Origin of the sequence: Xanthomonas sp. JAI131, assembly GCF_013410075.1 — a bacterium.
Classification (GTDB): Bacteria; Pseudomonadota; Gammaproteobacteria; order Xanthomonadales; family Xanthomonadaceae; genus Xanthomonas_A; species Xanthomonas_A bonasiae.
The window spans coordinates 974,659-1,031,939 of record NZ_JACCCN010000002.1; the positions used below are offsets into that span (position 1 = coordinate 974,659).

Annotated in this window: 47 protein-coding genes (2 of these 47 only partly in view); 22 read left to right on the top strand and 25 right to left on the bottom strand. The window is 70.3% G+C overall.

The genetic code is table 11. The features are described from left to right. The 8 genes from HDC36_RS10850 to HDC36_RS10885 all read right to left on the bottom strand — a co-directional run. Positions 1-214 carry the 5' end (the start) of a ligand-binding sensor domain-containing diguanylate cyclase gene (locus tag HDC36_RS10850; protein ID WP_179567088.1) on the bottom strand. 2,804 nt of this gene lie to the left of the window's left edge, so the window shows 214 of its 3,018 coding nt (coding positions 1-214); the start codon lies at positions 212-214; the stop codon falls past the left edge of the window. A gap of 132 nt (positions 215-346) precedes the next feature. Next, a complete protein-coding gene (locus HDC36_RS10855) occupies positions 347-1,720 on the bottom strand; it encodes an ATP-binding protein (RefSeq protein ID WP_179568017.1) in 1,374 nt (457 codons plus the stop codon). Between the two features lie 17 nt (positions 1,721-1,737). Further along, positions 1,738-2,415: a response regulator transcription factor gene (locus HDC36_RS10860; RefSeq protein WP_179567090.1), complete on the bottom strand. Its 678-nt coding sequence runs from the start codon at positions 2,413-2,415 to the stop codon at positions 1,738-1,740. 22 nt (positions 2,416-2,437) lie between these two features. After that, complete coding sequence (locus HDC36_RS10865; RefSeq protein ID WP_179567092.1) at positions 2,438-3,088, bottom strand: hypothetical protein; 651 nt, start codon at positions 3,086-3,088, stop codon at positions 2,438-2,440. Next, entirely contained in the window at positions 3,085-3,903 is an 819-nt protein-coding gene (locus HDC36_RS10870; protein WP_179567094.1) for an SDR family oxidoreductase, read from the bottom strand. Before HDC36_RS10870 ends, HDC36_RS10865 begins: the two co-directional genes overlap by 4 nt. Then, positions 3,903-4,580 (bottom strand): iron-containing redox enzyme family protein, encoded by a 678-nt coding sequence (locus tag HDC36_RS10875; protein WP_179567096.1) that lies wholly within the window; start codon positions 4,578-4,580, stop codon positions 3,903-3,905. Before HDC36_RS10875 ends, HDC36_RS10870 begins: the two co-directional genes overlap by 1 nt. Further along, positions 4,577-6,073, bottom strand: coding sequence for an AMP-binding protein (locus HDC36_RS10880; RefSeq protein WP_179567098.1), 1,497 nt, complete (start codon positions 6,071-6,073; stop codon positions 4,577-4,579). The genes HDC36_RS10875 and HDC36_RS10880 overlap by 4 nt, the downstream gene beginning before the upstream one ends. Further along, a complete protein-coding gene (locus HDC36_RS10885; RefSeq protein WP_179567100.1) occupies positions 6,070-6,741 on the bottom strand; it encodes a thermostable hemolysin in 672 nt (223 codons plus the stop codon). The genes HDC36_RS10880 and HDC36_RS10885 overlap by 4 nt, the downstream gene beginning before the upstream one ends. 220 nt (positions 6,742-6,961) lie before the next feature. Here HDC36_RS10885 and HDC36_RS10890 point away from each other — a divergent pair, with 220 nt between their 5' ends. From HDC36_RS10890 to HDC36_RS10900, 3 genes are all read left to right on the top strand, one after another. After that, the gene (locus tag HDC36_RS10890; RefSeq protein ID WP_179567102.1) at positions 6,962-7,621 is read left to right on the top strand and encodes a TetR/AcrR family transcriptional regulator; all 660 of its coding nucleotides are present in this window, start codon (positions 6,962-6,964) and stop codon (positions 7,619-7,621) included. 129 nt (positions 7,622-7,750) lie between these two features. Further along, positions 7,751-8,410 (top strand): protein-L-isoaspartate O-methyltransferase, encoded by a 660-nt coding sequence (locus HDC36_RS10895; RefSeq protein ID WP_179567104.1) that lies wholly within the window; start codon positions 7,751-7,753, stop codon positions 8,408-8,410. Between the two features lie 18 nt (positions 8,411-8,428). Then, positions 8,429-9,793, top strand: coding sequence for a TolC family outer membrane protein (locus HDC36_RS10900; RefSeq protein ID WP_179567106.1), 1,365 nt, complete (start codon positions 8,429-8,431; stop codon positions 9,791-9,793). Between the two features lie 215 nt (positions 9,794-10,008). Here HDC36_RS10900 and waaA read toward each other — a convergent pair whose 3' ends face one another. Next, positions 10,009-11,328, bottom strand: coding sequence for a lipid IV(A) 3-deoxy-D-manno-octulosonic acid transferase (gene waaA, locus HDC36_RS10905; RefSeq protein WP_179567108.1), 1,320 nt, complete (start codon positions 11,326-11,328; stop codon positions 10,009-10,011). 120 nt (positions 11,329-11,448) lie between these two features. Here waaA and HDC36_RS10910 point away from each other — a divergent pair, with 120 nt between their 5' ends. Next, positions 11,449-12,393 (top strand): LpxL/LpxP family Kdo(2)-lipid IV(A) lauroyl/palmitoleoyl acyltransferase, encoded by a 945-nt coding sequence (locus HDC36_RS10910; protein WP_179567110.1) that lies wholly within the window; start codon positions 11,449-11,451, stop codon positions 12,391-12,393. 400 nt (positions 12,394-12,793) lie between these two features. Here the strand turns inward: HDC36_RS10910 and HDC36_RS10915 are convergent, their stop codons facing one another. From HDC36_RS10915 to HDC36_RS10925, 3 genes are read right to left on the bottom strand one after another with little or no spacing between them, the layout of a single operon-like run. Then, a complete protein-coding gene (locus HDC36_RS10915; protein WP_179567112.1) occupies positions 12,794-14,140 on the bottom strand; it encodes an O-antigen ligase in 1,347 nt (448 codons plus the stop codon). Further along, positions 14,121-15,233: a glycosyltransferase gene (locus HDC36_RS10920; protein ID WP_179567114.1), complete on the bottom strand. Its 1,113-nt coding sequence runs from the start codon at positions 15,231-15,233 to the stop codon at positions 14,121-14,123. The genes HDC36_RS10915 and HDC36_RS10920 overlap by 20 nt, the downstream gene beginning before the upstream one ends. Before the next feature lie 11 nt (positions 15,234-15,244). Next, the gene (locus HDC36_RS10925; RefSeq protein ID WP_179567116.1) at positions 15,245-15,442 is read right to left on the bottom strand and encodes a zinc-finger domain-containing protein; all 198 of its coding nucleotides are present in this window, start codon (positions 15,440-15,442) and stop codon (positions 15,245-15,247) included. A 194-nt stretch (positions 15,443-15,636) separates the two neighbouring features. Here HDC36_RS10925 and HDC36_RS10930 point away from each other — a divergent pair, with 194 nt between their 5' ends. After that, positions 15,637-15,885, top strand: coding sequence for a helix-turn-helix transcriptional regulator (locus HDC36_RS10930; RefSeq protein ID WP_318241173.1), 249 nt, complete (start codon positions 15,637-15,639; stop codon positions 15,883-15,885). A gap of 453 nt (positions 15,886-16,338) precedes the next feature. Here the strand turns inward: HDC36_RS10930 and HDC36_RS10935 are convergent, their stop codons facing one another. Continuing rightward, entirely contained in the window at positions 16,339-18,633 is a 2,295-nt protein-coding gene (locus HDC36_RS10935) for an NADP-dependent malic enzyme (protein WP_179567118.1), read from the bottom strand. Positions 18,634-18,780: 147 nt separating this feature from the next. Beyond that, a complete protein-coding gene (locus tag HDC36_RS10940) occupies positions 18,781-20,118 on the bottom strand; it encodes a dicarboxylate/amino acid:cation symporter (RefSeq protein ID WP_179567120.1) in 1,338 nt (445 codons plus the stop codon). A gap of 477 nt (positions 20,119-20,595) precedes the next feature. Here HDC36_RS10940 and HDC36_RS10945 point away from each other — a divergent pair, with 477 nt between their 5' ends. Together HDC36_RS10945 and HDC36_RS10950 are read left to right on the top strand one after the other, a co-directional pair. Further along, entirely contained in the window at positions 20,596-21,768 is a 1,173-nt protein-coding gene (locus HDC36_RS10945) for a porin (protein ID WP_179567122.1), read from the top strand. A 241-nt stretch (positions 21,769-22,009) separates the two neighbouring features. Continuing rightward, the gene (locus HDC36_RS10950) at positions 22,010-24,658 is read left to right on the top strand and encodes a PAS-domain containing protein (protein WP_179567131.1); all 2,649 of its coding nucleotides are present in this window, start codon (positions 22,010-22,012) and stop codon (positions 24,656-24,658) included. Positions 24,659-25,002: 344 nt separating this feature from the next. On the opposite strand, the gene HDC36_RS10955 is transcribed toward HDC36_RS10950, so the two are convergent. Then, positions 25,003-25,344, bottom strand: a complete 342-nt coding sequence (locus HDC36_RS10955; RefSeq protein ID WP_179567133.1) for a DUF5713 family protein — start codon at positions 25,342-25,344, stop codon at positions 25,003-25,005. A gap of 117 nt (positions 25,345-25,461) precedes the next feature. After that, positions 25,462-26,100 (bottom strand): response regulator transcription factor, encoded by a 639-nt coding sequence (locus HDC36_RS10960; RefSeq protein ID WP_179567135.1) that lies wholly within the window; start codon positions 26,098-26,100, stop codon positions 25,462-25,464. A 111-nt stretch (positions 26,101-26,211) separates the two neighbouring features. On the opposite strand from HDC36_RS10960, the gene HDC36_RS10965 reads away from it, so the two are divergent. Continuing rightward, positions 26,212-29,373, top strand: coding sequence for a diguanylate cyclase (locus tag HDC36_RS10965; RefSeq protein WP_343204335.1), 3,162 nt, complete (start codon positions 26,212-26,214; stop codon positions 29,371-29,373). Positions 29,374-29,397: 24 nt separating this feature from the next. Here HDC36_RS10965 and HDC36_RS10970 read toward each other — a convergent pair whose 3' ends face one another. Genes HDC36_RS10970 through HDC36_RS10980 form a run of 3 tightly spaced genes read right to left on the bottom strand, consistent with a single transcriptional unit; the run spans position 29,398 to position 32,562 of the window. After that, a complete protein-coding gene (locus HDC36_RS10970; RefSeq protein WP_179567137.1) occupies positions 29,398-30,471 on the bottom strand; it encodes an ABC transporter substrate-binding protein in 1,074 nt (357 codons plus the stop codon). After that, positions 30,468-31,856, bottom strand: coding sequence for a sensor histidine kinase (locus HDC36_RS10975; RefSeq protein WP_179567139.1), 1,389 nt, complete (start codon positions 31,854-31,856; stop codon positions 30,468-30,470). Before HDC36_RS10975 ends, HDC36_RS10970 begins: the two co-directional genes overlap by 4 nt. Continuing rightward, positions 31,849-32,562 (bottom strand): response regulator transcription factor, encoded by a 714-nt coding sequence (locus HDC36_RS10980; protein WP_179567141.1) that lies wholly within the window; start codon positions 32,560-32,562, stop codon positions 31,849-31,851. The genes HDC36_RS10975 and HDC36_RS10980 overlap by 8 nt, the downstream gene beginning before the upstream one ends. Positions 32,563-32,790: 228 nt before the next feature. Between HDC36_RS10980 and HDC36_RS10985 the strand changes: the two genes are divergently transcribed. From HDC36_RS10985 to HDC36_RS11000, 4 genes are all read left to right on the top strand, one after another. Next, entirely contained in the window at positions 32,791-33,990 is a 1,200-nt protein-coding gene (locus tag HDC36_RS10985; RefSeq protein WP_179567143.1) for a porin, read from the top strand. A gap of 126 nt (positions 33,991-34,116) precedes the next feature. Then, complete coding sequence (locus HDC36_RS10990) at positions 34,117-35,442, top strand: CitMHS family transporter (protein WP_179567145.1); 1,326 nt, start codon at positions 34,117-34,119, stop codon at positions 35,440-35,442. A gap of 113 nt (positions 35,443-35,555) precedes the next feature. Next, on the top strand, positions 35,556-36,296 hold the full coding sequence (phbB, locus tag HDC36_RS10995; RefSeq protein WP_179567147.1) for an acetoacetyl-CoA reductase: 741 nt from the start codon (positions 35,556-35,558) through the stop codon (positions 36,294-36,296). 87 nt (positions 36,297-36,383) lie between these two features. Beyond that, positions 36,384-37,415 carry a LacI family DNA-binding transcriptional regulator gene (locus HDC36_RS11000; protein ID WP_179567149.1) on the top strand — a complete coding sequence of 344 codons (1,032 nt, stop codon included), beginning with the start codon at positions 36,384-36,386 and terminating at the stop codon, positions 37,413-37,415. 123 nt (positions 37,416-37,538) lie between these two features. Here HDC36_RS11000 and HDC36_RS11005 read toward each other — a convergent pair whose 3' ends face one another. Beyond that, entirely contained in the window at positions 37,539-38,867 is a 1,329-nt protein-coding gene (locus HDC36_RS11005) for an MFS transporter (protein WP_179567151.1), read from the bottom strand. 301 nt (positions 38,868-39,168) lie between these two features. Between HDC36_RS11005 and HDC36_RS11010 the strand changes: the two genes are divergently transcribed. Then, a complete protein-coding gene (locus HDC36_RS11010; protein ID WP_179568030.1) occupies positions 39,169-41,616 on the top strand; it encodes a TonB-dependent receptor in 2,448 nt (815 codons plus the stop codon). Positions 41,617-41,659: 43 nt separating this feature from the next. Next, positions 41,660-43,561, top strand: coding sequence for an alpha-amylase family glycosyl hydrolase (locus tag HDC36_RS11015; RefSeq protein ID WP_179567153.1), 1,902 nt, complete (start codon positions 41,660-41,662; stop codon positions 43,559-43,561). Positions 43,562-44,017: 456 nt separating this feature from the next. Here the strand turns inward: HDC36_RS11015 and HDC36_RS11020 are convergent, their stop codons facing one another. From HDC36_RS11020 to rsgA, 3 genes are all read right to left on the bottom strand, one after another. After that, the gene (locus tag HDC36_RS11020) at positions 44,018-44,698 is read right to left on the bottom strand and encodes a type 1 glutamine amidotransferase domain-containing protein (RefSeq protein WP_179567155.1); all 681 of its coding nucleotides are present in this window, start codon (positions 44,696-44,698) and stop codon (positions 44,018-44,020) included. Positions 44,699-44,801: 103 nt separating this feature from the next. Next, the gene (locus HDC36_RS11025; RefSeq protein WP_179567157.1) at positions 44,802-46,055 is read right to left on the bottom strand and encodes a flavohemoglobin expression-modulating QEGLA motif protein; all 1,254 of its coding nucleotides are present in this window, start codon (positions 46,053-46,055) and stop codon (positions 44,802-44,804) included. Positions 46,056-46,083: 28 nt separating this feature from the next. Continuing rightward, positions 46,084-47,199, bottom strand: coding sequence for a ribosome small subunit-dependent GTPase A (rsgA, locus tag HDC36_RS11030; protein ID WP_179567166.1), 1,116 nt, complete (start codon positions 47,197-47,199; stop codon positions 46,084-46,086). A 90-nt stretch (positions 47,200-47,289) separates the two neighbouring features. On the opposite strand from rsgA, the gene HDC36_RS11035 reads away from it, so the two are divergent. The 4 genes from HDC36_RS11035 (at position 47,290) to HDC36_RS23475 (ending at position 50,792) form a co-directional block, all read left to right on the top strand. After that, the gene (locus HDC36_RS11035) at positions 47,290-48,570 is read left to right on the top strand and encodes a pyridoxal phosphate-dependent aminotransferase (RefSeq protein ID WP_179567168.1); all 1,281 of its coding nucleotides are present in this window, start codon (positions 47,290-47,292) and stop codon (positions 48,568-48,570) included. Positions 48,571-48,646: 76 nt separating this feature from the next. Continuing rightward, on the top strand, positions 48,647-49,288 hold the full coding sequence (locus HDC36_RS11040) for an SGNH/GDSL hydrolase family protein (RefSeq protein ID WP_179567170.1): 642 nt from the start codon (positions 48,647-48,649) through the stop codon (positions 49,286-49,288). A 60-nt stretch (positions 49,289-49,348) separates the two neighbouring features. Next, positions 49,349-50,020 carry a methyltransferase domain-containing protein gene (locus HDC36_RS11045; protein ID WP_179567172.1) on the top strand — a complete coding sequence of 224 codons (672 nt, stop codon included), beginning with the start codon at positions 49,349-49,351 and terminating at the stop codon, positions 50,018-50,020. A gap of 112 nt (positions 50,021-50,132) precedes the next feature. Further along, positions 50,133-50,792 (top strand): hypothetical protein, encoded by a 660-nt coding sequence (locus tag HDC36_RS23475; protein ID WP_255432682.1) that lies wholly within the window; start codon positions 50,133-50,135, stop codon positions 50,790-50,792. Positions 50,793-50,889: 97 nt separating this feature from the next. Here the strand turns inward: HDC36_RS23475 and HDC36_RS11055 are convergent, their stop codons facing one another. After that, entirely contained in the window at positions 50,890-51,681 is a 792-nt protein-coding gene (locus HDC36_RS11055) for a polysaccharide deacetylase family protein (RefSeq protein WP_179567174.1), read from the bottom strand. A 45-nt stretch (positions 51,682-51,726) separates the two neighbouring features. Between HDC36_RS11055 and grxD the strand changes: the two genes are divergently transcribed. Both grxD and HDC36_RS11065 read left to right on the top strand, forming a co-directional pair. Beyond that, entirely contained in the window at positions 51,727-52,653 is a 927-nt protein-coding gene (gene grxD, locus HDC36_RS11060; RefSeq protein ID WP_179567176.1) for a Grx4 family monothiol glutaredoxin, read from the top strand. Between the two features lie 101 nt (positions 52,654-52,754). Then, positions 52,755-53,645, top strand: a complete 891-nt coding sequence (locus HDC36_RS11065; RefSeq protein ID WP_179567178.1) for a hypothetical protein — start codon at positions 52,755-52,757, stop codon at positions 53,643-53,645. A gap of 126 nt (positions 53,646-53,771) precedes the next feature. On the opposite strand, the gene HDC36_RS11070 is transcribed toward HDC36_RS11065, so the two are convergent. Further along, complete coding sequence (locus HDC36_RS11070) at positions 53,772-54,317, bottom strand: DUF924 family protein (RefSeq protein ID WP_179567180.1); 546 nt, start codon at positions 54,315-54,317, stop codon at positions 53,772-53,774. A 429-nt stretch (positions 54,318-54,746) separates the two neighbouring features. Between HDC36_RS11070 and HDC36_RS11075 the strand changes: the two genes are divergently transcribed. Both HDC36_RS11075 and HDC36_RS11080 read left to right on the top strand, forming a co-directional pair. Next, positions 54,747-56,147 (top strand): amidohydrolase, encoded by a 1,401-nt coding sequence (locus HDC36_RS11075; protein WP_179567182.1) that lies wholly within the window; start codon positions 54,747-54,749, stop codon positions 56,145-56,147. After that, positions 56,144-57,281 carry the 5' portion of an amidohydrolase family protein gene (locus HDC36_RS11080; protein WP_179567189.1) on the top strand. The gene runs 155 nt beyond the window's last position, so the window shows 1,138 of its 1,293 coding nt (coding positions 1-1,138); the start codon lies at positions 56,144-56,146; its stop codon lies beyond the right edge, outside the window. The genes HDC36_RS11075 and HDC36_RS11080 overlap by 4 nt, the downstream gene beginning before the upstream one ends.

Sequence of the window (57,281 nt, forward strand, 5' to 3'; positions counted from 1 at the left end):
TGTGCGGCAGGCCTTCGTCCATCGTCCAGCGCACCACCGTCGGCCGGTCGGTGATGCTGCCCGCGGTCACCGGCCGCGTTGCCTGGGCCACGGCGGCACCTGCCGCGCAGCAGGCGCACAGCAGCATCAGGAACAAACCGATGCGCCCGCGCAGGCGTCGGCGCAGCGCAGGTGCGCTGCCGATGGTAGTGTGACGCCGGTCCCCCTGCTCCATTGCTTCCCGAATCATGCCCTCGGCAGCACGCGGTTTCCAAACCGCACGAGAAGCCAATTTATCACTACATGTTCGCCGCCGATGTCAGGACGTTCCTCACATTGCCGAACGGCAGCCGTCCCGCCACACCACTCAGCGCAACGGCAGGCGCACGCTGACCCGCAGCCCGCCCAGGGTCGGCGAGGTATCGAGCGCGATGTCGCCGCCGTGCGCGTTCACCACCTCGCGCGCGATCGCCAGGCCCAGTCCGCTGCCCTCCACGCCGCTGCCGAGTTCGCGGTGGAAGCGCTCGAACACGCGCTCGCGCGCCGCCTCGGCGACACCGGGGCCGGAATCCTCGACCGTGAACCAGGCGCAGGCATGGTCGCCACGCAGGGCGACTTCCACCTGCCCGCCCGGCGGTGCGTAGCGCAGCGCGTTGTCGATCAGATTGCGCACCAGCGCGGACAGGCCCGCCTCGTTGCCGAGCAGCATGACCGGGTCGTTGCACAGCATCCGCAGCCGCTGCTGGCGCCGCGCCGCCAGCGGCTGCGCATCGTCCACCTGCAGCGCGACCAGGCCGTCCAGCGCCAGCCGCCCCTGCGTGGGCTCGGCGGCGCCCGGTTCGACCCGGCTGAGCGTCAGCAACTGCGCGACCAGCCGCTCCACCCGGCGCACGCTGGCGTCCAGGTGCCGCTGCGATTCGTCGCGTTCGGCGGCGTCGCGGGCCTGGCCCAGATTGTCGGCGTGCACCTTCAGCGCGGCGATCGGGGTACGCAGTTCGTGCGCGGCATCGGCGATGAAGCGGCGCTCGCGCGCCAGCGCGGCCTCCAGGCGCCGCATCAGGTCGTTGACCGCCACCACCAGCCCATGGATCTCGCGCGGCACGCCATGCAGCGGCAACGGTTCCAGCCGCTGCGGGTCGCGCTCGCCGATCGCCTGCGAGACCCGGCTCAAGGCGCGGCTGGCCCAGTTCACCACCGCCCACACCAGCAGCGCCAGCACCGGCAGCGCCAACAGCAGCGGCAAGGCCGTGCCCAATGCGATGTCTTCGGCCAGTTCGCGGCGGATGTCGGCCTGCTCGCCGGTCTGGAACCAGCGCCCGCCCGCCGAGTGCAGGCTGAAGGTGCGCCAGCGGCGGCCATCCAGGGTCACATCGGCGTAGCCGGCGACCAGCGGGGCCAACTGCCGGGTCGGGCCGCTGTCCGAGCGCAGCAGCAGGTGGCCGCGGTCGTCGCGGACCTGGAACGCCAGCTTGCTTTCGTAGGCATGGCCGGTGCGGAACGCCAGCGCCTCGCCCACGCCCTGCGCCTGCCCGTGCCAGCCGCGGATCACGATCGGCTCGCCGGCCGGGCCGAGCCGGGTCAGCTCGCCCAGCGGTTCGTCGACCAGGCTCATCAGCACCCGCGAGGACTGCACCAACTTGGCATCGAACATCTCGCCCGCCTCCTGCAGGCCGGCGCGGTAGCTGAGCAATGCGGCCACCGCGAACACCAGGGTCACCACCCCGAGCAGACCGCTCAGCAGCATCCGCCGCATCGAACTCATGGCGCCGCCACCGCGGCCTGTTCGTCCAGCGCATAGCCGACCCCGCGCACGGTGCGGATCAACGCCGGGTCGAGCTTGCGCCGCAGCTGGTGCACGTGCACATCGACCGCATTGCTGGCCACATCCTCGTCCCAGCCGTACAGGCGCTGCTGGATCGCCTCGCGCGCGATGGCGCGGCCGTGGCGTTCGGCCAGCAGCCACAGCAGCGCGAACTCGCGCCGGGTCAGGTCCAGCGCGCGGCCGCGCCAGCGCACCGCCAGCCGCTCCGGATCCAGGTACAGCGCACCGATCTCCAATTGCGGCGTGGAGCGCCCGGCACTGCGCCGCAGCAGCGCGCGGGTGCGCGCCAGCAGTTCGGTGGTGTCGAACGGCTTGCCGAGGTAGTCGTCGGCGCCCAGGTCCAGGCCCAGCGCGCGGTCGGCCGGGCGCTCGCGCGCGCTCAGCACCAGGATCGGCACGTCGGCGCCGGCCTGGCGCGATTGCCGGATCACCTCCAGCCCGTCCATGCGCGGCAAGCCCAGGTCCAGCAGCACCAGGTCGATACCGCCGTCGCCGATCGCGATCAGCGCCGCCGCGCCGTCCTGCACCCAGTCCACCGAATAGGCGGCGCGGCGCAACGCGGTGCGGATGCCTTCGCCCAGCGACAGATCGTCCTCGACCAGCAAGATGCGCATGTGGGTCAGTGTGGGCGGCCGCTCAATGGCTGGCAAGGTGCGGCTCGAGCTCCTGCAGGGCCGCCTGGATCTGCTGGCGGCGGCCACGGTCGGCCAGTTCGCGGCCCGGCCGCGGCGGCGCCGCCAACGCCTTCTTCAGCGCCGCCGCGGCGCCATTCCAGTCCTTCTGGTCGCGCAGGAAGTCGCCGTAGAAGTAGTTCGCGTCGATCCCGTCGGGGTCGTAGTGCAGGCCCTGCAGCAACAGCGTGCGCGCCTTGGCGTCGTCGCCGAAACCGACCGGCCAGCCCGGTACCTGGTAGTACAGCGCGCCCAGGCTGGTGCAGGCCGAGCCGTTCAACGCGGCCGGATCGAGCTTCAGCGCCTGCTCGAAATCGGCGCGGGCGCGCTTGACCAGGCTCAGCGCGCCGAGGCCGCCGCGCTCGCCGGCTTCGCTCGACAACACGATGCCTTCCCAGATCAGCGCGGCCGGATCCTGCGGCGCGGCCTGCCTGGCCGCCGCCGCATGCGTGGCCAACGCCGCATAGGCCTGCACGCGCTGCGGCTTGGGCGTCTGGTAGGCGACCTGCGCCCATTGCTCGCGCACCGCGGCGACCGCGGGCGACAGCGGCGTGGCCGCCGCGGCCAGCGGCAGCAGCGACAGGAGCAAGAGCAGGCAACGGCGGCAAGTCTTCATCGGAGGTCTCCAAGATCGGAAGGAACCCGGGCGGCATGGCGCCGCACCACGGGCAGTTGCGCTTTCAGACTGCGATCGACCAGACCGGGCAAGGCGCCGTTGAGGCGTGCGAAGAGTTTTTCCGGCCAACCGATCTGCAGCCGCCTGTCGCCGCGCTCGATCGCCTCGCGCAAGGCGCGCGCCACCCGCTCGGGCGTGTCGGCGCCGACCTTCAGTTCCTGGTTCAGCGCATCGACCTGGGCCGTGTTGAACGCGGTGCGGGTGGCGCGCGGCGCCAGGTACTGGAAGCGCACGTGGCTGTCGGCGTATTCGCGGGCCAGCGCCTCGAACAAGCCGCGCAGACCGAACTTGCTGGCGCTGTAACCGGCGAAGCCCGGAAATCCCAGACTGCCGAAGGTCGAACCGACCGCGACCACGGCCGCCTGCGGCTGCGCCTGCAGCAACGGCAGCAGCGCGCGCACCAGCAGCATCGGCGCCAGCAGATTGGTTTCGAGCATGCGCCGCAGTTCCTGCTCGGACTGTTCGGCGAACAGACCGAAGCCGCTCTGCGCATGCGCGATCAGCAGCAGCGACGGCGGCGCCTGCAGCGCGCGCGCCGCCGCCAGCAATTGCGCGCGGCCGCTGTCGTTGCACAGGTCCGCCGGCAACGCCAGCACCTGGCCCTGCGGATGGCGGCTGGCCACCTGCGCCAGCCGCAGCGGGTCGCGCCCCACCGCCAGCACCCGGGTGCCGGCGGCGACCAGTTCGTCGCACAACGCCGCGCCGATGCCGCCGCTGGCACCGGTCAACACCACGCTCCGGCCGCGCAGGTCCATCACGCCGCCTCCGCCATGCGCGGCGCCGGCAGCGCGCGCAGGCTGCGGAAGATGTCGCCGTACAGGCCGTAAAAGCGCTTGGCCGCGTGCAGTACCGCGCGCTGGTCGTCGGGGTCGTCGAGCCGGTCCATCAACCCGACGAAGAAACCCACATGCTCGATGTCCAGGTCGCCGTGCGAACGCAGGTAGCTGAAGGCATTGCGCGGCAGGCCCAGCGTGGTCTCGATGCTCTCGGCCGCGCGCGTGGCCAGCGCCACGCTGGTGCCTTCCAGCACCATCACCATGCCGAAGAAACCGACCGGGTTGCCGCGGGCGATGGTGTCGTAGGCGTAGGCCACCATCAGCTCGGTCGCGGCGGCCGGTTCGGAGGCCGCGGCGGCGGCGCGGTCGGCGCCGCACGCGGCCAGGTCGTCGAGGATCCATTCCTGGTGACCCAGTTCCTCTTCGATGTAGTCGGCGACGGCGGTGCGCAGCCACTCCAGCCGCGCCGGCAGGCGCGCGCCGCAGGCCATCAGCAGCGGCACCGTGTGGCGTACGTGGTGGTAGGCCTGGCCGAGGAAGGCCAGGTAGTCCTCACGCGCGATCTGCCCGGCCAGCGCCGACTGGATGATCGGGATCGAGATCATGGCGGCGCGTTCGGCCTGGGTCTCGGCAAGCAAGCGCTCATGGAAGGTCATCGGGAAGCTCCGTGGGAGGAAAGGGGTTCGAGTTCGGCGTAGCGCTGCGCGATGGCATCGGCATGGCGCTGCAGGATCGCGTCGCGGCGCGGGCGGCCGTTGCCGGTGAGCAGGCCGTCGGCGGCGGTAAATGGCGCGCTGGCGCGGACGAAGCCGGACACGCGCGCGTAGTCCGGCAGGCCGGCGTTGACCTCGGCCAGCGCGCGCGCGATCGCCGCATCGTCCAGCGCGGGGTTGCGCGGCCACAGCACCGCCAGGTTGTGTGTGCGCGCTTCGCCGCAGACCACCGCCTGGGCAATGTGCGGGTGCTGCAACAGTTCGCTTTCCACCCATTCCGGCGACACGTTGCGGCCGTAGGCGGTGATGAACACATGCTTGCGGCGGCCGGTGACGTGGACGAAACCTTCGTTGTCGACATGGCCCAGGTCGCCGGTGGCGATGGCGCCGGCAGGCGGCCCCTCCGCGCCGAGGTAGCCCAGGCAGTGCACGCCGTCGACCCACAGTTCGCCGTCGATCGCGCTGACCCGCGCATGCGGCAGCGCGCGGCCGACGCTGCCGGCGCGCTGCGCCTCGGGCCGGTTCAGCGCCACCACCGAGGCGCACTCGGTCAGTCCGTAGCCTTCGAACACCGGCAACCGCAGCGCCGCGGCGCGACGCAGCAGACCCGGACCAACCCGGCCGCCGCCGACCGCCAGGTAGCGCAGCGAGGCCGGCAGCGCCACGCCCTGTTCGGCCGCCATCACCAGCGCCAGCAGCAGCTGCGGCACCAGGATCACGCTGTGCGGCTGGTAGCGATGCAGGCAGGCGATCAAGGTCGGAATGTCGAGTCCGGCCGCGCCGCTGTAGCCGATCTCGGCCAGCGACGGCACTGCGATCTGCGCGCCGGACAACAGCGTGGCGTAGACCCCGGCCACGTTCTCCAGCAACGTGGACAGCGGCATCAGGCACAGGTGGCGGCGCGGCGCCAGCGCCGAGGCCGCATCGGCCAGGGACGCGGCCACCTGCAGCAGCGCGCCCGCCTCCAGGCATACTCCTTTGGGCTGGCCGGTGGTGCCGGAGGTATAGGTGATGCAGCCGGTGCCGGCAGGCAGCGCCACCGGCATCGGCGCCAGGCGCCAGCACGCCAGGCCCGGGGCCGACAGTGGCAGATGCAGCGGCACGCCCTGCGCCGGTGCGGGCATGCCCGCACCGGCGACCAGGCACTGCGCACCGCTGCTGTGCAGCGCATAGCGCGCCTGCGCCTCGCTGAAGAACGTCGGCAGCGGCACGTGCACGCCGCCACGCAGGCGGATCGCCAGGTCCAGCGCCAGCCAGTCGCTGCCATTGTCCAGGCGGCTGGCGACGCAGTGCAGATCGTGCCGTTGCAACGCGTCGGCCAGCGCACGGATCCGGTCGGCCAGTTCGCCCTCGCGGATCGCGCCGTGGCCGGTGAGCAGACGCTCCTGGTCGCCGCGCAACTGGCCGAGCACCTCGGCGAAACCCGGCGCGCTCACGGCGCACCCGCCAGGCAGGGCTGGAACGGGCCAGCGTGGAACAGGGACATCGCGTCCGCGCGCGGCGTGGCGGCGCGCTGCAGGAACGCATGCCCGGCGGCGATGTCGCCGAACGTCAGCCGCGGCTGCGCGGCGTAATAGTCGCCCCAGTCGCTGGGATCCCCGCGCAGGCGCTCGCCGCGCGCCTCGCCCAGGTCCACCGTCGCCAGATGCAGCCGGTCGAAGGTATTGCGCAACTGCCGGGTGGCCACGAACAGGACCCAGCGCAGCCCGGCCGCGTGCAGGGTGCCGGTCAGCGCCTGGATCATCGCGCGCGCATCGCCGGCCTGCTCGGCGGCGAAGTTGCCCACCTCCACCAGCTCGCTGCGCGCCACCCGCCGCGGCATCCGCTCGGCGATGGCCAGTTCGGCCGGTCGCTCGAGATAGTGCTCGACGAACAGCTCGCCTTCGCTGGCGCAGCGCAGCCCCAGTGCGGCCCGCAACCCGCCGTCGGCGTCGTAGTAGGCCAGCAGATGCGGCAGGAAGCCGCGCAGCACCGCGCCGTAGCGCTGGCGGTAGACGCGGGCGATGAACGCTTCCACGGCATCGCGCTCGGGATGCCCCAGACCGATCAGCACGGCACTGGCGAAGCGGGAATGGGATGCGGGGGAGTCGGGGACGATGGCCATGGCGGCATCGTCGGCGGCGCCGATTAGCCGACCATGAGCCGAACGTTAGGCGAATGTAAGGCGCGCATAAGCAAATCATTGCGCAGGCGCCAAACCCTGAACCAAGCCTGCCGCACGCTGAACCGCTCGATCGGAGTGCCGGCGAGCGAAGCTGACATACTAAATAGTATACTTAACGGTATAGTATAAATATCGAACCGACTGGTCTAGTATTGCCGCCATGGTCAGCAAACCCGTTCCCTCCCCCAAAGCCTCTTCCCGCGCCGCCGGACCGGGCCGTCCGAAGGACATGGGCAAGCGTGCGGCGATCCTGGAAGCGGCCAAGCACATGTTCACCGAGCTGGGCTTCGGCGGGGTCAGCATGGACGGTATCGCCGCCCGCGCCGGGGTGTCCAAGCTCACCGTCTACAGCCATTACGGCGACAAGGAGACCCTGTTCGCCGAGGCGGTGCGCGCGCAGTGCCAGGCGCTGCTGCCCGACGACCTGTTCGGGCATGCGCTGAAAGGCCCGCTGCGCGCCCAGTTGGTGGAGATCGGCCTGGCCTTCTTCGCCATGATCAGCAGCGAGGCGGCCATGGCCACGCACCGCATGATGCTGGCCCCGGGCACCGGCGACGAGCACGTGCGCGAGATGTTCTGGAATGCCGGTCCCAAACGTACCCAGCAGGACCTGGCGCAGCTGCTGCAGGCGCACGTGGCGGCCGGCGAACTGGAGATCGCCGACCTGGGCCTGGCCGCCTCCCAGTTCTTCTGCCTGATCAAGGGCGAACTGCACTCGCTGATGATGTGCGGCCTGTGCCGCGATCCCAGCCAGGTGCGGATCCAGGCCCATGTCGAGGCCAGCGTGGATTTCTTCCTGCGCGCCTATGCGGCGCGCTGAGCCCGCGCCGGCCGGGCGGCCCGATGACTTCCGGCACTGCGCGCGGCGGCACCGCTGCGGCGATGCTGCAGCATACGCACGGCCTCCGCGCCGGCTAAAATGCGCGACCCACCGCGTTGGATGCCCCAGATGACGATCGACTACTCCCAAGCCCGCGAAACGATGGTTGAACAGCAGGTGCGTCCCTGGGACGTGCTCGACCTGCGCGTGCTCGACGTGCTGGCGCGGCTGCCGCGCGAGACCTTCGTGCCGGAAAGCCACCGCGCGGTGGCCTATGCCGATCTGGAAATCCCGCTGGGGCACGGCCAGTACATGATGAAGCCGGTGATCGAAGGCCGCATGCTACAGGCGCTGGACCTGCAGCCGGGCGAGGACGTGCTGGAGATCGGCACCGGCAGCGGCTTCATCAGCGCCTGCCTGGGCGAGCTCGGCCGCGAGGTGGTGAGCCTGGAGATCGAGCCGGCCCTGGCCGCCGCCGCGCGCGCCAACCTGGATGCCGCCGGGCTCGGCAGCAACGTGCGCATCGAGACCGCCGACGCGTTCGGCTGGCACAGCGAGCGCCGCTTCGACGTAGTCTGCATCACCGCTGCGGTCACCGAGATCCCGGCGCAGTTCCTGGCCTGGCTGCGGCCCGGCGGCCGCCTGTTCGCGGTCCGCGGCCGCGCCCCGGCCATGGACGCGGTGCTGGTCCACGCCGACGCCGGCGCGCCGCGCGTGGAATCGCTGTTCGAAACCGACCTGGCGTACTACCTGCGTGGCGCCGCGCCAGTCCCCCAGTTCACATTCTGATCCATCAAGGAAGCCGCAATGATCCGCCGATCCCTCGTTCTGGCGCTGGCCGCCGCACTGTTTCCGCTGGCCGCCAACGCCACGGACCTGCTGCAAGTCTACGAAATGGCCCGCAATAGCGACCCGCAGCTGGCCAGCGCGGAATCGAACCGGCTGTACGAAAAGGAAGGCGCGGTGCAGGCGCGCGCGGCGCTGCTGCCGCAGATCAACGGCTCCGCCTCGCTGCAGCGCAGCCACAGCGAGATCGAGCGCGCCAGCGGCGAACTGGCCGGCACCGGCAAGAGCCGCAGCTACGCGATCCAGGGCCAGCAGACGCTGGTCAACTTCGCCCAGTTCTCGACCCTGCGCGCGCAGAAGGCGCGCAGCCTGGCCGCCGACTACACGCTGGCATCGGCCAACGACGACCTGATCGTGCGCACCTCGGCCGCCTACTTCAACGTGCTGGTGGCGATCGAGTCGCTGGTCGCCGCGGAAACCAACGAAGCCGCCGCCAAGAAGCAGTTCGACTACGCCGACAAGCGCCTGGAAGTGGGCCTGGCACCGATCACCGACGTGCACGAAGCGCGCGCCGAATACGACCAGGCGCGCGCCGACACGATCACCGCGCGCAACTCGCTGCAGGACCTGTACCAGGCGCTGACCGAGATCACCGGGCAGCCGGTGCACGACCTGCGCAGCCTGCCGGAGGACTTCCGCCCGCAGCTGCCGGCCGACAGCGGCAACATCGACAGCCTGATCGCCTCGGCGCTGGACAAGAACCCGTCGCTGCGCGCCTACCAGTACCAGGTGCAGCAAGCCGAAGACAACGTCGCCACCGCGCGCGCCGGCCATCTGCCGACGCTGAACCTGTCGGCCAGCGTCGGCCGCGATGCGAGCTGGGGCGACGGCGTGTCCGGCAGCAACTCGCCGCGCAGCGACAGCAACGTCATCGGCCTGACCCTGAACATCCCGATCTTCGCCGGCGGCGCGACCCAGTCGGCGGTGCGCCAGGCCCTGTCGCAGCGCGACATCGCCCAGGACACGTTCGAGCAGCAGAAGCGCGCGCTCGACCGCAATACCCGCAACGCCTACCAGACCGTCGTCGCCGGCATCAGCGAAATCGAGGCGCGGCGCCTGGCGGTGGTCTCGGCGCAGGCCGCGTACGACGCCTCGCAGGTCGGCCTGGAAGTGGGTACGCGCACCGTGCTGGACGTGGTGCAGAACCAGCGCACCCTGTACCAGGCGCAGCTGAACTACGCGCAGTCGCGCTACAACTTCCTGCAGAACCGCCTGCTGCTGAGCCAGGCGCTGGGCTCGCTGGACGTGGCCGAAGTGCAGTCGATCAACGCGCTGCTGACGCAGAGCGCCGAATCCAAGCTCAACTCCGGCAGCAGCACCCAGTAACGCTGCGCCGGCAACTGCACGACCGCGAACGGCGGGCCTTCGGGTCCGCCGTTTTTGCATGGGGCGGCGCAATGGCGGAAAAAACACCTGATTGCGCCAGGGGCGTCCGCTCAAGATCAGGATGACACTTGCAGGAGCGGCTTCAGCCGCGACAGCGTTACCGATAGATTCTGTCGCGGCTGAAGCCGCTCCTACAATGCCTGCGTCGAACCGCGCTACTCGTTCGCTGGCACGTCGTGCGCCACCGGCGGCAGATGCTCGGCGATCAGGTGCAGCGCCCGCTGCAGCGCGCCGCGACCATTGGCGACCAGCGCGCAGCCGGCTTCGGCCATGCGCGCGCGCGCGGCCGCGTCGCCGAGCAATTCTTGCAGCGCCGCGCACACCGCCGCGGCGTCTTCGCAGATCGCCACCGCACCGGCCTCGCGCATGCGCCGCGAGATCTCGGCGAAGTTGTGCAGGTGCGGCCCGCTCACCGACGGCGTGCCGACCGCGGCCGGCTCCAGCAGGTTGTGCCCGCCGATCGGCTGCAGGCTGCCGCCGACGAAGGCGACCTGGGCGCAGGCGTAGAACATCATCAGTTCGCCCAGCGTATCGATCACGAACACGTTGTCCTCGGCGCCGGGCCACTGCTGCTGGCGGCGCGTGGCCACGCGCCAGCCCTGGTCGCGCGCCAGCGCCTCGACCTTGGCGAAGCGTTCGGGATGGCGCGGCGCCCACAGCAGCAACAGGTCCGGCCAGTGCCGGCGCAACTGCCGGTGCATCTCGATCACCGCCGCCTCCTCGCCCTCGTGGGTGCTGGCGGCGATCCACACCGGCCGCGTCTTCGCCACATGTTCGCCGAACGCGGCGACGAACGCCGGCAGCTGCGCGGGCACGGCGATGTCGAACTTCAGGTTGCCCAGCGCACGCACCTGCTGCGGATGCGCACCGAGCTCGATGAAGCGTTCGGCGTCGGCCTGCGACTGCGCCGCCACGCAGGTGACGGTGCGCAGCGCGCGTCCGATCAGCGGCCGCAGCAGGCGGTAGCCGCGCAGCGAGCGCGCCGACAGCCGCGCGTTGAGCACGTAGACCGGGATGTTGCGGTCGCGGCAGCCGAACAGCATGTTCGGCCACAGCTCGGTTTCCAGGATCAGCGCCAGGCTCGGGCGGAAATGCTGCAGGAAACGGCCGACGCTGCCGGGCACGTCGTACGGCAGGTAGACGTGGTCCAGCGCATCGCCCCACAGCGCACGCACCCGCTCCGACCCGGTCGGGGTGATGGTGGTGATCACCCAGCGGATGTCCGGGCGCTGCGCGCGCAGCGCGTTGACCACCGGCGCGGCGACGTTGACCTCGCCTACCGACACCGCGTGCAGCCACACCCGCGGCCGCCCGCGCGCCTGCGGATACGAGGCGTAGCGCTCGTCCCAGCGCTGGAAGTACTGGCGCACGCGGAACCCGCGCCAGACCAGGTGATAGACGGTGACCGGCAGCAGCATGTACAGCACGGTCGAGTAGAGGCCGCGCAGCAGCCGTTCGATGAAATCGTTGCGCATCGCGAAAGCATAGCGGGTTGCGTCGCGCCGGCGGCAGACGATCGCGACCGTGGTCACCAAGCGAAGACGCCGCCGCGCCGCGCCAATGCCGCGCTGCCCGCTCCCGGCTAAACTTGGCCCATGTCCGACCCCTCCCCCGCTCTTCCGTCCGCCGCCACCACGGCCACGCCGCCGCCGCGCTCGCCACGGCACTGGCCGACCTGGCTGCTGCTCGGCATCGCCGTGGCCGTCGCGCGGCTGCCCTGGCTGCTGCAACGCGCGCTCGGCCGCGGCGTCGGCTGGATCGCGTTGCGCCTGGCCGGCACCCGCCGCCATGCCGCCGAGGTGAACCTGAAGCTGTGCTTCCCCGAGCAGAGCGAGGCCTGGCGCACGCGCCTGCTGCACGACAGCTTCGACGCGCTGGGCGTGGGCGTGTTCGAGTTCGCGCGCGCCTGGTGGGGCAGCCTCGGCCCGATCCGCCGCCGCACCCGCATCGAAGGCCTGGAGCACCTGCGTGCGCTGCAGGCGCAGGGCCGCGGCGTGCTGCTGGTGTCGGGCCACTTCATGACCCTGGAGATGTGCGGCCGGCTGCTGTGCCAGTACGTGCCGCTGGCCGGCATGTACCGCCGCCATCGCAACCCGGTGTTCGAATGGGCGGTCAAGCGCGGCCGCCTGCGCTATGCCATCGCCATGTTCGCCAACGAGGACCTGCGCGGCAGCGTGCGCCACCTCAAGCGCGGCGGCTTCCTGTGGTACGCGCCGGACCAGGACATGCGCGGCAAGGACACGGTGTTCGTGCCGTTCTTCGGCATGCCCGCCTCCACCATCACCGCCACCCACCAATTGGCGCGGCTGACCGGCTGCGCGGTGGTGCCGTATTTCCACCGCCGCGAGGGCGCCGACTACGTGCTGCGCATCGCCCCGCCGCTGGAGGACTTCCCGTCGCAGGACATGGTCGCCGACACCGCGCGGGTCAATGCCGCGATCGAGGCGATGGTGCGCGAAGCGCCGGCGCAATACCTGTGGATCCATCGCCGCTTCAAGCGCCAGCCTGGCGGCCGCAGTACGTTCTACGAGCGCGACTGAGCGAGAGGTAGGGACGGACGCGGCCTCGCGCACCCAACGCTGCGAGTCGCTTTCGCGCCGGACTCTCACCCCAACCCCTCTCCCGAGGGGAGAGGGGCTAGCGCCGTTCCCTTCTCCCATCGGGACCATGGCCCCCTTTTCGGGAGAAGGTGCCCCGAAGGGGCGGATGAGGGTACGGGCGCAGCCTGGTGCACCCAAACTCCGCGAGTCGCTTTCGCGCCGGACCCTCACCCCAACCCCTCTCCCGAGGGGAGAGGGGCTAGCGCCGTTCCCTTCTCACATCGGGAGAAGGTGCCCCGAAGGGGCGGATGAGGGTACGGCGCAGCCTGGTGCATCCAAACTCCGCGAGTCGCTTTCGCGCCGCACCCTCACCCCAACCCCTCTCCCGGTGGGAGAGGGGCTACACAGTTCCTGTAGTGCCCTCGGCGTCGCGCTCCTCGGCCAGCAGCGCGCCGACATACAGCCCGACCAGCATCAGCGCCAGCGAGCCCCAGAACGACGAATAGAACGCCAGGTGGGTGTTGAACGGGAACACCGTCACCAGCAGCGCCAGCATCGCCGGCCGTGCCCGTTCGCGCGCCTGTGGCGAGGCGTAGCGCCATGCGCGCCACGCCTGCGCGGCGCCGGCCAGCCACAGCAGCAAGCCGATCACGCCGGTTTCGCTGAGCACTTCGAGCACGATCTGGTGCGCATGGAAGGCCGGCTCGCGGCCCCAGGCGCCGCCATGCGCCGGATCCGGGTCGCAGGCCACATAGGCTTCGCGGAAGCCGCGCACGCCGACCCCGTTGAGCGGATGCTGGCGGATCATGCACCACGAGGCGTCCCAGATCTGGGTGCGCCCGGCCAACGCCGCGTTCACGTCGGCCGGGCGCCCGCTCAGCGCCAGCGTGGTGCGGGCGAAGCGCTCGCGCACCTGCGGCGAGAGCGCGCCGAGCACGCCGGCGACCAGCACCGCGGCCACACCCAGCGCCAGCATCCGGCGCAGGCCCAGCAGGCGCCAGCCCGACAGCAGCAGCACCAGGGCGTAGGTGATCCACGACGCGCGCGATCCGGCCAGCACCAGCACCACTCCCACCGCCGCCGCGGCAAGCAGCCAGCCCCAGGCGCCGCCGCGGCGCCCGGCCGCGAACAGCAGGAACGGCGACAGGCTGGCCAGCACCTGGCCGAACTTGAGGTTGCACGGGCCGAACACGCCGCTGAGGCGGTCGGCCAGCGCGATTTCCTGCGGCGTGCACAGGCCGTGGTGGTTGATCGCCCACTTCAGCTGGTCCATCGACCAGAACAGCGGGCTGGTGCCGCACAGCGCCTGCGCCAGCGCATCCACGGTCCAGATCGCGGCGATGACCGCCAGCCCGTTGAAGGTGGTGCGGCGGCCGCGCGGCGTCGCCACCGCCATCGCCACCAGCCACAGGAACGGCAGGAAGCGCAGGTCCACCGCCGACTCGCGCAATGCCAGCGGCACGTCCACCGCATCCAGCGCCGACAGCGGCTGCGGCAACCAGTAGGTCAGGAACAGCAGCGTGGTCAGCGCCCACGCCGGCCCGCTGAGCAGGCTGGCGCCGCCGCGGAAGCGGCTGTGCAGCAGGCGCGCCAGGGTCGCCAGCGCGCCCAGCGCCAGCACGCCCGCGGCCAGGCCAGGTGCAGGCCACAGTGCCACGAACGCCAGCACCCAGACCGGGGCCCAGCGTTCGCTGCGCGCCGGCGTCAGCGGCGCGAGCAGGGAGGAATCAGCGCCGGAGTTCGTCATACACCGCCAGGGTCGCGTGCTGCATCGCCTGCAGCGTGTAGGGGATCTGCGCCGGCGGTGCCGGCGGTTGCGCCAGCAGGCGCGCCGCCGCGGCGTGCAGGGCCGCGGGATCGAACGCAGGCACCGCACCGGACGGCTGCAGCTGCGCCAGCAGTTCGCCGGCGCCGCCATGCGCCCAGCCCAGCACCGGCCGCCCCACCGCCAATGCCTCGACCACGGTGCGGCCGAACGCTTCCGGCTTGCGCGACAGCTGCAGCACCAGATCGCTGGCGGCGTAGGCCTCGGCGATGCGCGCGGTCGGCGCGGTGAACGCGATCGCGTCGGCGATGCCCAGCGCGGCGGCCTCGACCTCCAGTTCCTGCAGGTAGGCCTCGCGCCCGGCCTCGCGCGCACCCGGCAGCCATAGCCGTGCGTCGCTGCCGTCGGCGCGCAGCGCGGCGAGCAGGCGCACTGCATCGGCATGGCCCTTCAGGCGGGTGCCGCGACCGGGCAACAGCAGCAGCGGACCGCTGCCGGCGGTGGCCGGCGCCTCGCTCGCGGCCCAGGCCCGCGCGGCCGGATCGGGCTGCGCGCGGCGCGGGAACTGCGCCGGGTCGATGCCGCGCGGAATCACCCGCAGCCGCGCCGGATCGGTCTGCGGGTAGTGGCGCAGCACGTAGTCGTGGACCGTGGCCGACACGCAGATCGCGCGTTCGCCGCGGGCCATGATCGCGCTGTAGCGGCTGGGCGAATTGAGCCCGTGCACGGTGGTGACGAAGCGCGGCCGCTGCGCCGCCGGCAACCCGCGCAGCGCATGCCAGCCCAGCCAGGCCGGCAGCCGCGAGCGCGCATGCACGATGCCCACCCGCTCGCGCACGAACAGGCGCCGCAGCGTCGGCACGTGGCGCAGGCTCAGCAACGACTTGCGGCCGATGTCCAGGGCGATGTGCTCGGCGCCGGTCGCGGCCAGCGCCGGCAGCAGGCGGCCACCGGCCGACACCACCAGCGCGCGATGCCCGGCCGCGACCAGCGCCGCGGCGATTTCCAGGGTGGAGCGTTCGACGCCGCCGGACTCCAGCGCCGGCAGCAGCTGCACCACGGTCAGGCGGTGCATCGACCCGGCGGTCAGTCGACCAGCACGAAGACCGCGCCGCAGTAAGGGCACTTGGCCTCGTGGCTGGGTTCTTCGTCCACCGGCAGATAGACCCGCGGATGCGAGTTCCACAGCGCCATCTCCGGGGTCGGGCAGCTCAGCGGCAGGTCGGCGCGGTGCACGTTGTAGCGCTTCTCTGCATTGGCGGGCGCGGTGGCGGTATGGCTCATGGCGGTGGGACACGGCGGGAGGAGACGGGGAATTCTAGCAGCCCGCCCCACACGCGCGCCGGGCCTGGGAACGCCGCGCCGGTCTTGTCCCAAAATTGTCCTTTCCTGTCGGCTTGATGCCAAGCGATGACATCCACTATGCTCGGGGGACGCGGCGCAACCATGCCGCTCTGAGGTGTCCCGTGGATATAGGTGTGCGATTGATGCAGGCGCGGCGCAATGCCGGTTTCACGCTGCGCGAACTGGCGGCCTTGCTGGGCGTGGCGCATAGCACCCTGGGTCACTGGGAGAACAATCGTTCCGTTCCCAATGCCCGGCATTTGCTGAAGATTGCCGAACTTACCGGCGTCGATGCCTATGTGCTGCTGACTGGCAAGCCGTCCAAGCTGAACCAGGGCGATCACGAAAGCCTGCCGCTGCCGGTAGGCAAGCGTCTGGCCTGAGCACAGTGCGGCGCCGCTGCGGCGCCGCGTTCGATCCTGCGCAAACGCGTTGGCAGGCGCTGCATGGCGTCGTGTCTTCGCGCATCCTGCGGCGGGCGTTTGCGCAGCAAATCCTAAATCGTTCACGCGCTCGATCGCGTGTGCGGCTGGCGCGTCCGCGGCGTTCCGCGGCCAGGCGCCAAACCAGCGTGCCTTGACGTCGACCCGCCCCAGGCTTGATCGACCAGACCCCGCCGCTTCACTCGGCCATCCGCGAAGCGCGTTCGCGCCGGGTGACCCATCGCCGCATCGGCAACGTTTTGGCGGGAACTCGGAAAAGTCCGATGCGATGGCATACAGGGATGCGCTGCAGGCAGCCTGCCGCACGCACCAATCGGCCTGGAAGGCTGCAGCGAAACGCGCAGCCACCAGCGGCTGCGCGCATTCGCACCGAACCTGCCGGAAGCGCTCCGCTTACGGCGCGCTCTTCTCCGCTTCCAGCTGCTTGCGGATCTGCGCATCGACCGCGGCGATCGCGGTCATGTTCATCACCCGGCGCGAGGTGGCGCTGGTGGTGAGGATGTGCACCGGCTTGGAGATGCCCATCAGGATCGGGCCGATCGCCACGCCATCGGTGAACACACGCACCAGGTTGTAGGCGATGTTGGCCGCTTCCAGGTTCGGCAGCACGAACAGGTTGGCGCGGCCCTTCAGGGTGCTGTTGGGCATGATCTGCTTGCGCAGCGCTTCGTCCCACGCGGTGTCGCCCTGCATCTCGCCGTCGATGTTGAGTTCGGGCTTGCGCTTGAGCAGCGCCTCGCGCACCTGGCGCATCTTCAGCGCGTCGCGCGAGTCGTGGCTGCCGAAGTTGGAATGCGACAGCAGCGCGATGTTCGGCTCGATGCCGAACAGCTTCAGCCGGTACGCGGCCTGCAGCGTGGCCTCGACGATCTGCTCCACGCTCGGATCTTCCTGCACGTGCGTGTCCAGGAAGAAGAACGCGCCCTGCGGGTTGATCACCCCGGTCATCGCCGAGGTCGAGCTGACCCGCGGTTCCAGCGGGATCACGCTGCGCGCGTAGCCGAGCTTCTTGTGGAAGCGGCCGACCACGCCGGTGAGCAGCGCGTCGGCTTCGCCGCGCGCGACCATCACCGCGGCGATCAGCGTCGGCCGCGAGCGCATCAGTTCCTTGGCCGCGGTGACGGTGACGCCGCGGCGCTCGGTCAACGCGTGGTAGTACTGCCAGTAGTCGTTGAAGCGCGGATCGTCGTGGATGTTGGTGACCTCGAAGTCCACGCCGGCGGTGATGCGCAGGCCCAGGCGCTGGATGCGCGCCTCGATCACGTCCGGGCGGCCGATCAGGATCGGGAACGCCAGGCCTTCGTCGATCACGCTCTGCACCGCGCGCAGCACCACTTCCTCTTCGCCCTCGGCATAGACCACGCGCTGCTTGTCGGCGCGGGCGCGGTCGTAGACCGGCTTCATCATCAGGCTGGTGCGGTAGACGAACTGGCCGAGCTTGTCGCGGTAGGCCTCCATGTCGGCGATCGGGCGCGTGGCCACGCCCGAGTCCATCGCCGCCTGCGCCACCGCCGAGGACAGCTCGACCAGCAGGCGCGGGTCCAGCGGCCGCGGGATCAGGTAATCGGGACCGAAGCTCGGGGTCTCGCCGCCGTAGGCCGCGCCCAGGTCGGAGGCCTCGCGCCGCGCCATCGCCGCGATCGCCTTGACGCAGGCGATCTTCATCGCTTCGTTGATGCCGGTGGCGCCGACGTCGAGCGCGCCGCGGAACAGGTACGGGAAGCACAGCACGTTGTTGATCTGGTTCGGATAGTCCGAACGGCCGGTGCCGATGATCGCGTCCGGGCGCACCGCCTTGGCCGCCTCCGGGGTGATCTCCGGATTCGGATTGGCCAACGCGAAGATCACCGGCTGCGCCGCCATCGTCGCCACCATTTCCGGCTTGAGGATGCCGGCGGCCGACAGGCCGAGGAAGATGTCCGCGCCCTCGACGATTTCCGCCAGGGTGCGCTTGTCGGTGTCGCGCGCGTAGCGCTGCTTGTCCGGGTCCAGGTCGGTGCGGCCGGTGTGGATCACGCCGTCGCGGTCCAGCGCCAGGATGTTCTCCGGCTTCAGGCCCAGCGAGACCAGCATGTTGACGCAGGAAATGCCCGCCGCGCCCATGCCGGTGGTGGCGAGCTTGACGTCCTCGATCTTCTTGCCGGTCACGACCAGCGCGTTGAGCACCGCCGCGCCGACGATGATCGCGGTGCCGTGCTGGTCGTCGTGGAACACCGGGATGTTCATCCGCTCGCGCAGCTTGCGCTCGACGATGAAGCACTCCGGCGCCTTGATGTCTTCCAGGTTGATGCCGCCGAAGGTCGGCTCCAGGCTGGCGATGATGTCGACCAGCTTGTCCGGATCGTTCTCGTTGATCTCGATGTCGAACACATCGATGCCGGCGAACTTCTGGAACAGCACGCCCTTGCCTTCCATCACCGGCTTGGACGCCAGCGGACCGATGTTGCCCAGGCCCAGCACCGCGGTGCCGTTGCTGATCACCGCGACCAGGTTGCCGCGCGCGGTCAGCTCGCTGGCCTGTTGCGGATCGGCGACGATCGCTTCGCAGGCGAACGCCACGCCTGGCGAATAGGCCAGCGACAGGTCGCGCTGGGTCAGCATGGGCTTGGTCGCGGCCACCTTGATCTTGCCCGGCGGCTGCTGGCGGTGATAGTCGAGGGCGGCCTGTTTGAAATCGTCGTTTGACATCGAGGCTTCTGTAGTCGGGAGGCGCGAGGACCCAGGATTCTACTCCCTGGGCCATGACCAAGCCTGTCTTGCGGCTGTCGCCGCGCAGGCCCGGGGCCGGAAACGCGACGCGCCGGCCAGGCCGGCGCGCGCGCAGCATGCGGAAACTCAGCGGAGCGCGGCAGGCTCGACCGCGACCGCCGGCAAGGCGTCTTCGCCGCCGTCCAGGGCGATGCGCAGGCGATCGCGATCCAGCGCGTTCTCCCAGCGCGACACCACCACGGTGGCCACCGCGTTGCCGATGAAGTTGGTCAGCGAGCGGCATTCGCTCATGAAGCGGTCCACGCCCAGGATCAGCGCCATGCCCGCCACCGGCACTTCCGGCACCACCGCCAGCGTCGCCGCCAGGGTGATGAAGCCGGCACCGGTCACGCCCGCGGCGCCCTTGGAGCTGAGCATCGCCACCAGCAGCAGCGCGATCTGGTGGCCCAGGGTCAGCTCGGTATTGGTCGCCTGGGCGATGAACAGCGCGGCCAGGGTCATGTAGATGTTGGTGCCGTCCAGGTTGAACGAATAGCCGGTGGGCACCACCAGCCCGACCACCGACTTCTCGCAACCGGCCTTTTCCATCTTCTCCATCAGCGACGGCAGCGCCGATTCGGACGAAGAGGTGCCCAGCACCAGCAGCAGTTCCGCCTTCAGGTAGCGGATCAGCTTGAAGATCGAGAAGCCGCACAGGCGCGCCACCGCGCCCAGGATCACCAGCACGAACAGCAGCGCGGTCACGTAGAACGAGCCCACCAGCCAGGCCAGGTTGATCAGCGATTCCACCCCGTACTTGCCGATGGTGAAGGCGATCGCGCCGAACGCGCCGATCGGCGCCGCGCGCATCAGGATGTGCACCAGCTTGAACACCGGCGCGACCAGCGCCTCCAGCAGGTTCAGCACCGGCTTGCCGCGCTCGCCGACCAGCGCCAGCGACACGCCGAACAGCACCGCCACGAACAGCACCTGCAGGATGTTGTCGCCGACGAACGGGCTGAGCAGGGTCTTCGGGATGATGTCCATCAGGAAGCCGACCAGGGTCAGCTCGTGCGACTTCTCCACGTAGCTGTGCACCGCGCTCTGGTCCAGGTCGGCCGCATTGATGTTCATGCCGGCGCCCGGCTGTACCACGTGCGCGACGATCATGCCGACCACCAGCGCCAGCGTGGAGAAGAACAGGAAGTACACCATCGCCTTGACGAACACCCGGCCCACCGTCTTCAGCTGGGTCATGCCGGCGATGCCGGTGACGATGGTCAGGAAGATCACCGGCGCGATGATCATCTTCACCAGCTTGATGAACGCATCGCCCAGCGGCTTGAGTTTCTCGGCGAAGGCCGGCTCGAAGTGGCCGAGCAGCGCACCGAGCACGATGGCGACCACCACCTGGAAATACAGCTGCCGGTAGAACGGCACGTGCCGATGCACGACGCCGCCGGCCGGGGAAGTTGGGATATGCATGAGTGCGCTCCGGAAGACAGGTATGGACCGGCAACCCGACGCAGGTCGCGGAATGCTGCCTTTGTACGCGGCGCCGGCTTCTAAGCAGATAACCTATTGGTACTAGTCCCCTGTTCGCAGCGCCGCCGACGCAGTTACAGTGTTCCGGCACGCTCACGGGAGGGAGGTGCGACGCGCAATGCCGGCCATGGGAATGCCCGCCGATGCTGCGTCGCGTACCGATCTGCCGCCGGCGCTGCCGGCGTCGCATGCGTATTCAGGGGCGATGCGCCGTCGCAGGATCGCAACACCGCTGTAAAGAACCGCCGGATTCGTCCGCTATTGCATGCGGGCGGCTCGTTGTTCCGGCGATGCGCCCCGCACCGCGGCCGAGGGAAGGTCGTGGTCGGCATCACGCTGCACCGCCCGCGCAAGCCTTGCCGTCCCGTCAGTCGAGTGCCGGCGCGCTTTTTTCCTCATCAAGAAGACAACCACACCATGCGCCATACCCTTCTCTTCGCTGCGCTGTGCCTGACCGCCGCCGCTCCTGCCGCTGCCGCCAGCGGGTTCGACGATTGGCCGACCAAGGTCGCCTTCAGCGACGGCACCGAACTGGCCGTGACCGGCAACTACGGCTACGACTGGAACAACTTCTCCGACGACGATGCGCGCCTGGAAGACGACAACGCGTTCCGCCGCAAGGAATTCGGCGCCACGCTGAAGAAGAAGGGCGTGTACGACGCGATGGTGTACTTCGACTTCCAGTCCAAGCTGTGGCTGGACGTGTTCTTCCGCTTCGAGACCAAGGCGCTGTTCGGCAGCGACTACGGCAAGGTGCGGCTGGGCTACATCAAGGTGCCGGTCGGCCTGGAAGGCGTGACCAGTTCGCGCGCCGACAGCTTCCTGGAAACCGCGCTGCCGATCCAGGCGATCTACCAGGGCCGCCGCACCGGCGTGGAGTGGACCTTCGAGCGCCCGCAGTACCTGCTGCAGGCCGGCGCGTACGGCGGCAAGGACCTGCAGGGCGACAACCCCGGCACCACCCAGGCGGTGCGCGGCGTGTGGACCCCGTTCAAGGCCGAGGGCGACGTGCTGCATCTGGGCCTGGCGTATTCGCAGGAAAACCCGCGCGGCTACCACAATGGCCTGGACGTGAGCTTCAGCCCGCGCGTGCGCCTGCGTGCGCGCCCGGAAGCCGGCCTGACCGACGTGCGCCTGGTCGATTCGGGCACCCTGGTCGATGCCGACCAGGTGCGCCGGACCGGGCTGGAAGCGATCTGGATCAAGGGTCCGTTCTCGATGCAGGGCGAAGCGCTGCGCGCCGAGGTCACCCGCGACAACGGTCGCCCGGACTACACCGCCGATGGCCAGTACGTGTTCGCCAGCTACGTGCTGACCGGCGAGTCGCGTCCGTACAGCGCCGGCAACGTGGCCAACATCAAGCCGGCCAACGCCTACGGCGCGGTCGAACTGCTGCTGCGCTACAGCCGCCTGGATCTGGACGACGGCACGGTGCTTGGCGGCCGCCAGCACGACTGGACCGTGGGCGCCAACTGGTACCTGACCAGCCACTTCAAGTTCCAGGCCAACTACGTGCGCGCCGATGCCGAACGCGCCGGCGTGCACACCAAGCCGGACTCGATCGACCTGCGCGCGCAGGTGCAGTTCTGATCGGCAGGTCCTGATCGGCACCCGATCGGTATTGTCCGATCGGATGCGTTCGCAACGAAGACACACGGCGGCAGCGCCCGCCCGCACTCGGGCCGGCGCTGCCGTCGTGCATTCGGCCCCCGTCCGCGGCGGCCATTTGCGCGATCGCGGCGACGCCGCGACCGTCCGCGGAACGAATCGCCAGCACGCGTGCCGCTGCCGCTAAGCTGGCAGGATACCGTCCCGACCGCGCCCACTCCGCATGTATCCCGCCCTGCGCTATCGCCGCTTCGCCCTGCTCCTGCTCGCCGCCCTCGGCGGCATGGCGTTGGCGATGCTGTCGGCCGGGCATTTCGCCGAACAGCGCGCGCTGCGCGCCGAGAGCCGGCAACTGCGCCAGCAGCTGGAGCTGTACGCGCAGACCCTGCAGCAGCGCATCGACCGCTACCGCACGCTGCCACAGGTGCTGGCGCTGGATCCGGAACTGCGCGATGCGCTGACCCAGCCGTTGGACCCGGCCGACCACCAGCGGCTGAACCTGAAGCTGGAGCGCGCCAACGACGTCACCCGCTCTTCGACGCTGACCCTGATCGACGCCGATGGCGTCGCCGTGGCCGCCAGCAACTGGCGCCTGGCCAGCAGCAACGTCGGCGCCGACTACAGTTTCCGTCCCTACGTGAAGCAGGCGCTGGCGCAGGGCAGCGGCCGTTTCTACGGCATCGGCATGACCACCGGCGTGCCCGGCTATTTCCTGTCGCAGGCGATCCGCGACGATGCCGGGCGCACCCTGGGCGTGATCGTGATCAAGATCGAACTGGCCGCGCTGGAACGCGAATGGCTGCGCGTGCCCGACGTGGTGCTGGTCAGCGATCGCCATGGCGTGGTGTTCCTGTCCAGCCGCGACGCCTGGCGCTACCGCCAGCTGCAGCCGCTCAGCGCGCACGAACGCGACGAACTGCTCGCCACCCGCCAATACGCCCGGCAGACCTTGCTGCCGGCGCGGCGGCGCAGCCTGGCCGCGCTGGACGACGGCGGCCAGGTGATGCGCATCGACGCGCCCGCGCAATCGGCGCCGCTGCTGTGGCAGAGCATGGCACTGCCGGAAAGCGGCTGGCGCCTGCACCTGCTGCACGACATCGGCGGCAGCCGCGCCGCCGGCCGCGCGGCCGCGCTGGCCGCGGCCGGCATCTGGCTGGCGCTGGTGTTCCTGGGCCTGCTGTTCCAGCAACGCCAGCGCCTGGCGCGGCTGCGCCAGCGCAGTCGGCGCGAACTGGAATCGCTGCTGCAACAGCATGCGCAGGAGCTGCGCACCGCGCAGGACGGCGTGGTGCAGGCCGCGCAACAGGCCGACACCGGCCTCAGCCGCAGCCTGGAGCATCTGCCGCAGGGCGTGGTGATCATCGATGCGCAGTTGCGCCTGGTGGCGTGGAATTCGCGCTATCTGGAGATCTTCCGTTTCCCGCCGGAGCTGATCCGCATCGGCCGCCCGATCGAGGACGTGTTCCGCTACAACGCGCGCCGCGGCCTGCTCGGTCCCGGCCCGGTGGAAGCGGCGATCCAGCGCCGCCTGGACCACCTGCGCAGCGGCCGCCCGCACATGCGCGAGAGCGAGAAGGACGACGGCACGGTGCTGGAAATCCGCGGCAACCCGCTGCCCGACGGCGGCTTCGTCACCAGCTACGCCGACATCACCAGCTACAAGAACGCCGCGCGCGAACTGCGTTCGTTGGCCGACGCGCTGGAGCACCGCGTCGCCGAGCGCACCCGCGACCTGGCCGACGCCAAGCGCGAGGCCGAGAACGCCAATCGCTACAAGACCCGCTTCGTCGCCTCGGCGGTGCACGACCTGCTGCAGCCGCTCAACGCCGCGCGCATGTTCGTGTCCGCCTTGCGCGGCAAGCTGCACGACGACGACGCGCGGCAGATCGCCGACCATGTCGACAACGCGCTGGTCGCGCAGGACGCGATCCTCAACAGCCTGCTGGACATCTCGCGGCTGGAAGCGGGCACGCTGAAGACGCAGGTGCGCGACTTCGCGCTGGGGCCGCTGCTGCAGACCCTGGCGCACGAGTTCGGCATCGTCGCCGAGGACCGCGGCCTGCGTCTGGACTACGTGCCCACCCACGCCGCGGTGCGCAGCGACGAGACCCTGCTGCGGCGCATCCTGCAGAACTTCCTGTCCAACGCGATCCGTTACACCCCGCGCGGACGCGTGCTGCTGGGCTGCCGCCGCGACGGCGACAGCCTGCGCATCGAGGTCCACGACCAGGGCCCAGGCATCCCCGAGGCGCTGCAGCAGGAGATCTTCGAGGAGTTCCGCCGCCTCGGCGACGGCGTCGTCCACGACCGCGGTGCTGGCCTCGGCCTGGCGATCGTGGAGCGCATCGGCCGCCTGCTCGGCCACCGCATCGGCCTGCGCTCGCAGCTCGGCCGCGGCAGCGTGTTCGCGGTCACCGTGGCGCTGGGCGACGCCGCCGCCGCGGCGCAGGCGCAGGCGCCGACCGCGGTGGCCAGCGACAACGGCGACGACCCGATCCTGCACGGCTGCCGGGTGTGGTGCATCGACGACGACCCGCGCGTCTGCGAGGCCAGCCGCGCGCTGCTGGAACGCTGGGCGTGCCGGGTGGAACTGGCCGCCGGGCCCGAAGAGGCGTTGGCCGCGGCGCAACCGGCGCAGGCGCCGGAGCTGGTGCTGCTGGACGTGCGCATGGGCGAGCGCGACGGCCCGGCCTTGTTCGCGCAGCTGTGCGGGCGCTGGAACGCCGAACCGCGGGTGATCCTGGTCACCGCCGAACCGGATCCGGCGCTGCGCACGCTGGCCCAGTCGCAGGGATGGGGCTTCCTGTCCAAGCCGGTGCGCGCGCCGGCGCTGCGCGCGCTGATGACGCAGATGCTGTTGCGGCGGGGCTGAGCCTCGCTCCCACCGGAGCATCAGCCCCTCTCCCATCGGGAGAGGGGTTGGGGTGAGGGTCCGGCGCAAAAGCGACTCGCGGAGTTGGTGCACGAGGCTACGCCCGTACCCTCATCCGCCCCTCCGGGGCACCTTCTCCCGGTGGGAGAAGGGAACAGCGCTAGCCCCTCTCCCGTCGGGAGAGGGGTTGGGGTGAGGGTGCGGCGCGAAAGCGACTCGCGGAGTTTGGGTGCGCGAGGCTGCGCCCGTACCCTCATCCGCCCCTGCGGGGCACCTTCTCCCGAGGGGAGAAGGGAACAGCCGGCGCACATAGCCCCACCGACGCCCGATCCACTCCGCCCCGCTCACCACTCGCGCGGCGCGATCAACTCCTCGGCATCGGCGGCATCGAAGCCGTAGGTCCTGGCGATGTACAGGAAGTCCACGCCGATGTTGTCGCGCGCAGCGGTCTCGATCTCGCTGTCGTGCGCCTCGAACTCCAGCGCCAGCGCGTTGAATTCCTCGGTGGCGGCGTGGGTGAGCCGGTACAGCGCCGGCAGGTCCGGCGGGGCCTGCGCCTCGATCGCCTCGCACAGCCGCAACAGGATCTTCTGGCCCTTGCCGACCAGAAAGGAAGGGAAATAGTCGTCGTCCAGCATTTCCTGCAGGAACGGGTAGTAGGCGATCTGCTCGTTGCGGATAGGCATGGTCCGGGGGTCCTTTCCGCCCGCAGGAAGCGCGGGCGCCAGTGCATAGCATCGCGTATCCGGGCGCGGCGGAAAACGCTCCCGGCCCATCGCATGGCCGATCGCCGCGCGCGGGGTTCAGGCCTCGCCTTCCGGCTCCAGCGCCTTGACCAGCACCGCGGCCTGGGTGCGGCTGTGGCACTCGAGCTTTTTCAGGATTGCCGTCACATGCACCTTGACCGTGTTCTCGGCCAGGCCCAGTTCGTAGGCGATCTGTTTGTTGAGCAGGCCGTCGGCCAGGCACAGCAGCACCCGGAACTGCTGCGGGGTCAGCTGCGCCAGGCGTGCGGCCAGTTGCGCGTCGGCTTCCGAACGCGCGGCGGTCAGCGGCGGGAACCAGGTGCCGCCATCGAGCACCGCCGCCACCGCGATGCCGATGGTCTCGGCCGGCGAGGACTTGGGAATGAAGCCGGCCGCGCCGAACTGCTGCGCACGGCGGATCACCCGCGGGTGGTCGTTGGAGGAGATCACCACCACCGGCACCTCCGGACGTTCGCCGCGCACGTGCAGCAGGGCCGAGAAGCCGCGCGCGCCGGGCATCGCCAGGTCCAGCAGGACCAGGTCGGCATGCGCCTGCGCGGCCAGCGCCGCATCCAGCGTGGCGGCGCTGGACGCCTCGGTGACCCGCGCGCGCGGCAAGGCCTGGCGCAGCGCGTGCAGCACCGCGGCGCGGAACAGGGGATGGTCGTCGGCGACCAGAATCGTGGGCGCATCCATGCCTACAGTCTGGCATGCGCGGCCGCCGCCGTGCCGGCCCTGCGCCAGGAATCGCACCGCCCCCGGCATTGGCCGCGTTCAAGCCGCAACGCCGGCGGCCGATAGCGAGGCGTGATCCGGACTCTTTCGACCCTGCTGCGCGGCCTGCGCCCGACCGGGTGCCGCTGCGCGCTGCTGGCGGCGCTGCTGGCGCCAGGCGCGAGCGTGGCCGCGACGCTCGCCGCGACAGCCGCCAGCGACGGCGACGACACCGAGTTGCCGAGCAGCCTGGAGCATTTCGGCCTCGGCGACGGGCTGTCGCAACTCACCATCACCGCGCTGCAGAGCGACGACCAGGGCTTCCTGTGGATCGCCACGCAGGAGGGCCTCAACCGCTTCGACGGCCATCTGTTCCGCGTCTACCGGCACGAGCTCAACGCCAGCGACCGGCAAAGCCTGCTCAGCAGCAGCATCGACAGCCTCGCCTTCGAGGCCCGCGGCACCCGCCTGTGGCTGGGCAGCAACGACGCCGGCCTGGAAGTGATCGATCTGGCCACCTGGAAGCGGCATCGGCTGGGCGTGGCCGACGGCCTGTCGCACAACCGCATCATGAACATCCTGATCGATCCGCAGGGCGGCGCCTGGCTCGGCACCGAACACGGCATCGACCGCGTCGACGCGACGCTGAGCCGGGTGCTGCCGCTGGGCGGCGATGCGCCGGTGGTCGGCCTGACCTGGATGCCCGACGGCAAGCGCGCGGTGGCGCTGGACCGGCGCTGCCGGCTGTGGCTGCTCGGCGCGAGCGCACGCCAGGCGCTGCCGGCGCCGCCCGGCATCGACGAATGCGTGGGCCTGCAATCCGGGCCGGAAGGGCTGTGGCTGGCCTCGGCCAGCGCCGGGCTGTTCAAGCTCGACGCGCAAGGCGCCACGCTCGCCCACTGGAGCACGCAGCAAGTGCTCGCCGGGCACAGCGATCTCAGCGCGCTGATCCGCCTGGCCGACGGGCGGGTGCTGGTCGGCTCCACCAATGCCACGGTGACGCAGCTGGACAAGGATGGGGCGACGCCGCGGCGGCTGAGCTTCGACGTGCCGCCGCAAAGCGCCATCACCCGGTTCTATCAGGACGGCAACGGCACCTGGTGGATCGGCACCTACACCGCCGGCCTGTACCGGGTACGGCCGATGTCGGCGGTGATCCGCAACGACGAGGAAGACCTCAGCGACACCCATGCCTGGCCCAGTCCCAGCGTGCGCAGCATCTGGCGCGACGGCGCGCGCATGCTGATCGGCACCGACCAGGGGCTGTTGCTGCGCGAGCGCGGCCGCGCGCCGTGGCAGGTCCCGGCCGCGCTGGCCACGCGCATGGTGCGCGCCATCGAGGGCGACGGCCGCCACTGGTGGCTGGGAACCCGCCACGGCCTGTGGCGCCTGGACGGCAGCGGTGCGCTGGCGCGCGTGGACGGCCTGGCCGATGCGCACGTCAACGCCCTGCTGCGCGAAGGCGACACGCTGTGGGTGGCCACGCGCCGCGGCCTGACCCGGGTGGTCGACGGCCGCGTGCAGGACGATCCGCGCTGGGCGCCGCTGGCCGGGCGCACGCTGACCCGGGTGTACCGCGACACCCAGGGCACGCTGTGGATCGGCTGCAACGACTGCGGGCTGTGGCGGATGCGCGGCGACCGGCCGGCCGAGCCCTATCGCCCCGGCGGCGCCGGCCTGTATCCGTCGGTGTGGTCGCTCTACGAAAAGGACGGCGTGCTGTGGGTCGGCACGTTCTCCGGCGGACTGTATGCGGTGGACCTGAAGCGCGACGTCGCGGTGCGCTACACCGACCGCGAAGGCCTCAGCAGCAACGTCATCTACACCATCCTGCCGGATCCGCAGGGACGGTTGTGGCTGAGCACCAACAACGGCCTGAGCGTGCTCGATCCGGCCACCCGCATCGTGCAGAACCTGGGCAGCCGCGACGGCCTGCAGAACCAGGAATACAACAGCGGCCAGGGCTATCGCGACAGCCGCGGCCTGCTGTATTTCGGCGGCACGCAGGGCGTGGACGTGATCGACCCGCGCAAGCTGCCGCTGCGCAGCAACCCGGCACGCGCGGTGCTGACCGACCTGCGCGTGTTCGACGCCAGCGAAGGCAGCCACGACGGCAAGCGACAGACCGAGACCGACGTGGTGTATGCGCACGACATCGCGCTGGACTATCGCGACAACGTGTTCACCCTGGGCATGACCGCGATCGACTTCACCGCGCCGGGCACGGCGCGGCTGCGCTACCGGGTCGACGGCCTGCACCAGGGCTGGGTCTATCCGCAGACCGCGCACAGCGAATTCTCGGTCAGCCATCTGCCGCCGGACCGCTACACGCTGGAGCTGCAGGCAGCCGGACGCGACGGCCAGTTCGGCGCCGCGCGCACGCTGCGGATCGAGGTGCGGCCGCCGCCGTGGCGGCATCCGCTGGCGTATGCCGGCTACGCGCTGCTGGGCCTGTTGCTGCTCGGCCTGGCCGCGCAACGCGTGCGCCGCACGGTCAACCGCGAGCGCGACATGGTGGAACTGCTGAACCTCACCGTCGCCGAGCGCACGCGGCAGCTGGAGCGCGCCAACCAGCAGCTGCTGCAGAGCAATGCGCAACTGGAAGCGGCCACCCGCCTGGACCCGCTGACCCGCGTCTCCAACCGCCGCGAACTGCAGGATTGGCTGGCCCGCGAATGCCCGGCGCTGCGCGCCCAGCTCGACGCCGGCAGCAGCGCCGATGCGCTGTATTTCTTCATGATCGACCTCGACAACTTCAAGCGCATCAACGACGACTACGGCCACCAGGCCGGCGACACCGCACTGGTGCACTGCGCCGACAGCCTGCGCGCGCTGTGCGGCGACCGCGACCTGCTGGTGCGCTGGGGCGGCGAGGAATTCGTGCTGGTCACCCGCCTGCCGCGCAACGGCGCCGCCGAGGCGCTGGCCGAGCGCCTGCGCACGGCAGTGGCCGCGCAGCGTTTCGCGCTGGAGCAGCGCGAACTGACGCTGACCTGCTCGATCGGTTTCGCGCCATGGCCGTTGGTGGCGGCGTGGCCGGCGCTGGGCGATTGGGAGCAGAGCGTGGGCCTGGCCGATCGCTGCCTATACGCGGCCAAGGGCGCCGGCAAGAACGCCTGGGTGGGGCTGGGCGCCGGCGCGGCACCGGACCGGCCGCGCGTGCAGGCCTTGCTTGCCGGCGGCGCGCCCGAACAGCTCGGCGACAGCGTGCGCATCCTGCACTCCACCGCGCAGCCGCCGCACTTCGCGCGTTGAACGCCGGCGCCCGCCGCGGCGCGTTCAGCGCGGCGGATGGCGGCGCATGCTGCTGCGCCAGGCATCCAGGAACTGGCGGCGCTTGAGTGCGTCCAGGTACACCAGCAAGCCCGGCCCCAGCGCGATCGGGCGGAACGCCGGGGTCGCCGCCGGCGTCGCGCCGCCGGCGCCCGGCAGGATCGGCTTGAGCCACGCCTCGCGCGACAGCACCTGCTGCCCGCGCGGCGACAGCAGATAGTCGAGGAACCGGCGCGCCTCGGCCGCGTGCGGCGTATCGCGCGGAATCACCGCGGTGCGCAGCGCGACCAGGGTGTAGTCCTCCGGCTGCACGATCGCCAGCGGCGCGCCGGCGTCGATCCGTGCCTGCGCGTAGGAACCGAGCACGTTGTAGGCCAACAGCAGTTCGCCGCGGCTGACCCGGTCCAGCAGCACGCCGGTGCGTTCTTCCAGCACCACCTGGTTGTCGCCCATCGCCGCCAGCAAGGCGCCGGCCATGCTGCCGATCTGCCCGTCCTGGGTCGCGAACAGATAGCCCACGCCGCTGCGCTCCACGTCGTAGGTGCCGATCCTGCCGCGCAGCGGCATGCCCGGCGCGCGCAGCAGCTCCAGCAACTGGCGGCGCGTGCGCGGCACCTGCGCCGCCGGCAGCCGCGCCTTGTTGTAGACGATCGCCACCGGCTCGTAGCTGATTCCGAACGCTTCATGCCGCCATTGCGCCCACGCCGGCAGCGCCTCGGTCTGCGGCGAGCGATGTGCGAGCGCGTGGCCGTCGTTCACGAGCTTGGTCTGCAGGTCCATGCTGGCGCTGATCAGCAGGTCGGCGCAGCGTGCGCCGGGCCGCGGATGCAGGTAGCGCTGGTACATGTCCCAGGCGATCACGTCCTGGTACACCACCTCGGTGCGCGGGTGCAGCCGCTGGTAGTCGCCGATCACCGCAGCGAACACCTCGATGTCGGTGGACCCCTGGATGCACAGCTGCGCCTGGGCGCTGCCCTGCGCCGGGAAGCGGCGGATGTCGCCGGGTGCGGCCAGCGCGGCGTGGGCGAACAGGACGACCAGCACTGCGGCAGCCGTGCGCAGCAGGAAATGCGAGCTCATGGGTGCAACCTGGGCAGGCGCAGGCTGGCGATCAGGCCGCCACCGACGCGGTTGGACAGATCGATGCGCCCACCGTGGCTGTCGACCACGCGCTTGACGATCGCCAGGCCGAGCCCGGCGCCGCCGGCGGCCGCGCCCTCGCCGCGCGCGAAGCGCTCGAATACGCGCTCGGCGTCGGCGGCGGCGATGCCCGGGCCGTGATCGGCCACGGTCACCACGCAATCGCGCGCTTCGCAGGTCAGCGCCACCTGCAGCGCGCCGTCGCCGCCGTACTTGCAGGCGTTGTCGATCAGGTTCTTGATCGCCTCGCGCAGCAGCAGCGCGTCGCCGCGCACCATCGCCGGCTCGCTGGCGATGGCCAGTTGCACGCGCGGACGCGGTTGCGACTGCGGCAGCGCCTCGTGCAGCGCCTGATGCACGACCTCGGCCAGATCCACGCTGGCGTAGCGCTGCAGATTGGCGCGGTGGATCACGCTGGCGTCGCTGAGCAATTGGTTGAGCAGGCGGCTCATGTGCGTGGCGTTGCGCTCGATCGCCTCCAGGCTGCGGCGCATGTCGCGCGGATCGTCGTCGTCCAGCGCCAGCTGCGCCTGCGCGCGCAACGCGGCCAGCGGCGTGCGCATCTGGTGCGCGGCCTCGGCCATGAACGCGCGCAAGGTCTCGTTGCTGCTCGCCAGGCGCGCCATGAAGCGGTTCAACGCCGCCACCATCTGGTGCATTTCCTGCGGCGCGGCCAGCGCCAGCGGCTTCAGCTCCGAGGGTTCGCGCCGCGACAGGTCGCGCTCGATCCGCTGCAGCGGACGCAACGCGCGATACACCCCCAGCCAGACCAGCGCCAGCGACAGCAGCGACAGCACCGCGATCGCGACCAGCGCGTGCAGCACCACATCCTGCGCCAGCGCTTCGCGCGCGCGCCGGGTCTGCCCGACCTGCACCCACACCTCGTCCTGTGCCGCGGCCGACGACACCCGCCGCGCCACCACCGCGAAGCGCACCTGCTCGCCGCTGTAGAACGCGTCGAACAAGCGCGGCGCCGCGCTGGCACGCGGCAGCGACGGCGCCTTCGGCAGATCGTCGTAGCCGGTGATGGTGCGCCCGCGCGCATCGAACACCCGGTAGAACACCCGGTCCTCCGGCGCCATCGCCAGCAGGTCCAGCGCCGCGTACGGCAGGTCCACCTGCCATTGCCCGTCGGCCAGCGCCACCGAATCGACGATCGACAGCGCCGAGGACACCAGCAGGTGATCGTAGGAACGGTTGGCCGCACGCTGGCCGTAATCGCGCGCGGCGAAGAACAGCGCCACCGCGCCGAGCAGCGACAGCGCTCCCAGGTACAGCAGCAGCGTGCGCCGGATCGACGGTGCCGGCAGCGCGGCCTCAGCCATCGCCGCCTGGGTCCTGCGGCGTCGCTGGCGGCGAATCGATCCCGGCCGCTTCCAGCTTGTAGCCGACCCCGCGCACGGTGACGATGCGCAGCGGCGCACCGACCAGCTTCTTGCGCAGGCGCCCGACGTACAGCTCGATCGCATTCGGCCCGGCCTCGTCGTCGAAGCCGAACAGCCCGTTGCCGATCTCGTCCTTGCCCACCACCTGGCCGAGCCGGCCGATCAGGATCTCCAGCAGGCGGTATTCGCGATTGGGCAACTCGATCGGCGCACCGTCCAGGCTGACCGTATGCGCGGCATTGTCGAAGGCGAAGCCGCCCAGCTGCACCACCTCGCTGGCGTTGCCGCGATTGCGCCGCAGCAGCACCCGGCAGCGCGCCTCGAACTCGCGGAAATCGAACGGCTTGCCAAGGTAATCGTCGGCGCCCACGTCCAGCGCCTGCACCCGGTCCTCGATGCCGTCACGCGCGGTCAGCATCAGCACCGGCGTGGTATCGCCGCGCTCGCGCAGCCCGGCCAGCACGCGCAAGCCATCCAGCCCAGGCAGGCCGATGTCCAGCACCACCAGGTCGAAGCTCTGGTAGCGCAACACGCTGGCCGCGCCCAGCCCATCGCTCTGCCAGTCCACCGCATGCCCGCTGCGGCGCATGCGCCGCACGATCGCATCGGCCAGATCGGCGTTGTCCTCGACTAACAAAAGACGCATTGGGGCCGGGAATCGGGAATGGAGAATCGGGAATGGTAAGAGCAATTGCCGAAGCCTAACGCATCCGGAAAGCAACGCTCTTCCTATTCCCCATTCCCGAATCCCCAATCCCGGCTCCATCGACAGGTCGATGACAGCTACGCCGCACTAGGCTGCAGCCACGCTGGCCTGCGCCTTCCGCTGCGGGCTACCGACTCATCGACGCGCTGCGCGCACCTGGGAGGGTACGTGAACCTGAAGAAATCGAGCCTGTGCGGCGCTTGCGCCTGCGCCTTGCTGTCCCTGCCCGCGCTGGCGCAAGCAGCAGATGGCGACGACGACGGCCCGGTCACCGCCGAGATCGGCGGCCGCCTGCACTGGGACTTCGCCCAGTTCGACAACGACCAGCGCGGCACGCCCAATCCCGACGATACCGAGATCCGCCGGCTGTGGATCGACGTGTCCGGCAAGTTCTTCGGCTTCGGCTACAAGGTCGAAGGCGATTTCGCCGGGCTGCAGGACGACTTCAACGGCAAGGGCATCGAGGCCAAGGACGTCTACCTGACCCGAAAGTTCGACGCCGGCACGCTGAGCGTCGGCCAGTTCAAGCAGTACTTCTCGCTGGACGACCGCACCGGCTCCAACTTCGGCCAGTTCCTGGAGCGCAGCGGCGCGGCCAGCACGCTGGCGCCGCTGTACCGCAAGGCGGTGTCGTGGCAGGCCGCCGGCAAGGACTACACCTGGGCCGCCAGCGTCTACAGCCTGGAAAGCATCGACGTGTCCAACATCAAGGGCGATGCGTTCGGCGGCCGCGGCACCTGGGCGCCGGGCGCGCGCGATGGCGACGTGCTGCACCTGGGCCTGTCGCTGGCGCACGAGCGCTACGACCACCCCGGCGCCAACGGCGCGCCTGCCTTGAGCATCCGCCCGCGTCCGGCCGGCCATCTGTCCGACGACAGCCGCATCACCCTGGTGCGCTTCGCCGACGGCCGCGATACCGACGTGGACAAATGGTCGCTGGAGTACGCGCAGGTGCGCGGCCCGCTGTCGTGGCAGGGCGAATTCAGCGGCGGCCTGTTCGACGATGGCGCGCAGCGTGCGCAAGTGCTGTCCGCCTATGGTTTCGTCAGCTGGTTCGCGACCGGCGAATCGCGCCGCTACGACAGCAAGACCGGACGCTTCACCCGCATCAAGCAGGTCAACAACCCGCGCGGCGCGTTCGAACTGGCGCTGCGCTACGACCGCATGTGGGGCACCCAGCACCTGGACGGCCATGCGGACTTCCTCGACGCCTCCACCGCGTCGTGGACGCTGGCCGGCAACTGGTACCTCAAGCCGAACCTGCGCCTGATGCTGAACCTGATCGACAGCCGCAACCGCGACCACTTGGCCGGCACCACGCTCGACCACACCCGCGCGATCACCGGCCGCTTCCAGTACGACTTCTGAGAGCCGGGATTGGGGAATCGCAAAGGCGGGATTACGCGACTTGATGCGTTGTCGGCTTGCGGTCTACGGCTGCCCTGTCCTGCTGTCGGGTTCGATTTTTTCCATGCACCACCCTGAGGAACTCACATGCTGACCGCGCTCGGTTTCGGAATGGTCATCACCTTCATGTACCTGATCATGAGCAAGCGGCTGTCGCCGCTGGTCGCCTTGATCATCGTGCCGATCGCCTTCGCGCTGGCCGGCGGCTTCGGCACCGGCATCAACGAGATGATGCTGGAAGGGATCAAGAAGATCGCGCCGACCGGCGTGATGCTGATGTTCGCGATCCTGTACTTCGGGGTGATGATCGACGCCGGCCTGTTCGATCCGCTGGTGCGGCGCATCCTGCGCCTGGTCAAGGGTGACCCGATGAAGATCGTGGTCGGCACCGCGGTGCTGGCGCTGCTGATCTCGCTCGACGGCGACGGCTCCACCACCTACATGATCACCGTGTCGGCGATGCTGCCGCTGTACCGGCGCATCGGCATGAACGCGCTGAACCTGACCTGCGTGACCATCCTCGCCGGCGGGGTGATGAACCTGACCCCGTGGGGCGGGCCGACCGCGCGCGCGGCCACCGCGCTGCACGTGGACCCGGCCGACGTGTTCGTGCCGCTGGTGCCGGCGATGGCGCTGGCGATCGCCGGCATCCTGGTGCTGGCCTGGTACCTGGGCATGCAGGAGCGGCGCCGCCTCGGCGTGGCCGCGCTGCCGGGCGACACCTGGATGGACAGCAGCGTGGCCGACGACGGCGATGCGCTGCCGACCGTGGAAGACGCCGAGGACATCAAGCGGCCGAAGCTGCTGTGGGTGAACCTGGTGCTGACCCTGGCGCTGATGGCGGCGCTGGTGGTCGGCGTGCTGCCGATGCCGGTGCTGTTCATGATCGGCTTCGCGCTGGCGCTGCTGATCAACTATCCGAACCTGGCCGAGCAGCGCCGGCGCCTGGTCAACCATGCCGGCAACGTGCTGTCGGTGGTGTCGCTGATCTTCGCCGCCGGCGTGTTCACCGGCATCCTCTCCAATACCGGCATGGTCGAAGCGATGTCGCGCAGCTTCCTGGCAGTGATTCCCGATGCCTGGGGCCCGTACCTGGCGGTGATCACCGCGCTCGCCAGCATGCCGTTCACCTTCTTCATGTCCAACGACGCGTTCTACTTCGGCGTGCTGCCGATCCTGTCCGAAGCGGCCAGCCACTACGGCATCACCCCGGTGGAAATGGCGCGCGCCTCGCTGGCCGGGCAGCCGGTGCACCTGCTCAGCCCGCTGGTGCCATCCACCTATCTGCTGGTCGGCCTGGCCAAGGTCGATTTCGCCGACCACCAGCGTTTCACCATGAAGTGGGCGGTGCTGGTGTCGTTGCTGTTGATGGGCGGCGGATTGTTGTTCGGCCTCTTTCCGCTGGCGAGCTGACCGCCGCCCGGGATTGGGAATTCGGGAGTGGGGATTCGTAACAGCCCAGGCCCGCTCCGCTTGTCCAATCCCGAATCCCCACTCCCGAATCCCAACTCCGAAGGAGTTCTTCCATGACTCTACGAATCGCCTACGTCACCAGCGGCATGGGCAGCATCGGTACCGCGATCTGCCAGAAGCTGGCGCGCAACGGACATACCGTGGTCGCCGGCTGCGGACCCAATTCGCCGCGCAAGTCGGCGTGGCTGCGCGAGCAGCGCGAGTTGGGCTTCGACTTCGTTGCCTCCGAAGGCAACGCCACCGACTGGGACTCCACCGTCGCCGCGTTCGCCAAGGTCAAGGCCGAGGTCGGCGAGATCGACGTGCTGGTCAACAACGCCGGCGGCAGCCGCGACACCTTGTTCCGGCAGATGAGCCGCGAGGATTGGCAGGCGGTGATCGCCAGCAATCTGAACTCGCTGTTCAACATCACCAAGCAGGTGGTGGACGGCATGACCACGCGCGGCTGGGGCCGCATCGTCAACATCGGCGCGGTCAGTGCGCAGAAGGGCCAGATCGGGCAGATCAACTACGCCACCGCCAAGGCCGCAATGCAGGGCTTCAGTCGCGCGCTGGCGCAGGAAGTGGCCTCGCGCGGGGTGACCGTCAACACGGTGTCGCCCGGCTACATCGCCAGCGCCTCGATCAGCAGCTTTCCGCCGGACGTGCTCGACCGCCTGGCGACCTCGGTGCCGCTGCGCCGGCTCGGCAAGCCCGAGGAAGTGGCCGCGCTGTGCGGCTGGCTGACCTCCGACGAAGCGGCCTACGTCACCGGCGCCGACTATGCGGTCAACGGCGGCTTGCACATGGGCTAGGCCGGCGCTGCCTCACGGGTTGGCGCCCGCATCGCAGCGGCTGGCATACACTGCCGATTCCGCTCCCTGCGCCAGCGCCGACATCGCATGCCCGACAAACCCGACCGCGCCGCACCGGGCGCGCGCCTGCAGATGGCCGACATCGCGCGCATGGCCGGCGTGTCCGAATCCACCGTCTCGCGCGCGCTGGCCGACAACCCGGTGGTCGCCCGGCGCACGCGCGCCTATATCAAGCAACTGGCCAGCGAGGCCGGCTATCGCGTCGATCTGGCCGCGCGCAGCCTGCGTTCGCGGCGCTCCAACATCGTCTGCGTCGCGGTGCCGCTGATGCACGCGCATGAGCAGCCGCTGTCGGATCCGTTCATGATGACCATGCTGGCGCTGCTCGCCGATGCGCTGACCGCGCGCGGGTACAGCATGCTGTTGTCCAAGCTGGACCGGCACCAGGACCATTGGGTCGAAGACCTGGCGCGCGGCAGCCGCGCCGACGGCGTGATCATGCTCGGGCAAAGTTCCGAGCATGCCGCGCTCGACGCCGCCGCGCGCGGCGGCCTGCCGATGGTGGTGTGGGGCAGCCGCATCGACGGCCAGGCCTACGTCAGCATCGGCAGCGACAACCTGCGCGGCGGCGAGCTGGCCACCGCGCACCTGATCGAGACCGGCCGCCGCCGCATCGCCTTCCTCGGCGACGAGCAGTTGCCGGAGGTGGCGCCGCGCTTCGCCGGCTACCGGCGCATGCTCGAGCACCACGGCCTGGAGTTCGATCCGCGGCTACATGCGCGCAGCCACTTTCTCAGCGAAGACGCCTACCGGTTGACGCGGGCCATGTTGAAGAAGACCGATCCGCCCGACGCGGTGTTCGCCGCCTCCGACGTGATCGCGCTCGGCGCGATCCGCGCGCTGACCGAGGCCGGCCACCGCGTGCCGCAGGACATCTCGCTGGTCGGCTTCGACGACATTCCGCTGGCGTCCTACAGCCAGCCGCCACTGACCACGGTGCGCCAGGACCTGGCGCAGGCGGCGACGCTGCTGGTGGATGGCGTGCTCGGCCTGATCGAAGGGCAACCGCTGCAATCGGTGGAACTGGCGGTGAGCCTGGTGGTGCGCGATTCGGCGTGAAGGGCCGGGATTGGGGAGTCGGGATTGGGGATTCGCAAGAGCGGGACGTGCGCACTGACGCTGTACCAGCCAACCCGGTTTCTCAATCCTAGCCGCGGAATTTCAACGCGCACCGCTGCGCTTTTACGAATCCCCAATCCCGACTCCCGAATCCCGGCCCTGCCTCACCAACAGCATCGCCACCGCCGCCATCAGCATCAGCGCGCCGGCCAGGCGGATCACGTTGCGCGGATCGCCGTGCAGCAACGAGTCGTAGTACAGCGGCAAGGTCACGATCTGGATCAGCATCGGCAGCACGATGAACAGGTTGAACAGGCCCATGTACACGCCAGTGCGCTCGGGCGGGATGCTGTCGGCCAACATCAGGTACGGATTGCCCATCATGCTCGCCCAGGCCAGGCCGATGCCGATCATCGGCAACAGCAGCAGCCAGCGGTCGTGGATCACCGGCAGCAGGCACATGCCGATGCCGGCGGCGAGCAGGCATGCCGCGTGCGTGGCCTTGGGGCCGACACGGCGCGCCACCGGCACCATCGCGAACGCGGCGACGAAGGCGACGAAGTTGTAGAAGCCGCCGATCTGGCCGTTGACCAGACCGGCCTCGCGGAAGCCGTGCGAATCCGGCGCGGTGGTGCCGAACAGCGTGGTCGACAGCGACAGCACGATGTACTGCCAGTAGCAGAACATCGCATACCACTGGAACAGCATCACCGGCGCCATCTGCTTCATCGTCGGCGGCATCTGCCGCACCGCATCGGCGATCTCACGCAGCGTGGCCAACGGCCCGACCGGCGCGCCGCGCAGGCGCTCCAGTTCCAGCGGCGGCAGCACCGGCTCGCGCACGCTGCGCGCGGTGAGCAGGATCGAGGCCGCGGAGAATCCCGCGCCGATCGCGAACGCGGCGATGGTGACGTAGGGAATGTGGTGCGCATTGGCCGCGTCCTGGTTCATGCCGAACCACACCAGCAACGGAGGCGTCACATAGGCCAGGGTCTGGCCCAGGCCGGTGAACGCGCTCTGGGTGAGATAGCCGAGCGGGCGCTGGCGCGGCGCCAATACGTCGCTGACCAGGGCGCGATACGGCTCCATCGCCACGTTGTTGGCCGCGTCCAGCATCCACAGCAGGCTCACCGCCATCCATAGCGCCACGCTGAAGGGCATCAGCAGCAAGCACAGGCTGCACACCAGCGCGCCGACCACCATGTAGGGCATGCGCCGGCCCCAGCGGGTGACGGTGCGGTCGCTCAACGCGCCGACCACCGGCTGCAGCACCAGCCCGGTGATCGGCCCGGCCAGCCACAGGTACGGCAGGCTGGCGTGATCGGCGCCCAGATAGTTGTAGATCGGGCTCATGTTGCTCTGCTGCAAGCCGAAGCTGTACTGCACGCCGAAGAAGCCGGCATTGAGCGCCAGCACGCGCGACAGCGGAAGCAAGGGGCGATCGGAGCGCATGCGCATCAGCCTGACAGGAAGCCAAGGGCGCCGCGGGCGACGCGCCACGGCGGCGGAGCGCATGTTGGGATTAATGCAATCGTTTGTAACGCTGCGCTGCATCATTATTTGACTGATAAATCAGGCTTTCATCACTACAGGCGGTGACTTCCGCATTTTTTTGCGGTGCAAATTGCAATCGATTGCAAAACGCCGTATCACTGCGCCACCCCACCGCCTGTCCGGCATGGGCGTCGCGCCGGTCCACGCCTTCGCACGCCGCATGCAGGCCCTACCCGCGTCACCCCTCGCTTCGGGAGAGATAGCGATGCACCACCCTTCGATCCGCCTGCATACCCTGGCCTGGGCCGTCGCCGCGGCCCTGGCCGCCCCGGCCGCCTTCGCCCAGGACGCGGCCGCGCCTGCCGCCCAGCCCGCTTCCGCGCAGGCCGACGTGGTCAGCCTGGACTCGGTGTTCGTGACCGGCACCGCCACCGCCAAGAGCAAGCTCAAGTCCAGCGTGTCGGTCAGCACCGTCGGCGCAGAAGCCATCGAGCAATCCGCGCCGCGCTCGACCGCCGAGATCTTCCGCAACATCCCCGGCATCCGCTCCGAATCCAGCGGCGGCGAAGGCAACGCCAACATCGCGGTGCGCGGCCTGCCGGTGGCCTCCGGCGGCGCCAAGTTCCTGCAGCTGCAGGAAGACGGGCTGCCGGTGCTGGAATTCGGCGACATCGCCTTCGGCAATGCCGACATCTTCCTGCGCGCCGACTACAGCCTGGAGCGCATCGAGGCGATCCGCGGCGGCTCGGCCTCGACCTTCGCCAGCAACTCGCCCGGCGGCATCATCAACTTCATCAGCAAGACCGGCGACACCGCCGGCGGCAGCGTCGGCCTCAGCCGCGGCCTCGGCCGCTTCGACAACACGCGCCTGGACTTCGACTACGGCGCGCCGTTCGCCGAGCACTGGCAGTTCAACGTCGGCGGCTTCTACCGCCGCGGCGACGGCGTGCGCGACGCCGGCTACGCCACCGACAAGGGCGGCCAGCTCAAGGCCAACCTGACCCGGCTGTTCGACAACGGCTACGTCCGCGTCTACGCCAAGTACCTCAACGACCGCGCCGCCGCCTATACCCCCGTGCCGACCCTGGTCAGCGGCAGCGACGGTTCGCCGCACTTCCACGATGTGGGCAGCTTCGACCCGGGCCGCGATACCCTGTACAGCCCGTATTTCCGCAGCAGCAACAGCCTGGACGGCAGCAACCGGCTCACCCGCGTCGACCTCGGCGACGGCATGCATCCGGTGTCGCGCGCGATCGGCGCCGAGGCGCAGTTCGACATCGGCGGCGGCTGGACGCTGACCGACAAGTTCCGCATCGCCGACACCTCCGGCCGCTTCGTCTCGCCGTTCCCGGCCGAAGTGGCCGACGCCGCCAGCCTGGCGGCGCAGATCGGTGGCGCCGGCGCGACGCTGCGCGATGCCGACGGCCAGACCTACAGCGGCCAGGCGGTGCGCACCCACCTGTTCAACACCCGGATCAACGACCTCGGCAACGCGGTCAACGATCTGAGCCTGGCGCGCGACTTCGGCAACGGCGATGGAGGCAACGTCAACCTCAAGGCCGGCCTGTACAGCTCGCGCCAGGTCATCGACATGGACTGGACCTGGAATTCCTACGTGCAGTCGGTGTCCAGCCGTTCGCGCCTGCTCGACGTGGTCGCCGCCGACGGCAGCCTGCTCTCGCAGGACGGGCTGTACGCCTACGGCGTGCCGTACTGGGGCACCGACAACACCCGCCATTACGACGTGCGCTACACCATCAACGCCCCGTACGTGGCGCTGGGCTGGGACCAGGGCCCGCTGAGCGTGGACGCCAGCGTGCGCTACGACATGGGCCGGGCACGCGGCAACACCGCCGGCGGGCTGCTGGTCGACAATCTCGACGTCGATGGCGACGGGATCATCCAGGCGCCGGAACGCAGCGTGGCGACGATCGACTACGCCAACCGCAAGCCGGTGGACTACGACTGGAACTACCTGTCGTACTCGCTCGGCGGCAACTACATGCTAAACGACGACCTGGCCGCCTTCGCCCGCTACAGCCGCGGCGCGCGCGCCAACGCCGACCGCCTGCTGTTCGGCGTGGTGCGCGACGACGGCTCGGTGTCTTCCGACGAAGCGGTGAACTTCGTCAAGCAACTCGAGGGCGGCCTGAAGTGGCGCGCCGGCGGCCTGAGCGTGTTCGCCACCGTCTTCGCCGCGCGCACCCAGGAACAGAACTACGAGGCCACCAGCCAGCGCTTCTTCAACCGCACCTACAAGGCGCACGGGCTGGAGCTGGAAGCGTCCTACCGCGCCGGCGGCTTCGGCCTCAACTGCGGCGCGACCTGGACCGATGCGACCATCGACAAGGACCAGATCACCCCGGCCAACGCCGGCAACACGCCGCGCCGCCAGGCCAGGTTCGTCTGGCAGCTGACCCCCAGTTACCGCGGCGAGCGCTACGAGCTGGGGGTCAATGCGATCGGCACCAGCTCGGCCTACACCCAGGACAGCAACCAGTTGAAGATGCCCGGCTACACGCAGGTGAACCTGTTCGGCAATTACCGCGTCACCGATGCGCTGACCCTGTCGCTGAACGTCAACAACCTGTTCGACGCCTTCGGCCTGACCGAGGCCGAGGACGCGAGCATTCCGGACAATGCCATCATCCGCGCGCGCTCCATCCCCGGCCGTACCGCCAGCGTCGGCGTGCGCTACGACTTCTGACCCCCAAGGAGCCCGCCGCGCCCGCCCCCGGGCGCGGCCCATCATGAACGCTGTTGCCTCCCCCCTCCCCGATCACGCCGGCGTGCAGGCGGCCCTGGCCGCCCAGCCCGGCGCACACGCGCGCTACGGCGCCCATGGCCCGCGCCTGTTCGCCGCACTGCAGGCCCTGTACGGCGACCATCCGGACTACGCGAAATGGCTGCCGCGCTGGCTCGATGCGGTCGCCACCACCATCCGCGCACGCCCGCCGGCACTGGCCAAGCTGGACGCGGCGCGCGCGCCGGACTGGTTCGGCGACCCGTCGATGCTCGGCTACAGCGCCTACGCCGACCGCTTCGCCGGCACCCTGGCCGGGGTCGGCGAACGCGTGCCCTACCTGCAGGAACTGGGCGTGCGCTACCTGCACCTGCTGCCGTTCCTGCGCATGCGCGAAGGCGACAACGACGGCGGCTTCGCGGTCAGCGACTACGGCCAGGTCGAACCGCGACTCGGCGACAACGCCGACCTGGTCGCCCTGACCACGCGCCTGCGCGAGGCCGGCATCAGCCTGTGCGCCGACTTCGTGCTCAACCACACCGCCGACGACCATCCCTGGGCGCTGGCCGCCAAACGGGGCGACGCGCGTTACCTGGACTACTACCACCACTTCGCCGACCGCCACCTGCCCGACCGCTACGAGCGCACCTTGGGCGAGGTGTTCCCGCACACCGCGCCAGGCAACTTCACCTGGGTCGAGGACGCCCACGCGTGGCTGTGGACCACGTTCTATCCGTATCAGTGGGATCTGGACTGGAGCAACCCGGCGGTGTTCGGCGAAATGGCCCTGGCGCTGCTGCAGCTGGCAAACCTGGGCGTGGAAGTGTTCCGGCTGGATTCCACCGCCTACCTGTGGAAGCGCGAAGGCAGCGACTGCATGAACCAGCCCGAGGCGCACACCATCCTGCAGGCGCTGCGCGCGCTGACCGACATCGCCGCACCCGCGGTGCTGCTGAAGGCCGAGGCGATCGTGCCGATGGCGCAGCTGCCACCCTACTTCGGCGAAGGCGACGCACGCGGCCACGAATGCCAGTTGGCCTACCACAGCACGCTGATGGCGGCCGCCTGGGTGGCGCTGGCCGAACAGCGCGGCGACATCGTGCAGGGCGCGATCGCGCAGACGCCGGCGTTGCCGCCGGCCTGCGCGTGGCTGAGCTACGTGCGCTGCCACGACGACATCGGCTGGAACGTGCTGCGCCACGAAGCGGACGGCGGCGACGGCGGCGTGCCGTTCGATCTTGCGCAGGCCGCACGCTTCTTCGCCGGCGGCGTGCCGGGCAGCTACGCGCGCGGCGAAGCGTTCCAGAGCAGCGGCGACGGCGTGCACGGCAGCAACGGCATGAGCGCTGCGCTGGTCGGCATCGAAGCGGCGCTGGCCGACGGCGATGCCGACGCCCTGGAGCTGGGGATCCGGCGCCTGCTGCTGCTGTATGCGGTGGCGTTGGCGATGCCGGGCATCCCGCTGCTGTACATGGGCGACGAACTGGCGCTGGGCAACGACGCGAGCTATCGCAACGACCTGCTGCGCCGCCACGAAGGCCGTTGGTTGCACCGTCCGGTCATGGACTGGGAGCGCGCGGCGCGGCGCGACGACCAAGGCCGCCTTCCCGGCCAGGTCTACACCCGCCTGCGGCGGCTGATCGCCGCGCGTGCGGCCACTGCCGCCTTGGCCGCCGGGCAACCGCTGCGGGCGTTGCCGCTGGGCAATTCGGCCTTGCTCGGGATCGCCCGCGGCGCAGACTTCGTCGCGGCCTACAATTTCAGTGCACAACCGGTGGCGGTGGACCGCAGTGCGTTGGGCCCTGGCGAATGGCAGGCCATCGCCGACGGCGGACGCGACGCGATCACGCTGCAGGAATGGGACGGCACCTTGCCGGCCTACGGCCTGCGCTGGTGGCGGCGCGGCTGAGCGCGGAGCACGTTCTGGCGACGCCACGGACTGGCGAAAGCGCTGCGCGGGAGCAGCGCTTTCGAGGACCAGACCGCGGACGCACGGGGCCGCAGCCGCGATCCGGCTCCGCTGCAGTCGGGACTGAAGTCCCTCCCACAAAACGCAGCGATGCCTGCGCGGCAACGCGCCTGTGTAGGAGCGGCTTCAGCCGCGACAAACGAAGCCGCGGCCTGGCCGATCCCGGAAGCGCTCGGGACTGAAGTCCCTCCTACAGAAAAGACGGGCATGGCATGCATCGCCCATTGCCCTTGTGGGAGCGACTTCAGTCGCGACGAACGAAGCAACAACCTGGCTGATTCCGAAAGCAGCCGGGACCGAAGTCCCCTCCTACAGAAGGCCGGTGCCTTGCCTTGCCCTCAAGGCAGCATTGCGACACGCACCCGGCATCCGCCGAAAGCCGCGCGCCGCCAGCACTTACTTGCCCACCAAGCCCAGCAACGCCTTGGCTGCATCCTCGGACGACGCCGGGTTCTGGCCAGTGACCAGGCGCCCATCCACCACCACGTGCACGCCCCAGTCGGCGCCCTTCTCGTACAAGCCGCCCAGCCGCTGGAACTCGTCCTCGATCAGGAACGGCACCACGTCGGTCAACCCGACCGCCGCTTCCTCGCCATTGGTGAAACCGGTGACACGGCGGCCCTTGACCAGCGGCGCGCCATCGGCGGCGGTGACCCGGCGCAGCGCGCCCGGCGCATGGCAGACGAAACCGATCGGCTTGCCGGCGCGCTCGAACGCCTCGATCAGCGCGATCGACGTGCGGTCCTCGGCCAGGTCCCACAGCGGGCCATGGCCACCGGGGTAGAACACGCTGTCGTAGTCGGCCATCTGCACGTCGGCCAGCGGCCGCGTGCTCGCCAGTTGTTGCCGCGCATCGACATCGGCCTTGAAGCGCTGCGTGGCCGCGGTCTGCGCATCGGCCGCGTCGCTCTTCGGGTCCAGCGGCGGTTGCCCGCCCTTGGGCGAGGCCAGCGTGATCTCGGCGCCGGCATCCTTGAACACGTAGTACGGCGCGGCGAATTCCTCCAGCCAGAAGCCGGTCTTGTGGCCGGTGTCGCCGAGGCGGTCGTGCGAGGTCAGCACCATCAGGATCTTCATGCGGATGTCCTTTTTGAGGGGAAATGGCGGCCATGCGCTGCAGGCCAGGCGCGCAGTATCGGCACGCGCGCATTCGCGGCAGGTGAGCGCGACGCGGCGGCGTTCAGGCGCCTTCGGCGCTGTCCAGCTGATCCATGCGGATGCGGTTGGCGAACAGCGAGAACGCCAGCATGCCGGCCAGGCCGCTGGCGCGCGCGACCCAGTTCGGCAACCAGCGCGGCGGCGCCAGCACGCCGGCCTCGAACAGCGGCGCGAACGCGACCACGTCCTCTAGCGCCATCTTGCCGGCGAACAGCCAGCGGCACAGCGGCAGGCGATCGCGCTGCAAGGCCTGGCGGAAGAAGGTGTGCACCGACACCAGCCCGCGCAGGTACACGGTGTCCTTGGTGAAGGCGGCGCCGCCGCCGGTCGGCACGCCGCGGAACACCCGCTGCGCCGAGGAAAAGCTCTCCGCCGGCGACTGCCCGGCCGCATCGAAATAGCGGAACACCTCGACGAAATCGGCACCGCCGCGCGCCAGCGCGATCGCCTCGATGCGTAGGCTGATCCGCTTCATGCGTTCGATGTCGATGCTGCCGGTGATCTGCTCGGCGAAGGTCGCCAGCCCCTCCTGTGTGGCGGTGACCCGCGGCGACGACAGGGCCAGGCTCGGCAGATGCGCCTGCTCGCGGCCGTTGAGCGCGGTCAGCGAATGCACCAGCGCCTCGTGGTGGAACAGCTGCGCGCGGTCGTAGTCGCTGAACGAGGCGCCGGAGCGCAGGCGGATGCGGTGCGCGCCGGCCGCGGCCTTGGCCAGCAACTCCGGATCCAGTTCCACCGCGATCACCCGCGCGCCGAAGAATTCGTCCAGGTCCTGCTGCAGTTGCAGGCGCAGCGCCGTCGCCGACACCGGCACCTGCTCTTCCGCCGACAGCAGTTCGCGATCCAGCTCCTGCGCGATCCGGATGAAGTGGCCGGCGGCATCGCGGGTGGTCGGACCATGCCCGGGCATCGGATCCTCGGGCACGCCGAACAGCTGCGCCGAGTACGTGCCGACCGCCGGTGTGCCCAGGGACTCGAGCAACGCCGCGGCCAGGTCCCAGCTATGCGCGGAGGCTTGCAGATACGCGCCCAGCGGATGCGTCGAATCGGCTCCCTGCGCGATCGCCGCCAACTCGCGGCGCGTGTCGGCGAAATCCAGCCGCGGGTACTGCACCTGCGGCAGCTGCGGCTGGCCGCGCGCCACGCTGTCCAGGAACGGCGCCTGCACCGCCGCCGGCCAGCTCGCCAGCGCCAGCAGGCGGATGCCGCGCACCGCCTTGACCAGGCGCGCATCCAGCGCGGCGTGGTGCAGGATCTCGGCAGGCAGCGCGGTCATCGCAAGCGTGATGGGCGGACGCGGCCGGTCAGCGGCGCTGGTTGCGCGGCGTCGGCCGCTTGCCGCCGGGCTTGCCCGCGCCGGGCCGGCCCGACCTGGCGGCGTCCGCGTTCTGCGCCTGGCGTTGCGCCAGCTTGCTGGCGGCGCCGGCGACTTCGTCGCGCAGCTTCATGTAGTTGGCCAGCCGCGCCTCCTCGATGTCGCCACGCTCGATCGCCGCCTGCACCGCACAGCCCGGTTCGGCCTGGTGCGCGCAATCGTTGAAGCGGCACTGCGCGGCCAGCGCCTCGATGTCGGCGAACCCGCCCTCGGCCAGGTCTTCCTCGCCGGTGGGCTTGAGCTCGCGCATGCCCGGCGTGTCGATCAGGCAGGCCCCGGACGGCAGCGGCAGCAGCGCCCGGTGGGTGGTGGTGTGGCGGCCGCGCGAATCGTTCTCGCGCACCGCCGCGGTGCGCATCTTCTGCACCCCGAGCAAGGTGTTGGTGAGCGTGGACTTGCCGGCGCCGGACGAGCCGACCAGTACCGCCGTGCGCCCGGCGCCCAGCCACGGCCGCAGCGCCGCCACGCTGTCGGGGTCCTTGGCGTTGACGGTCAGCAGCGGAATCGACTGCGCGGCCAACTCCTCCAGCACCGCCAGCGCATCGTCGGCGTACTCGGTGAGATCGGCCTTGGTCAGGATCACCACCGGCTCGGCACCGCCGCCGCCGACCAGCAGCAGGTAGCGCTCGATGCGCCGCGGATTGAAGTCCGCATCCAGGCCGCAGACGATGAACACCGTATCGATGTTGGCCGCGATCACCTGCTGGTGATAGTGCTCGCCGGCCGCGCCGCGCTTGATCGCGGTACGCCGCGGCAGCAGCGCCACGATGCGCTTGTCGTCCTCCAGCAGCACCCAGTCGCCGACCGCGGCGCGCTCGTGGCTGGGGAAGCGCGGCCGCTGCCATTCCGGCAGCGACTCGACCTTGAAGCCGGCATCCACCGCATCGGCCACCACGTAGCCGGTGCGGTGCTGCTCGCTGACCCGCGCCGGCCGCGCCAGCGGGTGCGCGGCCATCGCCGCCAGCCAGGCCGGTTCTTCCGGCATGCCGGGCCAGGGCCAGCCGATGGGGCGCAGCGCGTCGAAGTCGATCTGGGGGGAAGTCATGAGCGGATTCTAGACGGTGCGGGCCCCGGGCCGGCCGCCGTGTCACATTTCCGTTACCATGCCGGTTCCACGCCCCCACCGGCCTATGCGATGCCCACCCTGCCGATCAAGCCGCTCGCGATCCGCGAACGCCTGTCCGAAGTCCGCTACGAGATCCGCGGCGAACTGGCGCGGCGAGCCCGGGAGCTGGAGGCGCAGGGGCGCAAGCTGATCAAGCTCAACATCGGCAATCCCGGCGCGTTCGGGTTCCGCGCGCCGGAGCACCTGCAGCGCGCGATCGCCGACGACATGGGCCGCACCGATCCCTATACCCACCAGCAGGGCCTGCCGGAGGCGCGCGAGGCGATCGCCGCCGCCTATGCGCGGCGCCAGCACCCGGACGCGCATCCGGACCGCATCTTCATCGGCAACGGGGTCAGCGAGCTGATCGACCTGTCGCTGCGCGCCCTGCTCAACCCGGGCGACGAAGTGCTGGTGCCCTCGCCCGACTACCCGCTGTGGTCGGCCGCCACCATCCTCAACGACGGCCGCCCGGTCTATTACCGCTGCGCGCCGGAGAACGGCTTCCAGCCCGACCCGGTGGAGATCGAGACGCTGGTCTCCTCGCGCACCCGCGCCATCGTGCTGATCAATCCGAACAATCCCAGCGGCGCCAGCTATTCGCGCGAGCTGCTGGAGAAGATCGTGGCGATCGCGGCCAAGCACAACCTGCTGCTGATGGTCGACGAGATCTACGACCAGGTGCTGTACGACGGCGCCGACTTCGTGCCGGTCGCGCCGCTGGCCGGCGAGCACCCGTGCATCAGTTTCGGCGGCCTGAGCAAGGTGCACCGCGCCTGCGGCTGGCGGGTGGGCTGGGCGCTGCTGTCCGGCGCCGCCGAGCGCGTCACCGAGTTCCGCAACGCGATGGACCTGCTCGGTGCGCTGCGCCTGTGCGCGAACGTGCCGGGCCAGTACGCGATCGACGCCGCGGTCAACGGCCCGGACACGATCTCGCCGCTGTGCGCGCCGGGCGGGCGCCTGTACGAAACCCGCCGCGCGGTGGTCGAGGCCTGCGCGGCAAGCGAGCACCTGGCGCTGGTGCAGCCGGCCGGCGCGTTGTACGCGTTCCCGGCGGTGGTCGGTGCGGCCGCGCGCAATTTCGACGACCACGACTTCGCCCTGGAGCTGATGAACGACGAGGGCGTGCTGGTGGTGCCCGGTTCCAGCTTCAACGTGCCCTATCGCCACCATTTCCGCGTGACCCTGTTGCCGGAAGCGGCGGTGATGCGCGAAGTGTTCGCGCGCATCGACCGGGTGCTGGCGCGCCGCGCCGACGCGGCGACCAAGGTGGTGCCGCTGAAGCCGCGCAGTGTGGCTGGGGGGCGGTGAATCGGGAATGGGCAAAGCGTGAAGCGTTGCTGCGATTTCCGGCGCCTGTGACCCGGCCGTTTTCGGTGCCGTCGCGATGAGCCAGGTCAGCTTCGCCACGCTCCACCATGCCCCGCTGCGCTATCTGGCGCTGGGCGATTCCTACACGATCGGCGAAGGCGTGGCCGACAGCGGGCGCTGGCCGATGCAACTGGCCGCGGCGCTGCGCCACGACGGTTTCGCCATCGCCGATCCGCAGATCGTCGCCACCACCGGCTGGACCACCGACGAACTCGCTGCCGGCATCGATGCGGCCGCGCCGCAGGGTCCGTTCGCGCTGGTGACGCTGCTGATCGGGGTCAACAACCAGTACCGCGGACGCACGCTCGAGGAGTACCGCGAACAGTTCGCCGCGCTGCTGCAACGCGCGATCGGCTTTGCCGACGGCCAGCCGCGGCGAGTGCTGGCGGTGTCGATCCCGGACTGGGGCGTGACCGCGTTCGCGCAGCCGCCCGCACACGATCCGGTCCTGATCGGCACGCAGATCGATGCATTCAATGCCGCCGCACAGGCGTGCTGCCAGGCGCGTGCGGTGCGCTTCGTCGACATCACCGCGGCCAGCCGCGATGGCGGCGGCAGCGCCGCGATGCTCGCCGCCGACGGCCTGCATCCGTCGGCGGCGATGTATGCGCGCTGGACCGGCCTGCTGTTGCCTGCGGCGCGCGATGCGTTAGCCTAGCGGAGTACGACGCCCCGCTGCCAAGGACCGACATTGCGCGACGCCAGCACCATCCAGCCCATGACCCGACCGCAGGCCCTGGCCATCGCCCGCGCCTTCCTGCCGACGCACCCGCTCGGCAATCGCTACGACTACTACTACACCCGCACCAAGCTGCGCACCGATCCGCTCTACCCTGGCGTGCTCGCCGCGCTGCGCGGCACCGACGCCCCGATTCTGGACCTGGGCTGCGGCCTGGGTCTGCTCGCGCATGCGCTGCGCGCCGACGGCCAGCGGCAGCGCTACCACGGCGTGGACATCGACGCGGCGAAGATCCGCCGCGCGATCAATATCGCCACGCGCAGCGCACTGCACGGCGCCCGCTTCGACGTGGTCGATCTCGGCCAGGCCTGGCCAGACCACAGCGGCAGCGTCGCGATCCTGGACGTGCTGCAGTACCTCGATGCGGCCATGCAGGCCAACCTGATCCGCAGCGTGGCGAAGATGCTCACGCCCGGCGCCAAGCTGGTGATCCGCAGTGGCCTGGGCGATGCCAGCGGCCGCGGCCGCACCAGCCGCGTCACCGACGTGCTCGCGCACCTCGCCGGCTGGATGCAGGAAGTGCCCAAGTGCTATCCCACCCGCGACAGCCTGGAACGCCAGCTCGGCGACGCCGGGTTGCGCGCCACGTTCGCGCCGCTGTACGGCAACACCCCGTTCAACAACTGGCTGATCGTGGCCGAACCGCACTGACGCGGCCGCCCACGCGCCTCCCTGGCTCGGAATACACCGCACAGCGCCGTTTCCACATTGCATGCAATGCCGTCGCCAGACGCCTGGCGCGGAAACGCTGTGCATCGTTTGCGTGCACGCATTGCAGCTCGGGTCCGCACCGCATTTCCACGGCCACCGGCAGCGGGCAAGGCGCGCGACGTCTATACTGCCGCGCCGTCGCTGGCGCATCGCCAGCACCGCTCGGATTGCACCGATCGATGCAACGCTCGGCAAGCTGCGGCGTCGCGCCCAATCCAGTGCGAACGCGCCGACCGGCCTAGCCGGATCCGCATCCGCGAGCGCTGCGCTGGCAGCGCATGCCGACGCGGCAAGCGCCGCGCACGCAAGCCGCATCACGCTGTCCTGCGCGCATCGGCGCCGCGGCGACCTGTTCCCCCTCGGAGTTCCCATGACATCGCAAACGCTTCCTCCCTATTCCGGCCTCGGCATCGCCTCGTTCGCGGTCAGCCTGATCGCCGCGGTGCTGACGCTCGTGCTGATCGGCGTCTGCGCGGCACTGGTCTATTCCCAGCCCGACAGCCTGGACGAAGACTCGCCGCTGGCGATGCTGGTCGGCATGGCGATGATGGTCGGCGTGTTCGCCGAGTTGGCCGCCGCCGCGCTTGGCATCGGCAGCCTGTTCCAGCGCGACCGCAGGAAGCTGTACGGCGTGCTCGGCCTGATCTTTGCGATCGCGACCCTTGTCGGCGTCGCCGCGCTGATCGTGTTCGGGCTCATCCAGGGCAGCTGAGCCCGGCCGCTGGCTCGCGTCGAGAGTCCACGGGGACTGCAGTGCGGGCGTACCCGCGGGGGCGCGCGTTGGGCATCCCACTCGCGCCCGGCGCGCGCTAGCCCGGCAGGACGCTGAGCAGGCCTTTCTCGCGCATCGCCTGCAATACGCCTTCCACGATCGCCAGGTTGTGCCCATGTGCCGCACCTTCGTGCAGCAGCACGATCGCGCCGGGTGTCAGGTCGCGCGCGATGCGCGCCACGGTCGCGGCGGGATCGCAGTGCACGCCGTCGAAGCCGCGCGCGCTCCAGGCGACCCGGGTCAGGCCGTGGCGGCGCAGCGGCGCGGCGACGAACGGGTTGGTCATGCCCACCACCGAGCGGTACCAGCGCGGCGCGGTGCCGGCGATGGCGCCCAGCGCCTGCTGCGCCTGGCCGATCTCGCGCGCCATGCGCCGCGGTCCCAACGCCCAGAACCAGGCCTGCGGGTGGGTCTGGCTGTGGTTGCCGACGCCGTGGCCGCGGCGCAGGATCTCGCGCACCAGCTCCGGGCGCGCGGCGGCGCGTTCCCCGACCAGGAAGAAGGTGGCCTTGGCCTGGTGGCGGTCGAGCAGGTCCAGCAGCGGCGCGGTGTCGTCGGAGGGGCCGTCGTCGATGGTCAGCCACACCCGCGGCGCGGTGCCGGGCAGGCGGCTGAGCACCGGGGCGTACAGCCAGGCCCGTGGCAGGAACACCGGCAGCACCAGGGCCGCATGCGAGGCCAGCAGCGCCGGCAGCCCGACCCGCCAGCCCCACGCCCACCAGATCGCCGCCACCAGCACCTGCGAGGCCAGCGCCAAAGGCAGCCAGCGGTACGGGTGACGGGGGATGCGATGCAGCGTTTCCGGAACTGTCATGCCCCATGATGCCATGCGGCGTAGAATGACCGGTCCGACTCAGCGACCGAAATCACTGCCATGTCCCTCGATCCCGCCCTGCGTTCCCGCATCGAAACGCTGCTCAGTTCCAACCGCGTCGTGCTGTTCATGAAAGGCCAGCCGAGCATGCCGCAGTGCGGCTTCTCCGCCAAGGCGGTGGGTGCGCTGAACGAACTGGGCGTCGACTTCGCCCACGTCAACGTGCTGGCCGACCAGGACATCCGCGAAGGCATCAAGGCCTATGGCGACTGGCCGACGATCCCGCAGCTGTACGTGGACGGCGAACTCGTTGGCGGCAGCGACATCATCCTGCAGATGGCCGGCAGCGGCGAGCTGAGCGAACTGCTCGGCGTGCAGGCGCCGGACCGCACCCCGCCCTCGATCACCATCACCGACGCCGCCGCGGAGATGCTGCGCGGCGCGCTGGCCGATGCCCCGGGCGCGACCCTGGCGCTGGCGATCGACGCGCAGTTCCAGCCGAACTTCCAGCTGGCGCCGACCGACCCGAACGCCATCGCCGCCGAGTCCAACGGCCTGCGCGTACAGTTCGACCTGGCCAGCGCGCGCCGTGCCGAAGGCATCACCATCGACTGGGTCGACGACCTGCGCGGCCGCGGCCTGGCGATCGACAACCCGAACGCGCCCAGGCCGGTGCAGGAACTGAGCGTGCGCGACGCCGACGGCCAGGTGCGCGCCGGCGGCCTGATCCTGGTGGACGTGCGCCCGCCGGAAGAGCGCGCGATCGCGTCGGTGAACGTGCCGTTCCGCACCCTGGACGGCGACCAGCGCGCGCAGCTGGAAGCGCTGCCGAAGGACACCGCGCTGGCCTTCCTGTGCCACCACGGCGGGCGCAGCGCGCAGGCGGCCGAGCAGTTCCGCGCGCTCGGCTTCAGCCGCGTGCACAACGTGGTCGGCGGCATCGATGCCTGGGCCGACGAGGTGGACAGCAGCGTGGCGAAATACTGAGCCGGCGGCGCACGACGCAGCGGCATCACGGCGGGCGATCCAGAGGGTCGCCCGCTTTTTTTGCGATACGGTTTTTTGCGCTTCCGGGGAGGAAGCACGCCATGGCACGCGCACTGAAACGCTGGACCGCAGCACTGATCGGCCTCGCCGCCCTGCCTGCCGCCGCCGCGCCGGCCGCCGCACCACCGCCGACGGTGATCTACGTCACCCCGGTCTCGGACGAGGCGAAGGTGATGAGCTACATCCCGGTGCGCAACGCGCCGTCGGAAGAGGCCGAACTGGGCGCCTGGCGCGGGCTGAAAAAGCCGCTGCGGGTGTTCGACAACGGCGCCGAGAACGGCGTGGCGACGCCGCTGGCGTTCTCGGTCGACGACAACACCATGTGCGGCGGCGACCTGCGCGTGCGCCTGAAGACCGCGCACGGCGCTACCTTCGCTCACGATGCCCTGCTGGCCTCGTTCGACCTCAATCCCGGCCAGCGCTTCGCCCGCCGCGAGCTCGATGCCACGCAGCGGCGCGCGCTGCTGCAGGTCGTCGGCAACGATCCGTCGGTGCGCAAGCGCCTGCCTGCCGCGGCGCTGAAGCGGCTGCTGGCGCAGCTCGCCGCACCGCCGGCCGACGAGGCACCGGCACTGACCGTGATCGGCGATGCCAAGCAGCCGGGCCACGAGGTCGCCCTGGTGACCGCCAGCGTCTACGACCCGGCGCCGGCTGCGAACGCGGACGGAGCCTCGCCCAAGCTGACCACCCTGCTGGCGGTACTGGAACGCAGCGACGCCGGCTGGCGACTGCGCAAGACCCTCGCCGACTATGGTTGCGATGACTGCGAGGGGCGCAAGAACAACTATGCGCTACTGCAGTTCGCCGATATCGATGCCGACGGCACGGTCGATTTCCTGATCCAGCACAGCGGCTACGAGACCTACGGATTCTGGCTGCTGCACCTGGTGGATGGCCAATGGCGCAGTGACGACCTGGTCGGCGGCTGCTGAGCGCCAGCGCCCGCAGGAACGCTCGACACTGCCCTGTAGGAGCGGCTTCAGCCGCGACAGGTTCTATCCGTAGAGTCCGTCGCAGCTGAAGCTGCCCTGCAACAGCGCCGCCGCCGGCGCGACCACTCAACCGGCGAAGCCGCCCTCGTCCAGAAACCGCTGCTCGTCCTGCGTCGTCTCCCGCCCCAGCGCGGCATTGCGATGCGGGAAGCGGCCGAAGCGCTGGATGATGTCCTCGTGCTGCGTGGCCCACTGCAGGCTGTCGGCATCGCCGAGCGCGCTGAACAGCTCCACCGCCTCGCGCTGCAGGCCCGGATCCTCGGCGTGCTCGTACGGCAGGTAGAAGAACATGCGCAACTCCGGCTCGACCTGCTGGTCGTAGCCGGCCGCCAGCGCCCATTGCGCGTAGCGCCGCGCCAGGCCATCGGTGGCGTAGGCGTGCGCGCTGCCGCGGAAGGCGTTGCGCGGCACCTGGTCGAGCAACAGCAGCAGCGCCAGCGCGCCCTCGGCGCTGTCCATCCACGCCGCGTACTCGTCGCGCGCTGCGGCGTGATGCGCATCCAGCAAATTCTGGCGCACGTTCGCATCGAACGATTCGTTGGCGGCGAACCAGCGCTCGCGGCCGGCGCTGCGCCAGAACTCCACGACATCGCGGGGCAGGATCTCGGTCATCGCATTTCCATCGGTCGGCAATCGGCCTCTATACCCGATCCGGCGTCGGCATGCGGTGTGCGGCGAGCGATCCGTGGGCTGTCGCCGCCGCGCGATCGGCCACGCTGGCCGCGCCCGGACCATCGCTCTGCCAATCCACCCATGCCCAGCACGGCGCGTGCGGCGCGAGATCGCATCGCCGGATCGGTGCCGTCCTCCACTAACAACGGACGCATGGGGGATTGGGGATTGGGGATTGGGGATTGGGGAAAGCGTGGCAGTTCGCTGTCACCTTGAGCCACGGGCGGGTGAGCATTCGCCTGCCGACGCGCTCTGCGAATCCCCAATCCCCAATCCCGCCCCACGCCACCCGCACTTGGCAAGCGCGCCGGCTCGGGCTAGCGTGCGCAGGCGGCGCCAACGCTGCAGCCAACATCCGGGGAAAATCTGATGCGTCATCTGTTGCTCGCCTGCCTGGGCGTGGCGCTGTGCGGCCCTGCCGCGGCGGCCTCGCGCTTCGTCGAAGACCCTTACCCCAGCACCTACCGGCCGCTGGCGTCCACGCCGGTGCTGATCGAGCACGCCACCGTGCTCACCGGCACCGGCGAGCGCCTGGACGATGCCGACGTGCTGCTGCAGGACGGCCGCGTGCAGGCGGTGGGCCGCGCGCTCGCCGCTCCGGCCAACGTCACCCGCATCGACGGCCACGGCAAGTGGGTCACGCCCGGCATCATCGACGTGCACTCGCACCTGGGCGTGTACGCCAGCCCCGGCGTCAGCGCGCACAGCGACGGCAACGAGATGACCGCGCCGGTGACGCCCAACGTCTGGGCCGAACATTCGATCTGGCCGCAGGATCCGGGCTTCGGCACCGCGCTTGCCGGCGGCGTCACCTCGCTGCAGGTGCTGCCCGGATCGGCCAACCTGGTCGGCGGCCGCGGCGTGACCCTGAAGAACGTGCCGGCCACCACCTACCAGGCGATGAAGTTCCCCGGCGCGCCGTGGGGCCTGAAGATGGCCTGTGGCGAGAACCCCAAGCGCGTGTACGGCGAGAAGGGCGGCCCGGCCACGCGCATGGGCAACGTCGCCGGCTACCGCGCCGCGTTCATCGACGCCAGCGAATACCTGCGCAAGAACGCGCCGAAGAAGAAGCCGCCGGAAAAGCGCCATTGGTGGAGCCGCGGCGCCGGCGACAACGACAGTTCCGGCGACAGCGGCGGCAAGCGCGACCTGAAGCTGGACACCCTGGCCGGCGCGATCAACGGCGACATCCGCGTGCACATCCACTGCTACCGCGCCGACGAGATGACCACCATGCTCGACCTGGCCAAGGAATTCGGCTTCAAGATCGCCGCCTTCCACCACGGCGTGGAGGCCTACAAGATCGCCGACCGCTTGGCTCAGGAGAACGTCTGCGGCGCGCTGTGGGCCGACTGGTGGGGCTTCAAGATGGAGGCCTTCGACGGCATCCAGGAAAACATCGCGCTGGTCGATCGTCCGGCCAACGGCTGCGCCATCGTGCATTCGGATTCGGAGGAAGGCATCCAGCGGCTCAACCAGGAAGCGGCCAAGGCGATGGCCGCCGGGCGCCGCGCCGGCATCGCCATCGCGCCCGAGCGCGCGATCCGCTGGCTGACCAGCAATCCGGCCAAGGCGCTGGGCATCGAGAAGCAGACCGGCTCGCTGGAGCCGGGCAAGATGGCCGACGTGGTGGTATGGAACGGCAGCCCGTTCAGTTCCTACGCGCTGGCCGAGAAGGTCTACATCGACGGCGCGCAGGTCTACGACCGCGCCGACCGCCGCCTGCAACCCACATCCGACTTCATGCTCGGCCAGGAGGCTGCCCCATGAGCCGTTCCGCTCCGCATTCGCGCCGCCCCCTGGCACGGCGCCTGGCGATCGCTGCCTGCCTGATCCTCGGCAGCGCACCCGCCTTCGCGCAGGACGTGCTGATCCGCGGCGCCACCGTGCATACCGCCAGCGCGCGCGGCACGCTGCAGAACGCCGACGTGCTGGTCCAGGGCGGCACCATCCGCGCGGTCGGCAGCGGCTTGTCGGCACCGGCCGGCGTCGCGGTGATCGAGGCCAAGGGTCGCCCGTTGACCCCGGCCCTGTTCGGCGGCATCACCGAGATCGGCATCGAGGAAGTGTCCGGCGAATCCTCCACTGTGGACAGCGCGCTGAGCCTGCCGCACGACCAGCCGATGCGCCCGGAGTTCGACGTGACCCTGGCCTACAACCCCGAATCGGTGCTGATACCCGTCGCGCGCGTGGAGGGCATCGGCTTCACCGCGCTCGGCGCCAACAGTGGCGGCGCCTTCATCGCCGGCCAGGGCGCGGTGATGCGTCTGGACGGCGGCGCCGACCCGATCGGCCCGCACGCGCTGTACGTGCGCCTGGGCAGCGACGCGCTGGAACTGAGCGGCAAGTCGCGCGCCGCGCAGTGGATGCTGCTCGACCAGCTGGTGGCCGAAGCGCGCGGACGCATGCCGGCGGACTCGCCGCATGCCTTGCTGACCCCGGCCGGACGCGCCGTGCTGGCCAGGTACCTGGCCGGCCAGGGCCGCATCGTGGTGGCGGTGAACCGCGCCGCCGACATCCGCCAGCTGCTGCGCTGGGCGCAGCGCGAGAAGGTGCGCATCGCCATCGCCGGCGGCGACGAGGCGTGGAAGCTGGCGCCGCTGCTGGCCGCGGTGAAGGTGCCGGTGTTCGTCAACGCACTGGACGACCTGCCGAGCAGCTTCGACCAGATCGGCGCGACCCTGGAGAACGCGGCGCGACTGAACGCGGCCGGCGTCGCGGTGAGCTTCACCCAGGGCGGCGACGGCTCGCACAATGCGCGCAAGCAGCGCCAGCTGGCCGGCAACGCGGTAGCGCACGGCCTGCCCTGGGAAGACGGCCTGGCCGGCCTGACCCGGGTCCCGGCCGAGGCGCTGGGCGTGGGCGACAAGCTGGGCAGCATCGCCCCCGGCAAGCTCGCCGACC

What these genes read in the sequence shown, in the direction of transcription:
- HDC36_RS10945 (WP_179567122.1), top strand. Translation starts at nt 20,596, where the DNA reads ATGCGCCATACCCTTCTCTTCGCTGCGCTGTGCCTGACCGCCGCCGCT.
- HDC36_RS10955 (WP_179567133.1), bottom strand. Translation starts at nt 25,344, where the DNA reads ATGCCTATCCGCAACGAGCAGATCGCCTACTACCCGTTCCTGCAGGAA.
- HDC36_RS10950 (WP_179567131.1), top strand. Translation starts at nt 22,010, where the DNA reads ATGTATCCCGCCCTGCGCTATCGCCGCTTCGCCCTGCTCCTGCTCGCC.
- HDC36_RS10865 (WP_179567092.1), bottom strand. Translation starts at nt 3,088, where the DNA reads ATGAAGACTTGCCGCCGTTGCCTGCTCTTGCTCCTGTCGCTGCTGCCG.
- phbB (WP_179567147.1), top strand. Translation starts at nt 35,556, where the DNA reads ATGACTCTACGAATCGCCTACGTCACCAGCGGCATGGGCAGCATCGGT.
- HDC36_RS10935 (WP_179567118.1), bottom strand. Translation starts at nt 18,633, where the DNA reads ATGTCAAACGACGATTTCAAACAGGCCGCCCTCGACTATCACCGCCAG.
- HDC36_RS10960 (WP_179567135.1), bottom strand. Translation starts at nt 26,100, where the DNA reads ATGGATGCGCCCACGATTCTGGTCGCCGACGACCATCCCCTGTTCCGC.
- HDC36_RS10900 (WP_179567106.1), top strand. Translation starts at nt 8,429, where the DNA reads ATGATCCGCCGATCCCTCGTTCTGGCGCTGGCCGCCGCACTGTTTCCG.
- HDC36_RS10885 (WP_179567100.1), bottom strand. Translation starts at nt 6,741, where the DNA reads ATGGCCATCGTCCCCGACTCCCCCGCATCCCATTCCCGCTTCGCCAGT.
- HDC36_RS11025 (WP_179567157.1), bottom strand. Translation starts at nt 46,055, where the DNA reads ATGACCGCGCTGCCTGCCGAGATCCTGCACCACGCCGCGCTGGATGCG.
- HDC36_RS10990 (WP_179567145.1), top strand. Translation starts at nt 34,117, where the DNA reads ATGCTGACCGCGCTCGGTTTCGGAATGGTCATCACCTTCATGTACCTG.
- HDC36_RS10920 (WP_179567114.1), bottom strand. Translation starts at nt 15,233, where the DNA reads ATGCACCGCCTGACCGTGGTGCAGCTGCTGCCGGCGCTGGAGTCCGGC.
- HDC36_RS11055 (WP_179567174.1), bottom strand. Translation starts at nt 51,681, where the DNA reads ATGGCATCATGGGGCATGACAGTTCCGGAAACGCTGCATCGCATCCCC.
- HDC36_RS10925 (WP_179567116.1), bottom strand. Translation starts at nt 15,442, where the DNA reads ATGAGCCATACCGCCACCGCGCCCGCCAATGCAGAGAAGCGCTACAAC.
- HDC36_RS11075 (WP_179567182.1), top strand. Translation starts at nt 54,747, where the DNA reads ATGCGTCATCTGTTGCTCGCCTGCCTGGGCGTGGCGCTGTGCGGCCCT.
- HDC36_RS10970 (WP_179567137.1), bottom strand. Translation starts at nt 30,471, where the DNA reads ATGAGCTCGCATTTCCTGCTGCGCACGGCTGCCGCAGTGCTGGTCGTC.
- HDC36_RS11065 (WP_179567178.1), top strand. Translation starts at nt 52,755, where the DNA reads ATGGCACGCGCACTGAAACGCTGGACCGCAGCACTGATCGGCCTCGCC.
- HDC36_RS11000 (WP_179567149.1), top strand. Translation starts at nt 36,384, where the DNA reads ATGCCCGACAAACCCGACCGCGCCGCACCGGGCGCGCGCCTGCAGATG.
- HDC36_RS10890 (WP_179567102.1), top strand. Translation starts at nt 6,962, where the DNA reads ATGGTCAGCAAACCCGTTCCCTCCCCCAAAGCCTCTTCCCGCGCCGCC.
- grxD (WP_179567176.1), top strand. Translation starts at nt 51,727, where the DNA reads ATGTCCCTCGATCCCGCCCTGCGTTCCCGCATCGAAACGCTGCTCAGT.
- HDC36_RS11005 (WP_179567151.1), bottom strand. Translation starts at nt 38,867, where the DNA reads ATGCGCTCCGATCGCCCCTTGCTTCCGCTGTCGCGCGTGCTGGCGCTC.
- HDC36_RS11070 (WP_179567180.1), bottom strand. Translation starts at nt 54,317, where the DNA reads ATGACCGAGATCCTGCCCCGCGATGTCGTGGAGTTCTGGCGCAGCGCC.
- HDC36_RS10980 (WP_179567141.1), bottom strand. Translation starts at nt 32,562, where the DNA reads ATGCGTCTTTTGTTAGTCGAGGACAACGCCGATCTGGCCGATGCGATC.
- HDC36_RS11035 (WP_179567168.1), top strand. Translation starts at nt 47,290, where the DNA reads ATGCCCACCCTGCCGATCAAGCCGCTCGCGATCCGCGAACGCCTGTCC.
- HDC36_RS10895 (WP_179567104.1), top strand. Translation starts at nt 7,751, where the DNA reads ATGACGATCGACTACTCCCAAGCCCGCGAAACGATGGTTGAACAGCAG.
- rsgA (WP_179567166.1), bottom strand. Translation starts at nt 47,199, where the DNA reads ATGACTTCCCCCCAGATCGACTTCGACGCGCTGCGCCCCATCGGCTGG.
- HDC36_RS10975 (WP_179567139.1), bottom strand. Translation starts at nt 31,856, where the DNA reads ATGGCTGAGGCCGCGCTGCCGGCACCGTCGATCCGGCGCACGCTGCTG.
- waaA (WP_179567108.1), bottom strand. Translation starts at nt 11,328, where the DNA reads ATGCGCAACGATTTCATCGAACGGCTGCTGCGCGGCCTCTACTCGACC.
- HDC36_RS11045 (WP_179567172.1), top strand. Translation starts at nt 49,349, where the DNA reads ATGACCCGACCGCAGGCCCTGGCCATCGCCCGCGCCTTCCTGCCGACG.
- HDC36_RS10915 (WP_179567112.1), bottom strand. Translation starts at nt 14,140, where the DNA reads ATGACGAACTCCGGCGCTGATTCCTCCCTGCTCGCGCCGCTGACGCCG.
- HDC36_RS10860 (WP_179567090.1), bottom strand. Translation starts at nt 2,415, where the DNA reads ATGCGCATCTTGCTGGTCGAGGACGATCTGTCGCTGGGCGAAGGCATC.
- HDC36_RS11040 (WP_179567170.1), top strand. Translation starts at nt 48,647, where the DNA reads ATGAGCCAGGTCAGCTTCGCCACGCTCCACCATGCCCCGCTGCGCTAT.
- HDC36_RS10875 (WP_179567096.1), bottom strand. Translation starts at nt 4,580, where the DNA reads ATGACCTTCCATGAGCGCTTGCTTGCCGAGACCCAGGCCGAACGCGCC.
- HDC36_RS10910 (WP_179567110.1), top strand. Translation starts at nt 11,449, where the DNA reads ATGTCCGACCCCTCCCCCGCTCTTCCGTCCGCCGCCACCACGGCCACG.
- HDC36_RS11020 (WP_179567155.1), bottom strand. Translation starts at nt 44,698, where the DNA reads ATGAAGATCCTGATGGTGCTGACCTCGCACGACCGCCTCGGCGACACC.
- HDC36_RS10940 (WP_179567120.1), bottom strand. Translation starts at nt 20,118, where the DNA reads ATGCATATCCCAACTTCCCCGGCCGGCGGCGTCGTGCATCGGCACGTG.
- HDC36_RS11015 (WP_179567153.1), top strand. Translation starts at nt 41,660, where the DNA reads ATGAACGCTGTTGCCTCCCCCCTCCCCGATCACGCCGGCGTGCAGGCG.
- HDC36_RS10870 (WP_179567094.1), bottom strand. Translation starts at nt 3,903, where the DNA reads ATGGACCTGCGCGGCCGGAGCGTGGTGTTGACCGGTGCCAGCGGCGGC.